Raw genomic sequence first — 56,845 nt, forward strand, 5'->3', positions numbered from 1 at the left:
GCGGCACGGGAATCGCGCGCGAGCTCGTGCTGCGCGCGATCGCGAACGGCAAGCACGTCGTGACGGCGAACAAGGCGCTGCTCGCGGTGCACGGCACCGAGATCTTCGAGGCCGCGCGCGAAAAGGGCGTGATGGTCGCGTTCGAGGCGGCCGTCGCTGGCGGCATCCCGATCATCAAGGCGCTGCGCGAAGGCCTGACCGCGAACCGCATCCAGTACATCGCGGGCATCATCAACGGCACGACGAACTACATCCTGTCGGAAATGCGCGACCGCGGCCTCGACTTCGCGACCGCGCTGAAGGCCGCACAGGAACTCGGCTACGCGGAAGCCGATCCGACCTTCGACATCGAAGGCGTCGACGCCGCGCACAAGGCGACGATCATGAGCGCGATCGCGTTCGGCGTGCCGGTCCAGTTCGACCGCGCGTACGTCGAAGGGATCAGCAAGCTCGACGCGACCGACATCCGCTACGCGGAAGAGCTCGGCTACCGGATCAAGCTGCTCGGCATCACGCGCCGTGCCGAAAACGGCATCGAGCTGCGCGTGCATCCGACGCTGATTCCCGAGAAGCGCCTGCTCGCGAACGTCGAGGGCGCGATGAACGCGGTCGTCGTGCACGGCGACGCGGTCGGCACGACGCTGTACTACGGCAAGGGCGCGGGCGCTGAGCCGACCGCATCGGCGGTCGTCGCGGATCTCGTCGACGTCACGCGCCTGCACACGGCCGACCCCGAGCATCGCGTGCCGCACCTCGCGTTCCAGCCGGACAGCCTGTCGAACACGCCGATCCTGCCGATCGAGGAAGTCACGAGCGGCTACTACCTGCGCCTGCGGGTGGCCGACCAGACGGGCGTGCTCGCCAACATCACGCGCATCCTCGCCGAATCGGGCATCTCGATCGACGCGCTGCTGCAGAAGGAATCGGAGCAGGTCGACGACGCGAAGGGCGAAACCGACATCATCCTGATCACGCACGAGACGCAGGAGAAGCACGTGAACGCGGCGATCGCGCAGATCGAAGGCCTCGCGACGGTGGTCTCGAAGGTGACGAAGCTGCGCATGGAAGCGCTGAACTGAGGACCAGGAACGACATGAACTACATCTCCACGCGCGGCGCCGGCATCGGCGAGCGCCACACGTTCTCCGACATCCTGCTCGGCGGTCTCGCGAAGGACGGCGGGCTGTACCTGCCGGCCGAATACCCGAAGGTGTCGGCCGACGAACTGGCGCGCTGGCGCACGCTGCCGTACGCGGATCTCGCGTTCGAGATCCTGTCGAAGTTCTGCGACGACGTGCCGGCCGACGACCTGCGCGCGATCACGCGCCGCACGTATACGGCCGCCGTGTACAGCAACACGCGCCACGGCGAGAACGCGTCCGACATCACGCCGCTGAAGACGCTCGGCACCGAGAACGGCGCGCCGATCTCGCTGCTCGAACTGTCGAACGGCCCGACGCTCGCGTTCAAGGACATGGCGATGCAGCTGCTCGGCAACCTGTTCGAGTACACGCTCGCGAAGCACGGCGAAGCGCTGAACATCCTCGGCGCGACGTCCGGCGACACGGGCAGCGCGGCCGAATACGCGATGCGCGGCAAGGCCGGCGTGCGCGTGTTCATGCTGTCGCCGCACAAGAAGATGAGTGCGTTCCAGACCGCCCAGATGTTCAGCCTGCAGGATCCGAACATCTTCAACCTCGCGGTCGAAGGCGTGTTCGACGACTGCCAGGACATCGTGAAGGCCGTGTCGAACGATCACACGTTCAAGGCGCGGCACAAGATCGGCACGGTCAACTCGATCAACTGGGCGCGCGTCGTCGCGCAGGTCGTGTACTACTTCAAGGGCTATTTCGCGGCGACGACGTCCAACGACGAGCGCGTGTCGTTCACGGTGCCGTCGGGCAACTTCGGCAACGTCTGCGCGGGTCACATCGCGCGGATGATGGGCCTGCCGATCGCCAAGCTCGTGGTCGCGACCAACGAGAACGACGTGCTCGACGAGTTCTTCCGCACCGGCGCATATCGCGTGCGCAGCGCGGAACACACGTATCACACGAGCAGCCCGAGCATGGATATCTCGAAGGCGTCGAACTTCGAACGCTTCGTGTTCGACCTGCTCGGCCGCGATCCGGCACGCGTGATGCAGTTGTTCCGCGACGTCGAGGAGAAGGGCGGTTTCGATCTCGCGGCGAGCGGCGATTTCGCGCGCGTGGCCGAGTTCGGCTTCGTGTCGGGTCGCAGCAGCCACGCGGACCGCATCGCGACGATCCGCGACGTGTTCTCGCGCTACGACACGATGATCGATACGCACACGGCCGACGGCGTGAAGGTCGCGCGCGAGCACCTCGACGCGGGCGTGCCGATGGTCGTGCTCGAGACGGCCCAGCCGATCAAGTTCGGGGAGACGATCCGCGAAGCGCTCGATCGCGAGGCCGAGCGGCCGGCGGCATTCGACGGGCTCGAGGCGCTGCCGCAGCGTTTCGAGGTCGTGAAGGCCGATGCGCAGCAGGTGAAGGACTTCATTGCCGCGCATACGGGCGCGTAAGGTAGCACCGGGGTAGCCTCGGGCCGCGGGGTCGCAAGCCCGGCGGCGCAGGACGGCCGGAATGCCGATTCGTCACACGGATCGGGGTTCCGGCCGTTTCGCTTGGTGGTGGCCGCGTGCAGGGGCGTTGTCAGATGGCGCGCGAATCAAGTGCCAGTGCCGCGCGTTCGCGCCGATCACGGTTGTCGCATGTCCGGCATATCGCACGTGGGCGCGATGGCGTCGCTACAATGACGTATTGATCCCAACGATCCCCGATTCCATCGATGTCGAACCCGAATCCCGCGGCGCCGCGCGCGCCGATGCTGTCGACCGCCGAAGCGCTCGCCGCGCTGCTCGAAGCCGCGAAGCCGCTGCCCGGCACTGAAACCGTCGCCACGCTCGACGGGCTCGGCCGCGTGCTGGCGGCCGACGTGAGCTCGCCGCTCGACGTGCCGCCGATGCATACGAGCGCGATGGACGGCTATGCGGTGCGCGTCGCCGACCTGCTGCACGGCGAGCGGCGCTTGCCGGTGTCGCAGCGGATTCCGGCGGGCCACCCGGCCGCGCCGCTCGCGGCGGGCACGGCCGCACGAATCTTCACCGGCGCGACGGTGCCGCCCGGCGCCGATGCCGTCGTGATGCAGGAGCAGGCGTCGGCCGACGGCGATGCGGTCGAAATCCTCCACACGCCGAAGGCCGGTGAATGGATCACCGCGCAGGGCGCGGACATCCGCCAGGGTTCGGTGATCCTGCCGGCCGGTACGCGGCTTACGCCACAGGCGCTCGGGCTGGCCGCGTCGGTCGGCTGCGCGCAGCTGTCGGTCGCGCGGCGGATTCGCGTCGCGGTGTTCTTCACCGGCGACGAACTGACGATGCCGGGCGAGCCGCTGAAGCCCGGCGCGATCTACAATTCAAACCGCTTTACGCTACGCGGACTGCTTGAGCGGCTCGGCTGCCACGTGACCGACTACGGGATCGTGCCCGACTCGCTCGCCGCGACGCGCGACACGCTGCGTGAGGCCGCGCGCGATCACGACGTGATCCTGACGAGCGGCGGCGTATCGGTCGGCGACGAGGATCACGTGAAGCCGGCCGTCGAAGCCGAAGGTCGGCTCGCGCTGTGGCAGATCGCGATGAAGCCGGGCAAGCCGCTCGCGTTCGGCGCGGTGCGCCGCGGCGACGCGCATCCCGACGCGCACTTCATCGGGCTGCCGGGCAATCCCGTGTCGAGCTTCGTCACGTTCCTGCTGTTCGTGCGGCCGTTCCTGCTGCGCTTGTCCGGCGTGCGCGACGTCGCACCGCGCGCGCTGTCGCTGCGCGCGGACTTCTCGCAAAGCAAGGGCGACCGGCGCAACGAATTCCTGCGCGCGCGCGTCAACGCGGCCGGCGGCCTCGACCTGTTCCCGAACCAGAGCTCGGCGGTGCTGACGTCGACGGTCTGGGGCGACGGCCTGATCGACAATCCGCCGCAGCACGCGATCAGCGCAGGCGAGACCGTGCGTTTCATTCCGTTTTCCGAACTGCTGTCGTAACGCGACGGCTTCCTGACCCATGAAGATTCAACTGAAATTCTTTGCAAGCGTGCGCGAGGCACTGGGCGTATCCGACGAGCAGGCCGACGTGCCGGACGGCGTGACGACCGTCGGCGACGTGCGCGCATGGCTGCGCCTGCGCGGCGGCGCGTGGGCCGAGACGCTCGCCGAAGGGCGCGCGTTGCGCATGGCATGCAATCACGAGATGACCGACCCCGATACGCGGCTCACCGACGGTTGCGAGGTCGCGTTTTTTCCGCCCGTGACGGGCGGTTGAGAGGCGGGCGATGGCTACGGTACGAGTGCAGGCCAACGATTTCGACCTGAACGCCGAAGTGGCGGCGCTACGCGCGCGCAACCCGAAGATCGGCGCGGTCGCCTGCTTCGTTGGCACCGTGCGCGACCTGAACGAAGGCGATTCGGTCGCCGCGATGGAGCTCGAGCATTATCCGGGGATGACCGAGAAGGCGCTCGAGAAGATCGCCGCTGAAGCTGGCCGGCGCTGGCCCGGGATCGACGTCGCGATCGTGCATCGCGTCGGCCGGCTGCTGCCGCTCGACCAGATCGTGATGGTCGCGACGGTCGCATCGCATCGCGGCGATGCGTTCGCGTCGTGTGAGTTCGTGATGGACTACCTGAAGACCGAGGCGCCGTTCTGGAAGAAGGAAACGACGCCCGACGGCGAGCGCTGGGTCGATGCTCGCAGCACCGACGATGCGGCGCTCGCGCGCTGGGGCGTCGAATCGGGCAACACGCCGCGTTGAGCGCGGCGTACGTGTCGTGCGGCGATGTGCCGCAGGCACTCGAGCGCTCCGGCGCTGCGAATCGAGGTGTCAGGCGTCCGGATCCGTGCCGCGCCCGATGATCTTCGTCGGAAACGGCTCGCCGCGGGCGCGTGACGGCAGCGCATGCGGATCGTCGCCCGTGTCGCGGCGGCGTGGCGCGATCGCGTCGAGCAGCGCCTGCTGCTCGGGTGGAATCTGATAATCCCAGCCGAAGCGGCTCAACTGCAGGCTCTGCGCGATGCGCAGCGCGGGCTCCATGAAGCGGATGGCCGCGGGCGGCGTGTAGCGCCCCTCGACGGTCTTCAGGAACAGCGACAGCCAGCGGCTGAAATGCGCGGGCTCGATCCCGTCGAGTGGCTGGTGCGCCTGCTGCACGTTGCCGCGATAGCCCTTGGTGCCGAGCACGAGGCTCGACCAGAAGCTCACCATCTTCGGCAGATGGTCGTCCCAGCGACCGTCCAGCTTCGCGTCAAACACGGGGCCGAGCAGCGGATCGGCGCGCACGCGGTCGTAGAACGCATACACGAGGTCGCGAATATTGTCTTCTGTTGGCTCGGCGTCGCGAGGGCGGGCCGGGGCGGTATCGGGCGAGGCGGGCAGGGCGGTCATGGAAAAAAGGGCCGGGAAAATCAGGGCGTCGGTGTCGTGCCCGCGGAACGGCAGCGTGGGCAACGCGCAGGACGCCGACAGAATTTTGACGCAAAATAGCGTCCATCAATGCCCGAAAAATGCGTAGATTTCATGAATATTATTGCGCGCAGGCCGTTCCGGCAACCCGGCGCCGTCAAGCGGCCTCGAGAACCGTCCCGGCGCGCGTTCCGATTGATCCGTCCCGCTTGATCGGGGCGCGATCGATCATTTTCCGTATTCGCTCATGAGACTCACTGACTACACCGACTATTCGCTGCGCGTCATGCTGTACCTCGCCGTGCGCGGCGAGGGGCTCGCGACGATCCAGGAGATCTCGGACGCCTACGGCATCTCGAAGAACCATCTGATGAAGGTCGTGCAGCAGCTCGGCGAGCTCGGCTGGGTCGATACCGTGCGCGGCCGCAACGGCGGGCTGCGGCTGTTCCCCGAATCGCTGAAGCTGACGGTCGGCCAGGTGGTGCGGGCGACCGAGAACGATTTCGCGCTGGTCGGCTGCTTTGCGGCCGACGGCGACGCGTCGCGCGACTGCGTGATCGAGCCGCATTGCCGCCTGAAGGGCGTGCTGGCGGCCGCGCGCGACGCATTCTTCGCCGAACTCGACCGTCACACGCTCGGCGAGCTGACCGTGCCCGCGTCGCCGCTCGTCGCGCTGCTGGGCATTCGTCCGATCGCGCTGGTGCGTGCCGAGCCGTCCGGGGATGACGCATCGGCGTCCGCCGAATCGCCGTCGAAGGTCGGCTGACACGCCGGTACCACCGCCACCATCCGGGCGGCGGCCCGCCCGCATGCCGCCGCATCGCCACCCGGCTATTTTTGCGCTGAATCAACCCGAATTTCGCTTGAAACCCGTATAACCATCCTCATCTTGGTGTTAATCGAAAATTGGAGGTCTCGCCAAATGAGAATCGACAAGCTCACCACCAAGTTCCAGGAAGCACTCGCGGACGCGCAAAGCCTCGCGGCAGGCCGCGACAATCAATACATCGAACCCGTTCACGTGCTGGCGGCGCTGGTCGCTCAGCAGGACGGCTCCGCCCGCTCGCTGATGTCGCGCGCGGGCGTGCACGTGCAGGCGCTGCAAGGCGCGCTGAACGAAGCCATCTCGCGCCTGCCGCAAGTAACGGGCACGGGCGGCGACATCCAGATCGGCCGTGAGTTGGCCGGGCTGCTGAACCAGGCCGACAGGGAGGCGCAGAAACTCAACGACACGTTCATCGCGAGCGAGATGTTCCTGCTCGCCGTGTCCGACGACAAGGGCGAAGCCGGCAAGCTCGCGCGCCAGCATGGCCTCACGCGCAAGGCGCTCGAAGCCGCGATCGCCGCGGTGCGCGGCGGCTCGCAGGTGCACAGCCAGGACGCCGAAAGCCAGCGCGAGGCGCTGAAGAAATACACGGTCGACCTGACCGAGCGCGCCCGCGCGGGCAAGCTCGATCCGGTGATCGGCCGCGACGATGAAATCCGCCGTTCGATCCAGATCCTGCAGCGCCGGACCAAGAACAACCCGGTGCTGATCGGCGAGCCGGGTGTCGGCAAGACCGCGATTGTCGAAGGGCTCGCGCAGCGGATCGTCAACGGCGAAGTGCCCGAGACGCTGAAGGGCAAGCGCGTGCTGTCGCTCGACATGGCCGCGCTGCTCGCCGGTGCGAAGTATCGCGGCGAGTTCGAGGAGCGCCTGAAGGCCGTGCTCAACGACATCGCCAAGGACGAAGGCCGGACGATCGTGTTCATCGACGAGATCCATACGATGGTCGGTGCCGGCAAGGCCGAAGGCGCGATGGACGCAGGCAACATGCTGAAGCCGGCGCTGTCGCGCGGCGAGCTGCACTGCATCGGCGCGACCACGCTCGACGAATACCGCAAGTACATCGAGAAGGACGCCGCGCTCGAACGCCGCTTCCAGAAGGTGCTCGTCGACGAGCCGAGCGTCGAGGCGACGATTGCGATCCTGCGCGGGCTGCAGGAGAAGTACGAACTGCACCACGGTGTCGACATCACCGACCCGGCGATCGTCGCCGCGGCCGAGCTGTCGCATCGCTACATCACCGACCGCTTCCTGCCGGACAAGGCGATCGACCTGATCGACGAGGCCGCGTCGAAGATCAAGATGGAAATCGATTCGAAGCCCGAAGAGATGGACAAGCTCGATCGTCGTCTGATCCAGCTGAAGATCGAGCGCGAGGCCGTGAAGAAGGAGCAGGACGAGGCGTCGCAGAAGCGCTTGCAGCTGATCGAGGAAGAGATCGAACGCCTCGGCCGCGAATATGCGGACCTGGAAGAGATCTGGACTGCCGAGAAGGCTGCGGTGCAGGGCAGCGCGCAGCTCAAGGAAGAGATCGAGAAGGTGCGGGCGGACATCGCGCGCTTGCAGCGTGAAGGCAAGCTCGAGAAGGTCGCCGAGCTGCAGTACGGCAAGCTGCCGCAACTCGAGTCGCAACTGAAGCAGGTCACGCAGGCCGAAGAGCAGGAGCAGCACAACCCGACGCGTCCGCGTCTGCTGCGCACGCAGGTCGGCGCGGAAGAAATCGCGGAAGTCGTGTCGCGTGCAACCGGGATTCCCGTGTCGCGGATGATGCAGGGCGAACGCGAGAAGCTGCTGCACATCGAGGAAAAACTGCACGAACGCGTGGTCGGCCAGGACGAGGCGATCAGCGCGGTGGCGGACGCGATCCGTCGTTCGCGCGCGGGTCTCGCCGATCCGAACCGCCCGTACGGCTCGTTCCTGTTCCTCGGCCCGACGGGGGTCGGCAAGACCGAGCTGTGCAAGGCGCTGGCGTCGTTCCTGTTCGATTCGGAAGAGCACCTGATCCGCATCGACATGAGCGAGTTCATGGAGAAGCACAGCGTCGCGCGGCTGATCGGTGCGCCGCCGGGCTATGTCGGCTACGAGGAAGGCGGCTACCTGACGGAAGCCGTGCGCCGCAAGCCGTACAGCGTGATCCTGCTCGACGAGATCGAGAAGGCGCACCCGGACGTGTTCAACGTGCTGCTGCAGGTGCTCGACGACGGCCGCATGACCGACGGGCAGGGGCGCACGGTCGACTTCAAGAACACGGTGATCGTGATGACGTCGAACCTCGGCTCGCAGGTGATCCAGGCCATGACGGGTTCGCCGCAGGAAGAGATCAAGGACGCCGTGTGGCTCGAAGTGAAGCAGCACTTCCGCCCCGAGTTCCTGAACCGGATCGACGACGTCGTCGTGTTCCACGCGCTCGATCGCAGCAACATCGAATCGATCGCGAAGATCCAGCTCGCACGCCTGCACGACCGGCTCGCGAAGCTCGACATGGCGCTCGACGTGTCGCCCACCGCGCTCGAACAGATCGCGAAGGTCGGCTACGATCCGCTGTTCGGCGCGCGGCCGCTGAAGCGCGCGATCCAGCAGGAGATCGAGAACCCGGTCGCGAAGCTGATCCTCGCGGGCCGCTTTGGTCCGAAGGACGTGATCCCGGTCGACGTCAGCGACGGCACGTTCGTGTTCGACCGCGTCGTGCACTGATCGTCGGTGATCGGCCGCACGCCCGGTTCGCGCCGGGCGCGCAAAAACAAACACCCCGCTCAGGCGGGGTGTTTGCATATGGGGCGGCCGAAACCGCCGTCGGGGCGGTCAGCCGGCGCGCTGCGGGCTCAGGCCTGCTTGTTGCCGCCGAACATGCCGGCGAGCTGCGTGAGCGTGCCGAGCACGTTCGACGTATCGACCTGGCCGCCGGCCGGCACTTCGCCGTTCGGCGTCGCGCCGTTGACGACGTGCGGCAGCACTTGCGCGAGGATCGACGATGCCTGAGACGGATCGATGCCGACCTTGCTCGCCAGCGAGCCGACGACGTCGGAACCGAGCACGTTCTGCAGCGTGTCGGCCGAGATCGGCTGGTTTTCGCCGTTACCGACCCACGAGCCGATGATGTCGCCGGCGCCGCCGGCCTTGAACTTCTCGATCAGCCCGTTCAGGCCGCCCGGTTGGTTGTTGATGAATTCGAGCGCCGTCGTGATGAGTGCGCTTTGCGAGTTGCCGCCGGCCTGGCCGCCGATCAGACCGCCAACGATGTCTAGGAGACCCATGGTTCTTCACCTTTACTGAAAAGGGCGCCGCAACGACGGCGCCCGTTGATCGAATGCCGCGCGCACGCGATCGCGCGCGTGGCGCATATCAGGCGCCCGACGCCGCGGCGGCGGAGGCTGCCTTGTCCTTCTTGCTCTTCTTCTTCGAGCCCTTCGTCGCCTTCGTGGACGACGCTGCGGCCGGCGCGCTCGCTCCCGCATCGGCGGATGCCGCTGCGGCCGCGGCTGCCTTTTCCTTCTTCGACATGCGCTTGCTCTTGGCCGGCTTGGTCGCTGCTTCGGGGGCGCTCGCGGCCGGGGCCGTCGCCGTCGTGCCGGCCGTTGCGGTCGTCGACGTCGATGCCGACGTCGTGGCCGACGTGGTCGCCGACGTCGTCGCGGCCGGCTTCGACAGCTTCACGCCCTTCGGTGGCGTCGACGAGCCGCCGATCGTCAGGCCGTTTTCCTCGAGATGCCCGACCGACTTCGTGCCGAGACCCTTCACGCGGTTCGCGAGATCGTCCGCGTCCTTGAACGGGCCGTTCTTGGTGCGTTCGTCGATGATCGCCTTCGACTTCACGGGCCCGAGGCCCTTCACCGATTCGAGCGCGGCCTGGTCGGCCGTGTTGACTTCGACGGCCGCGGCGATGCCGGCGGCGAGCGACAGCGACAGCGCGACGAACAGCATCAGCAGCTTTTTCAGCATGGCAAAGGCTCCCTGGTTCTGACGGATGAATGGCTGTTGCAACGGACGGCGGGGCGAACCCTGGCCGGGTGTCGCCGTTAAGCATAGGACAAATGCGTGCCCTTTTTGAGACAGGCTGTCCGAATCTTGCTGAAGGCTTGCGTCGCTGTAAAGACAGAAAGCCGCGTCGAGCTGCGGTTTTGACCATTCTTTACGGTGTTCGCGGCGGGGATTTCGGATTGTCGTGCCTGGCCATTCGACAATGCTTGACTTAGAGTGAACTCTAACTCCTAACCTTGATCCTGCCATGTCGAAAACCGTATCCAGACCTTCCGCCGCCGGTCCGCTGACGATCGGGCAAGTCGCCGAACTGACCGGCGTGTCGACGCATACGCTGCGGTATTACGAGCAGGCCGGCCTGCTGCGCGCGATTTCACGCACGGCGGCGGGGCACCGGCTCTATGCGCCGGCCGACCTTGACTGGCTTGCCTTCGTGATGCGTCTGAAGGCGACCGGCATGCCGATTGCGCAGATGCAGCAGTTCGCGGCGCTGCGTGCGCAAGGCGAGTCGACGTTCGGTGCGCGGCGCAGCTTGCTGGCCGCGCATCGCGACGCGGTGCGCGCGCATATCGCGGAACTGCAGGCGAGCCTCGACGCGATCGGCGACAAGATCGCGTACTACGAGGCCAAGGAGCGCGAGACGGAACGACGGGCGAATGCTACTCATTCACTCTTGGAACAGGACGGACACCATGGATCGACTCGTTGAAGATCGCTACACGCGCGGCTGGAACAAGCTGAAGGAAATCGACGGCGAAGTGGGCGAACGCGTGATCGCGGCGCTTGCGCCGATCGCGCCGGACTTCGGGCGGCTGCTCGTCGAGTTCGGCTTCGGCGACATCTACAGCCGGCCGCAGCTCGACCTGAGGGCGCGCGAGATCGCGACGATCGCCGCGCTGGCCGCGCTCGGCAACGCGCAGCCGCAACTGAAGGTGCATGTCGAGGCGGCACTGAACGTGGGCTGCACGCGCGACGAGATCGTCGAGGTGTTCATGCAGATGGCCGTCTACGCAGGTTTCCCGGCCGCGCTGAACGCGCTGTTCGCCGCGCACGAGGTGTTCGCGCGGCGCGACGAAGCGGCGGGTGAGGCCGGGAAAGCAGGCGAAGTGGCCGCGCAGGCCGCGTGATGGCGGTCGCGCCGGCTCGTCACGCGCGGTGCGGCGCGACGATCCGGTGTTTCGCGATCCGCCGGTACAGCGTCGCGCGCGAGATGCCGAGCGCCTGCGCGGCCGCGTCAGGCCGCCAGCGATGCGCGGTGAGCGCCGCGACGATGCGGCCGCGTTCGTCGTGCGGCAGCGCGCCGCCGGCCGGGCCGGCGCCGAGCTGTGCGGCGAGATCGGCCGGCAGGTCGCGCCGCGTCACGCGTGCGGCATCGCACACCGCGCACGCATAGCGCAGCACGTTGCGCAGTTGCCGCACGTTGCCCGGCCACGGATACGCGGCGAGTTGCTCGGCGAGCGACGTGTCGAGCGTGAGCACGTGGCCGGTCGCCTGCGCTTCCTCGGCGAATACCGCGGCGATCACGTCGCGCACGTCCGCGCGCTCGCGCAGCGGCGGCAATTCGAACGTCGCGCCCCTCAGCCGGTAATACAGATCCTCGCGGAACGTGCCGTCGGCCACCATGCGCGCGAGATCGCGGTGCGTCGCGCAGATCACGTCGAGATCGACGCGCACGGGCGTATCGCTGCCGAGCGGCACGACCTCGCCGTCGGCGAGCACGCGCAGCAGGCGCGTCTGCAGCGTGAGCGGCATGTCGCCGATTTCGTCGAGGAACAGCGTGCCGCCGTCGGCGAGCGCGATCTTGCCGCGCGCGCCGTGCTTGCGCGCACCGGTGAACGCACCCGCCGCATAGCCGAACAGCTCGCTTTCGATCAGCGCCTCGGGCAGCGCGCCGCAGTTGACCGCGACGAACGGCCGTGCGCGTCGCGCACCGGCGTCGTGGATCGCGCGGGCGAATACTTCCTTGCCTGCGCCGGTTTCGCCGAGTACGAGAATCGGCAGCCGCTTGCTCGCGACACGCAGCGCGAGTTCGGCCTGCTGCGCGACGCGCGCGTCGCTGCTGTGCAGGAACGGCGTCAGGGTGCCGACGTGGCGCTGCGCGGTGCCGGGGCGGCGCGATGCCGTGCCGGTTTCCCGGCCGGCGCGCCGTAGCGGCGCGCGCAGCCGCGCATAGAGCGGGGCACCCGTCGCGCGCAGCCGCAGCGCGACGATCGCGTCGAGCCGCGCGGCGTCGCGCAGCGGCATCTCGGTTGCGTCGAAGATCTCGTCGATATGGCGCGGTTCGCGCAGCGCCGGCAGCGCGTCTCGCGCCTGCCGGTTCGCGGCGACGATGTTGCCGCACTCGTCGAACGCGATCAGCCATTCGGGCTGCGCCTCGACGTAGTGACGATTCGGATGCCCGAACAATATCCAGTATTGCGCGGTGCTGTGCACGAAATAGCCGTCCTCGATCAGCGCCGCGCTCTGCCGCACGAGCTGGTACACGAGACGCTGGCTGTCGCGGCCGTCCGGCGACTGGACGGCCGACGCGTCGAGCACGCCGATCAGTTCGCCGCCCGGCGCGAAGATCGGGGCCGCGCTGCAGGTGAGCGTGGTGAACGCCGCGCGGAAGTGGTCGGTCTTGTGCACGGTGATCGGCGCGAGATCGGTCAGCACGCTCGCGACCCCGCAGGTGCCTTCCTCGCTTTCGGACCAGCACGAGCCGATGTGCAGCCCCGCATGACGGAAGTCGTTGCGGCGTTCGCGGTCGATCCGGTAATCGATCGTCACGCCGTGCGCGTCGGTCAGCATCACGCAGTAATCGGCGACGCGAATCATGTCGTGCAGGCGCGTCAGGCACTGGCCCGACGCGCGCAGGAAGGCTTCCTCCTTGTCGCGCACCTCGCGCAGCTCGGCCGCGGTCAGCACGCGCGGGCCGATCGACGACGCGGGGTCGAGCGCGTAGCGCTCGAGCGAGCGCTGCCACGACGACACGAGACGCGCGGAATCGGCAGGCGCGGGCAGGCGTCCGGCGAGCGCGCCGAGCACACGGTCGGCGTGCTGGGCCTGGGGGACGGCGTAGGGCATGGTCGGCTCCGGTTCCGTACGACGGGGAATTCGATGTTCTTGTAGCACATCCGCCGGCGCGGATCACATTGCATCGCAGCACGCGCGCGGCGTGAGACGTTCGTCTCAGCGGCATCTCAGCCGGTCTCGCGCGATTGAGACGCGCGGGCATGCCGCGCGCGATGGTGGCCCACGTCATGGTGTCGCGCGCCGCGCCGCGATACGCGTGGCTTGCCGGCCGACGCGCAATCCGGATGAAGGTGCCGAAACCGGTGCGCCGGGAGATCGATGGCGTGAGACGCACGGGCTGTTTCGCGGAGCGTCGGGCTGTCAAGGCGGCAGATGTCGCTGATCGGCATGCCCGCAGAGCCAGTCCGCACGCGGGTTCCGTGGTCGTCGCACACACGGTGGCACGCCGCTTGCAGATGTCATGGGCAAGCCCGGCGCGGTCGCGTCGGGTGCGATGATCCGCTGCCCTCGATGACGGCGGACGACACATGCAGGGCCGGCGCGAGCGCCGGTCCACTGGATGGAGACAAGCCCGTGACGACGCCCGTGACCGTCGGCGTGATCGCGAACCCCGCATCGGGGCGCGACATTCGCCGCCTGACGACGCATGCATCCGTGTTCCCGACGGCAGAAAAGGCCAACATGGTCGTGCGCCTGCTCGCCGGCCTCGGCGCGATGGGCGTCGAGCGCGTGCTGACCTTGCGCGACAAGACGGGCATCGCGACGCTGCTGATGCGTGCGCTCGATACGCATCGCGCGGTCGCGCCGCACGAACGCTGGCCCGACGTCGAATTCGTTGACCTGCCGATCTCCGATACCGTCGCCGACACGCACGCCGGCGCCGCTTACATGCACCGGATGGAAGTCGCGCTGATCGTCGTGCTCGGCGGCGACGGCACCCATCGCGCGGTCGCCGCGCATTGCGGCGCGACGCCGCTCGTCGCGCTGTCCACCGGCACCAACAACGCGTTTCCCGAACATCGCGAGGCGACCGTCGCGGGCGTCGCGGCCGGACTCGTCGCGACCGGCGCCGTGCCGGCCGAGGTCGCGTTCGCGCGCAACAAGCGGCTCGTCGTGCGCTGCGGGGCGGGCCCGAACGCGGGGCGCGAGGAGATCGCGCTCGTCGACGTGTGCGCGGCCCGCCAGCGCTTCATCGGCGCGCGTGCGATCTCGGGGCCTGACGACATCGACACGCTCTATCTGACTTTCGCGGAGCCGGACGGCATCGGCCTGTCCGCGCTCGGCGGCGCGTGGGCACCGCTCGAGCGCAGCGCGCCGCACGGGCTCGCGATGCGTTTCACCGCCGACGGCAAGACCGCCGGCACGCCGCTCGTCGCGCCGATCGCACCCGGCCGCGTCGATCGCGTCGTGATGCGCAGTTGCGAGCGGCTCGAGCCGGGTGCGTGGCAGACGATCCCGTTCGAGCACGGCACGCTCGCGTTCGATGGCGAGCGCGAGATCGAGGTCACGCGCGGCGACCGCTACGAGATCGCGCTCGACTGGCGCGGGCCGCTGACGGTCGATGTCGGCCGCACGCTGCGTTACGCGTCGTCGCGGCAGTTGTTGCGCGATGCCGGCGCGTGGCGCGGCTGACGCCGGCTTCACGTTTCACCGACGGCCGGGCCGTCGTGCAATCCGTCGCCGGGGCGTTGCCGCGGCGGCATTCGCAGTCAGACCTATCAAGGAGACACACATGACCGTTTCGACACAGCTCAGCAGGGACACGCTGCTGGATGCGTATCGGCTGATGCGCACGATCCGCGAATTCGAGGAGCGCCTGCACGTCGAGTTCGCGACCGGCGAAATCCCCGGCTTCGTTCACCTGTACGCGGGCGAGGAGGCCTCCGCAGTCGGCACCATGCTGCACCTCGGCCTCGAGGACTATGTCGCCACCACGCACCGCGGGCACGGCCACTGCATCGCGAAAGGCGTCGACGTGCACGGGATGATGGCCGAGATCTACGGAAAGAAGACGGGCGTTTGCCACGGCAAGGGCGGTTCGATGCACATCGCCGACCTGTCGATGGGGATGCTCGGCGCGAACGGGATCGTCGGCGCGGGCGGCCCGCTCGTGTGCGGCGCGGCGCTCGCGGCCAAGCACAAGAAGACGGGCGGCGTCGGGGTGTGCTTCTTCGGCGACGGTGCGTCGAATCAGGGCGTGATCTTCGAATCGATGAACCTTGCGTCGGTGTGGCGGCTGCCGGCGATCTTCGTGGCCGAGAACAACGGTTATGCGGAAGCGACGTCGTCGAGCTGGTCGGTCGCGACCGACAACATCGCCGACCGCGCGAACGGCTTCGGGATGCCGGGCGTGATCGTCGACGGCTTCGACTTCTTCGCGGTGCACGAAGCGCTCGGCGAAGCTGTCGCACGCGCACGCAATGGTGGCGGCCCGACGCTCGTCGAAGTGAAGTTCACGCGCTATTTCGGTCACTTCGAAGGCGACGCGCAGACCTATCGCGCGCCGGGCGAAGTGCAGAAGCTGCGCGACGAGAAGGACTGCCTGAAACATTTCGAGACGCGCGTCGTGCGTGCCGAGGTGCTGACGACCGACGAACTGCGCGCGGTCGATGCGCAGGTGAAGGCGCTGATCGACGACGCGGTCGCGCAGGCGAAGGCCGCGCCGCTGCCCGACGCGGCCGACTTGCTGACCGACGTGTACGTGTCGTACCCGTGAGCGCGATGTGACACAGCGGCCACCGGCCTGCAGCCGGCACGGCGAACCCAATATTCCAGGAGACGGACATGGCAAGGAAGATCACTTATTCGCAGGCGATCAACGAGGCGCTCGCGCAGGAAATGGCGCGCGACGACAGCGTGATCGTGATGGGCGAGGACAACGCGGGCGGCGCGGGCGCGCCGGGCGAGGATGACGCATGGGGCGGCGTGCTCGGCGTGACGAAGGGGCTGTTCCACAAGTTTCCGGGCCGCGTGCTCGATACGCCGCTTTCGGAAGGCGGCTACATCGGCGCGGCGGTCGGCGCGGCCGCGTGCGGGATGCGGCCCGTCGCGGAGCTGATGTTCATCGATTTCATGGGCGTGTGCTTCGACCAGATATTCAATCAGGCCGCGAAATTCCGTTACATGTTCGGCGGCAAGGCCGTGACGCCGGTCGTGATCCGCGCGATGTACGGCGCCGGCCTGCGCGCGGCCGCGCAGCATTCGCAGATGCTCACGTCGCTGTTTACGCACATCCCGGGGCTGAAGGTCGTGTGCCCGTCGACGCCTTACGACGCGAAGGGGCTGCTGATCCAGTCGATCCGCGACAACGATCCCGTGATCTTCCTCGAGCACAAGCTTCTCTACACGCGCGAAGGCGATGTGCCTGAGGAATCCTATGCGATTCCGTTCGGCGAGGCGAACATCGTGCGCGACGGCGATGACGCGACGATCGTCACCTACGGCCGCATGGTGCACCTCGCGACCGACGCGGCCGCGAAGCTCGCGAAGGACGGCATCCAGGTCGACGTGATCGACCTGCGCACGACGTCGCCGCTCGACGAGGAAACGATCCTCGAAAGCGCGGAGCGCACCGGGCGCGTGGTGGTGGTCGATGAAGCGACCCCGCGCTGCTCGATCGCGACCGACATCGCCGCGCTCGTCGCGCGGCGCGCGTTCCGATCGCTCAAGGCACCGATCGAGCTCGTGACCGCACCGCACACGCCCACGCCGTTCGCCGGCGTGCTGGAAGACCTTTACATCCCATCCGCCGACGCGATCGCGCAGGCGGTACTGAAGACGAGGAGCTGACACGATGTCGATTCACATGATCACGATGCCCAAGTGGGGGCTGTCGATGGAGCAGGGGCAGGTCAACGGCTGGCTGAAGGCGATCGGCGAACGCGTGACGAAGGGCGACGAAGTGCTCGACGTCGAGACCGACAAGATCTCGTCGGGCGTCGAGTGCGCGTTCGACGGCACGCTGCGCCGACAGGTCGCGCAGGAGGGCGAGACGCTGCCGGTCGGTGCGCTGCTCGGCGTGGTGGCCGCGGCCGAGGCAAGCGATGCCGACATCGACGCGGCGATCGCGGAATTCCAGCGCGATTTCGTGCCGGCCGCGGCCGCCGACGACGCGGCGGGCCCGCAACCCGAGAAGGCGCAGATCGGCGGACGCACGGTCCGGTTCCTGAAACTCGGCGACGGGTCGGGTACGCCTGCGGTGCTGATCCACGGCTTCGGCGGCGACCTGAACAACTGGCTGTTCAACCACGCGGAGCTGGCCGCGCATCGGCCCGTGTGGGCGCTCGACCTGCCCGGGCACGGCGAGTCGGGCAAGGCGGTCGACACGGGCAGTCTCGACGAACTGGCCGACGCGGTGCTCGCGCTGCTCGACGCGCAGCACATCGATCGTGCGCATCTGATCGGGCATTCGATGGGCGGCGCGGTCGCGATGGCCGCGGCCGAACGCGCGCCGCAACGCGTCGCGTCGCTGACGCTGATCGCGAGCGCGGGGCTCGGCACCGATATCAACCGCGCCTATATCGACGGCTTCGTCGCCGGCAACAGCCGCAACACACTGAAGCCGCACCTCGGCGCATTGTTCGCCGACGACGCGCTCGTGACGCGACAACTGGTCGAGGATCTCGTCAAGTACAAGCGGCTCGAAGGTGTGCAGGCCGCGCTGGAGAAGATCGCGAACGCCGCGTTCGACGGTGCGTCCCAGCGGCGCGTGTTCCGCGACGGCGTCGGGGTGCTCGCGCCGCGCACGCTCGTGATCTGGGGCGAGCGCGACGAGGTGATTCCGGCGCAGCATGCGCAGGGCTTGCCGGACGGCGTGCGGGTCGAGGTGATCGCCGGCAGCGGCCACATGGTGCAGATGGAGGCGGCTGCCGACGTGAACCGCTTGATCGTCGCGTTTCTCGGAGACTGACGATGGCCGCCGCGCTCGAACGACCCAGCCTCACCGCGCTCGGCCAGCCGGGCGCGAGGAGCCGAGACAAGCTCGCGCGCATTCCGGTGCGCGTCGAGCCCGCGGCCGGCGCGGCGCTGCCGAAGCCGCCGTGGCTGCGGGCGCGGCCGATGATGAGCGGGGCGGTCGCCGACATGGCGGCCGTGCTGCGCGATCATCGGCTGCATTCCGTCTGCGAGGAGGCGATGTGCCCGAACATCGGCGAATGCTTCGCGCAGCGCACCGCGACCTTCATGATCATGGGCGGACTGTGCACGCGGCGCTGCCCGTTCTGCGACGTCGCGCACGGCCGCCCCGATCCGCTCGATCCCGACGAGCCCGCGCGGCTCGCCGACGCGGTCGCGGCACTCGAACTACGCTACGTCGTGATCACGTCGGTCGATCGCGACGACCTGCGCGATGGCGGCGCTGCGCATTTTGCGGCCTGCATCGCGGCGGTGCGCGCGAGCGTGCCGGGCATCGGCGTCGAGGTGCTGACGCCCGATTTCCGTGGCCGCGTCGCGCGGGCGCTCGATGCGTTGTCGTCAGCGTGGCCGGACGTGTTCAATCACAATATCGAGACGGTGCCGTCGCTGTATCGGGCGGCGCGGCCGGGCGCCGACTATCGCGGTTCGCTCGAACTGCTCGCGCAGGCGAAGGCCGCGCGGCCGACGCTCGTGACGAAATCGGGCTTGATGCTCGGGCTCGGCGAGCGCGACGACGAGGTGCGGGGCACGCTGCGCGACCTGCGTGCGCACGAGGTCGACGTGCTGACGCTCGGCCAGTATCTCGCGCCGTCCGCGCACCATCTGCCGGTGCGCCGCTACGTGAGCCCCGATGCGTTCGCCGCATGGCGAGACGAGGGGCTGGCGCTCGGGTTCAGGGAAGTCGTTGCCGGTCCGCTCGTGCGGTCCTCGTACCACGCGGCCGACGTGCTGGAGGGCGCGTAGGCCGCGCGCCATGCGTCATGAGCCGTATGCGCTGACGGCCGGTTGCGTGCGGCTGACGTGGCGCAGGTAGAGCGCGAGGCCTGCGCCCGCGAGCATCAGGCTGATCGTGTTCGCGAACCAGAAGCCGCGCGCGCCGGTCAGCCAGGCGGGCGCGATGCCGCCGACGTCGAAGCCGAGCACGTAGCCGCCGCCGAGCCCGACGCCCCATAGCGCGACCGCATAGATCACGGTCGGCACGACCGCGACCTTGTACGCGCGCAGCACGAATGCGGACGTGATCTGCAGCGCGTCGAAGAAGTGGTAGCAGGTGACGATCGCGACGAGCGGCAGCGCGGCGGCGGCCACGGCCGGGTTCGGTGTGTAGCCGCCGACGATCAGCGGACGCAGCGTGAACACGAGCACGCCGTACGCCGCCGCGATCCCGCACGCGAGCATCACGCTGTGCCGGCCGAGCAGGCGTGCCTCGTCCGGGCGGCCGGCGCCGAGTGCGCGTGCCACCAGCGTCGACGCCGCGACGCCGATCGACAGCGGCGTCATGTACAGCACCGCGCCGATGTTGCCGGCGATCTGGTGGCCGGCGAGCGTCGTCGTGCCGAATTGCGCGATGAAGAGTGCCATGCACGTGTACGACGTGACCTCGATCAGGTATGACAGGCCCATCGGCACGCCGAGCTTCAGGATCGCCTTCTGGCGTGCCCAGACGGGCCAGCAAAAGCGCGAGAAGATCGAAAGCGGCGAGAACACGTCGAGCTTCGCGAGCAGCGTGAAGCCGATCAGGGCGAGCGCCCAGTTGATCAGCGTGCTGGCGAGCCCGCAGCCGGGCCCGCCGAGGGCCGGCACGCCGAAGCCGCCGAAGATGAACCACACGTTGAGGGGAAACTTGAGCAGCAGCGCGCCAACCTGCAGGATCATCGCCAGGCGCGGCTTGCCGGCCGCGTTGGCCAGCGCGTTGTAGATCCGGAACACGAGGCTCGCCGGCAGGCCGTACGACAGGATTCGAAGGTATTCGACCGTGCGATCGTGCAGCGCGGGCGGTGCGTGCGCGATGTGCAGCAGCGGTTCGGGAAAGTGCAGCAGCAGGAAGCCGGGAACCGCGAGCATCAGCGCGAGCCACAGCGCCTGACGGACTTCCTCGCCGATTTCCGCGTAGCGCCGCGCACCGTAAAGTTGCCCGGTGATGGGCTGCAGCGCGGACAGTATGCCCGTCATCCCGATGTAGACCGACACGTAGATCGACGAACCGAGCCCGAGTGCGGCCAGGTCGATGGCCGAATACCGGCCGACCATCGCCGTGTCGATCACGCCGAACGCGATGATCGCGAGCTGGCCGACGAGCACCGGCCACGCGAGACCGACGATCCGGCGGATGTCGGCGAACATCGTCAATCGACGGTCCGGTGGCGCGGGCCGCGGCGCTTGACGGGCGCCGTTGGCCGCTCGATGCGCTCGTACAGGCGGAAGCGTTCGTCGCGGTCGGCGACGCGACGGCCTTCCCACACGAGACGCCACACGTATTGCGACATCGCGCTCGGCTCGCCGAAGTCCGCGCGGTCCTGGCGCAGGATCACGTCGCAGTCGCCCGAGAATTCGAAGTGCATGTCGCCGAAGTACGCGAAAGTCGCGATCTGCGCATCGCCGAGCCGCACGGGCGCGATGCACTCATAGTCTTTCGGCAGATGCGACGCGATCTGTTGCGCGACATCGCTGTAGGTCCGGCCGTAGTTGACGATCGGCAGCCACAGCGTCATCAGCAGCACCCACATCAGCGTGGTGCCCGCGCCCGACAGCACGACGCTGCGCCACAGCACCTTCGGCTGGCGCGAGATGCGCCAGCGCGCGAGCAGGCACCAGCACACGGTGACGATCACCGCGCAGATGAACGAGAGGATCTTGAAGTGCGGTTCGTAGCCCGGCACCAGGCGCGCGAGGTTGCGCGCGAGCGGGTGCGGGAAGCCGGTGAGCGACGCGAGCCATACGAGCCACACGAAGGTGCCGAGGATCGTGAAGCTCAGCACCGCGAACCAGTCGAACGCGTTGATCGCGCCGCGCTTGAGCGTCGGCAGCGCGAAGGTAGCGAGCACCGCGAGCGGCGGCAGCAGCAGCATGTACATGCGGTTCGACTGCTGGCTCTGCAGGATCACGAGCGCGACGAGCGGTACCACGACCGACAGCGGAATCGCGATGTGCGCGCGGCGGCGCATGCCGGCCCAGCTCCACCACGCCCAGATCGCGAGCGGCCACGCGGGCCACGTGAAGAGCGGCAGGTTCTTCGCCGCGTAGGCGAGCACCGCGGTCGGCGGGCCCGAGAAGCGCATCAGGCTGCCGTGGATCCACTGATTGAAGAACCACGCGGCGTCGTCGGGTGCCGCGTGGAACGCGGCGAGCGGCCACAGCGCGAAGATCGCGGCCGCAAGCGGCAGGCCGATCAGCGGCAGGCGCAGGTTGCGCATCTCCGGCGTGACGAGCCACAGTGCGGCCGTGCCGGCGAGCAGCGCGACGACGAGCACCGGGTTGCCGGACAGCGCGACGAGGCCGATCGCGACGCCCCACCACAGCGCACCCTGCATCGGCTTGTCGATGCCGCGCACGATGCCGTACACGAACATCGCGATCCACGCGAACTGCGCGAGCTGCGGCGTCGTTTCGTGGCCGCGCTCCGCGAGCCCGAAGCACGCGACGAGGACCAGCAGCGCGCCGTCGGCGAGCGTGCGACCGTAGTCCCGCGGCTCCGGCTCGCCGCCGAATGCGTACTTGAACGGCTGGACCTCGGCGCGCCGGCCGAGCAGGTAGGCGGCGTACCAGACGAACGCGCACGCGACGCAGAACAGCACGCCCGTGTCGACGCGCGACGCGTTGCTCGCGTCGACCCACGGTGCCAGCGCGCGGATCGACAGCGCGCCGAGCCAGTAGCCGAGCGGCCCGTCGGTCGTGATGAACTTGCCGACGAGATTCGGCAGCAGCCAGTCGTGCCAGCCGCCGGTGGCCATCGTCCACATCACGCCGAAGCCTGCCGCGTCCTCGTTCTTCCACGGGTCGCGGCCGAACAGGCCGAACGCCGCGTAGACGAGGCAGAGCGTAAGCAGCAGCCAGCGCGGCAGCGCGCGCGTGGCGGAGGCGGTGAGACGAACGACTGGCTTCATGCAGATGAGTGATTTGTTATGAGCAGGCGGCCGGCGCGGTCATGCGCCGACGGCGCCGGATTCGGGCATCCGGCATTGTAGACGCGCCGGCCGTTGCGCGTCGGACGATTGCCCCTGCACCGGCCGCCGTGCGGCGTTTTCCCGGCGAGCGGAGACAAAAAAGGGCAGCCTGGGCTGCCCTTTCGTGCGGTACCGGTGCGTTGCAACCACCGGATCGGTGCGAAGCTTACTTCGCGACCTTGCCGCTGGCGCGTGCGCCGAACTTGTTCTTGAACTTCTCGACACGGCCTGCCGTGTCCATGATCTTTTGCTGACCCGTGTAGAACGAGTGCGATTCCGACGACACTTCGATCTTGGCGAGCGGGTAGGTCTTGCCTTCGTGTTCGATGGTTTCACGCGTCTGGATCGTCGAGCGCGTGATGAACTTGAAGCCGTTCGACATGTCTTGGAAGACGACTTCGCGGTAGTCCGGGTGAATGCCAGGTTTCATGATGTTCCTTGGTGAGAGCGGTAGCCAACCCGCCGCTTGCCGTGCCGGACCGCGCGCATTCGCACGATTCAGCCGACGTCAAGCCCGGCGCGAGCCACTTGCCTAAGGTCGAAAAACGGCGATTATGCCAGAAAATCAGACGGTTGACGAATAATTTTCATCACGCGTCAAGGGCGCCCGTCCGGGCCGGATCCTGTCGATAGTAGCGGGCGAGCAGCCGGTAGAGCTCCGGAAATTCGGACTCGAACGCACGCGGTCGCACGAACAGCGCCTCGCTGCACACCGCGAAGAACTCCGACGGGTGATCGGCCGCATAGGGGTCGATCAGCGAGTCGCGCTCGAAGCGCGCCCACGCGCGATCCGGCACTGCATCGACGCGCGCGCAGAACTGGTCGTATGCATGCTCGAACACGTCGGCCCACGCCTGCGCGTCGAGGTGCGGCGCGTGCCAGCGGCGAAAAAGGGGCGGATACCCGTCGGCCTCGCCATTGACCATGTCGATCTTGTGCGCGAACTCGTGGATCACGACGTTGTATGCGTCGCGGCCGTCCGTCATCTGCGCGTCTTCCCACGACAGGATCACCGGGCCGCCTTCCCACGCTTCGCCGCTCGCATCCTGCTCGACTTCGTGGACGACACCGTCCTCGTCCTGCACGGTCTTGCGGATGACGAATTCACCCGGATACACGACGACGCCGACCCAGCCGTCGTACAGCGACAAATCGAGGTTCAGCACGGGCAGGCACGCCTGCGCGGCGATCGCGACAATCATCTCGTCGGTCAGCGCGAGTCCGTGCGCGGTCGAGAACGATTTCTTCGCGATGAACAGGCTCGTCAGCTCGCGCAGCCGACCTAGATCGCCGGGCGACAGCGCGTCGAGGAATGGCAGGCGCGCGACGGTGTCCCGCCACAGCTCGTCGGGAATCGGATGGCTGCGCAGCGCGCGGTCGCGGCGGCGGTCGTCGAGCCAGCGGGTCAGTTTCGAGAGCATGGAAGCAGCGCGGGAGAATCCAAAGCCTGTCTTTTAACTCAATCGATCTCTTTTTGCCATGCCGCGAAGAGGCCGCCGACGAGCGCGACGCCCGCGAGGAAATAGAAACCGTCGAGCGACGCGAGGAACGACGCCTGTTGCGCGACCATCCGCGCGATCGATGCGATCGCGAGGGCGTGCGCCTCGTTCAGCGCATGGCCGGCAGCCGCGTAGCTGCGCGTGAGCGCGTCGACGGTTTGCTGGAACAGCGGATCGAACACGTTCGCGCGCTCCACGAGCCGCGTCTGATGTACGGCCAGCCGGTGCTGCTCGACGATGATCACCGACGACGTCGCGAACGAGATCGTCAGTTGCCGCACGATGTTCTTCAGCCGGTAGCCGTGCGTGTATTCGTCGATCGCGAAAATGCGGAACGTCAGGTTCGCGACCGGCAGCACGATGAACAGCAGCAACAGCCCGCGCAGCAGCAGCGGGACGATCAGCGCGGCCTCGCCGACCTGGGGCGTCATCCGCGTCATCCACAGCGCTGCGACGATCGCGATCGCGAACCCCGGCACGACGAACCATTTCTTGTGCGTGACGCGCTTCGCGTGGCGCAGGTAGACGAACAGCGCGGTGGCCGAGATCAGCGACATCGTGCCGACCAGGCGCCCGGCGTTCTCGACCGGATAGCCGAGCCCGCCTTCGAGCAGGCGGGAGGTCAGGTAGCTGAAGCCCGTCGACTCGTAGTAATAGAACATATACAGCAGCAACCCGACCTGGAACGTGCGCTCGCGAAACGCATGCAGTCGCACGAGCGGCGTCGGATGGTTCCACTGGTGATAGGCGAACCACGCGAGCGCGCCAAGTCCCCCGATCGTCAGCAGGATCAGCATCGGCGAGCCGCTGTAGAGCTGGTAGTGCACCTGCTGCAGCACGATCTGCAGCGCGCCTTGCGCGAGCGCGAATACGATGTACGGCCAGAAATGCCCGGAGCCGCGCTCGTCGTCGGGCGTTCTGCCCGAATCGGGCAGCGTGAGGAGCGCGAGAATCGCGAACGCGATGCTGGCGGGCGCCGTGCACGCGAACAGCGCGCGCCACGTCAAATGCGCGACGAGCAGCCCTCCGACGATCGGTGCAAGCGCGCTGCCGAGCAGGATCATGATCAGGAACGCGCGCGTGGCGGGCGGCCGCTCCTGCGGCTTGAAGCTGATCTGGATCAGGATCCGGCATGCACCCATCATTGGGCCGATGAAGTAACCCTGGAAGCCGCGCGCGAACGCGAGCTCGAGCGACGTGTCGGCGAGTGCGGCCGCGATCGCGCCGAACGAGAACATCAGCATGCAGCCGGCGACGTAGCGGCGATGGCCGAGCCGATCGACCCACCATTGCTGCTGCAGGATGCCGAGCACGGCCGTGACCGCATACGCGCTCGACGACCACACGAGCTCGTCGGGCGACGCGTTGATGCCGCCCGCGATGTAGCTCGCGAAGAACGAGAAGGCCGCGTTGTCGAAGTAGTCGATGCCGGTCACGAGCGCTAGCGCCCACGGGAACAGGTCCGCGCGCAGGTTCGCACGGCTCCACAGCGGCGGGCGACCCGGCGCGACGTTCATTTCTGATCCTTGCGCGCGCGCCGCGTGCCGGCTTCGGCTTGCCGCTGCGCGATCAGCGTGTCGGGGTTTTCGCCGGCGAGGCGCCGTTCGATGTAGTCGATGTCGTGCTGCAGTTCCTTGCGCAGCGCGACGGCTTCCTTCAGCTCGCGCTGGACGGCCGCAATCCGCTGGTCGAGCGTGTCGATTTGCTCAGCGAGCCCCGAGCGGATGTCGCGCAGCGACGCGTCCGAATAGCGGCGCCTGCCGTCGCCCGTTTCTTCCAGCGGGCGCTTGAGCATCTCGGTGATGCCGTGTAGCGAAAAGCCGAGCGCGCGCAGCCGCAGGATGCGGGCGAAGCGTTCGAGATCGGCTTCGTCGTAGAGGCGATAGCGGCCGCCGCTGCGTGACGGCGTGACGAGCCCGCGCTCTTCGTAATACTTCAGTGTGCGCGGCGTGACGCCGAGCCGCGACGCGGCGTCGCTTACGGTCAGCGGTGAGGGGGGGGCGTCGTTCGGCATTGGATTGGCGCGGCGTCGGTTGGGGCGATGGCGCGATTATAGATCAACCTGTACGTTCACGTTCAGGTTGACGTGAAAAAACGGCTGCCGGGCGAAATGCGCGGGCAGCCGTTCGTTGCGGTGCGGGGGCGATCAGCCGCCGCGGCGCATCAGGTCGAAGAACTCGGAGTTGCTCTTCGTCTGGCGGATCTTGTCGAGCAGGAATTCCATCGCCTCGACTTCGTCCATGTCGTGGATGAACTTGCGCAGCACCCAGATCTTTTGAAGGATCTCGGGCTTGATCAGCATTTCTTCGCGGCGCGTGCCCGACTTGTTCAGGTTGATCGACGGATAGACGCGCTTTTCCGCGAGACGGCGCTCGAGGTGCACTTCCATGTTGCCGGTGCCCTTGAACTCTTCGTAGATCACGTCGTCCATGCGGCTGCCGGTTTCGATCAGCGCGGTGCCGATGATGGTCAGCGAGCCGCCTTCCTCGATGTTGCGCGCCGCGCCGAAGAAGCGCTTCGGGCGCTGCAGCGCGTTCGCGTCGACACCGCCCGTCAGCACCTTGCCCGACGCCGGGATCACGGTGTTGTACGCACGTGCGAGACGCGTGATCGAGTCGAGCAGGATCACGACGTCGTGCTTCATTTCGACGAGGCGCTTGGCCTTCTCGATCACCATTTCGGCGACCTGCACGTGACGCGTGGCCGGTTCGTCGAACGTCGAAGCGATCACTTCGCCGGCGACCGAGCGCTGCATTTCGGTCACTTCTTCAGGGCGCTCGTCGATCAGCAGCACGAACAGGATGACGTCCGGATGGTTCTGCTTGATCGCGTGTGCGATGTGCTGGAGCATCACGGTCTTGCCCGACTTCGGCGACGCGACGAGCAGGCCGCGCTGGCCCTTGCCGATCGGCGCGATCATGTCGATGATGCGGCCCGTGACGTTCTCTTCGCCGCGCATTTCGCGTTCGAGCGACAGCGGCTTGTTCGGGTGCAGCGGCGTGAGGTTCTCGAACATGATCTTGTGTTTCGAGGCCTCGGGCGGCTGCCCGTTGACTTTGTCGACCTTCACCAGCGCGAAGTAGCGCTCGCCGTCCTTCGGCGTGCGGACTTCACCTTCGATGGTGTCGCCGGTGTGCAGGTTGAAGCGGCGGATCTGCGACGGGCTGATATAGATGTCGTCGGTGCTCGCGAGGTACGACATTTCCGGCGAGCGCAGGAAGCCGAAACCGTCCGGCAGCACTTCGAGCGTGCCGTCGCCGAAGATCGTCTCTCCCGTCTTGGCGCGCTTTTTGAGAATGGCGAACATCAATTCCTGCTTGCGCAGGCGGTTCGCGTTTTCGATCTCCAGGCCATTGGCCATTTCGATCAGTTCGGACACGTGCAGAGACTTGAGCTCGGATAAATGCATACGGAGAACCCGCCAGGGAGGAGATGCGACGAAAAGAAATAAGGGAGGAGGGCGAGCGGAAGCGCTCTGAGACTTAATGCGTCTTGTAGACGTTTTTTGATTCTAGCATACGCCGATTCGCGCCTGAGCGGCCGATCGGCGGCTTGACGGCGGACGTGTTGTCGGTTGACAACACGTCCGCGGAACAGCCGGTATTACAGGTGGCTGTCCAGGAATGCGGTGAGCTGCGACTTCGACAGCGCGCCGACCTTCTGCGCGGCGGCCGCGCCGTTCTTGAACAGGATCAGCGTCGGGATGCCGCGCACGCCGAACTTCGCAGGCGTTGCCTGGTTGTCGTCGACGTTGATCTTCGCGATCTGCAGCTTGTCGCCGTAATCCTTCGCGACTTCGTCGAGGATCGGGGCGATCATCTTGCACGGGCCGCACCATTCGGCCCAGAAGTCGACGAGCACGGGCTTGTCGGATTTGACGACGTCCTGTTCGAACGATGCGTCGCTGATGTGTTTGATCTGTTCGCTCATTGGGTCAATACCTCTTACGGTTCGGGGACTGCCTGCTCGGCGCGTTGCGGCGCTCCGGCGGCCTTGTCGGCTGCCGGCCGCTGCCGCAGGTCACTCCCCTCTCCGGAAGGAAGGGCGTAAGCGCTGCTTGGCGCGGCTCGCGGGTCGTTCGGGCGTCATATTAGCCTAAATTGCTATCTGCTGCGGGCGGCGATAGTAGCCGCTACGCGAGTAGGGGTACGACGCGCCGTTTGACCGTTGTGTCCCGAACGTGGAGGCCGGCGCGCAAAATACAAGAGTCACGAAGCGTCACGATATATGACCGCGGGTTCGCGCCGGATTGGAGAGCCCGCACGCGCGTCGGTTTGCTCGATCTTTGGCCTTGTTGCGAACAAACGGTCGCATTCGGCCGGAAGCGGTGATAGAATATGCCGTGACGGGCCTCCTCGCATGGTGGGGCGGTGAACCTGGTCAGGTCGGGAACGAAGCAGCCACAATCGTTTTCCGCCAGTGCCGAGGGTCGGGCTCGTCACCTTTCCTCTCGCCCCGTTCGCCGGGCGTTTTTTATTTCTGCGTCATTCTCCGTTCTACCTGCGCATTGCCCGTCTTCCGCACCGTTTCACGTGTCGGCGCGACGCAGCGTTACTGATACAATTTCCCGATGACCTATCAAGTTCTCGCACGCAAGTGGCGTCCGAAGGATTTCGCTTCGCTCGTCGGCCAGGAGCACGTCGTCAGGGCGCTCACGCACGCGCTCGACGGCGGGCGTCTCCATCACGCCTATCTGTTTACCGGAACCCGCGGCGTCGGCAAGACGACGCTGTCGCGGATCTTCGCGAAGGCACTCAACTGCGAAACCGGCGTCACGTCGCAGCCGTGCGGTGTGTGCCGCGCGTGCCGCGAGATCGACGAAGGCCGCTTCGTCGATTACGTCGAAATGGACGCGGCGAGCAACCGCGGCGTCGACGAAATGGCCGCGCTGCTCGAGCGCGCGGTGTACGCGCCCGTCGATGCGCGCTTCAAGGTCTACATGATCGACGAAGTGCACATGCTGACGAATCACGCGTTCAACGCGATGCTGAAGACGCTCGAGGAGCCGCCGCCGCACGTCAAGTTCATCCTCGCGACGACCGATCCGCAGAAGATTCCCGTCACGGTGCTGTCGCGCTGCCTGCAGTTCAACCTGAAGCAGATGCCGGCCGGGCACATCGTGTCGCATCTCGAACGGATCCTCGGCGAAGAGCGGATCTCGTTCGAGCAGCAGGCGCTGCGCCTGCTCGCGCGCGCCGCGCAGGGCAGCATGCGCGATGCGCTGTCGCTGACCGACCAGGCGATCGCCTATTCGGCGAACGAAGTGACCGAATCGGCTGTGTCGGGCATGCTCGGCGCGCTCGACCAGACCTACATGGTGCGCCTGCTCGATGCGCTCGCGGCCGGCAACGGCCCGGAGATTCTCGCGATCGCCGACGAGATGTCGCTGCGCAGCCTGTCTTTTTCCACCGCGCTGCAGGACCTTGCGAGCCTGCTGCACCGGATCGCGTGGGCGCAGTTCGCGCCGGGCTCGGTTCTCGACGAATGGCCGGAAGCGGCCGACCTGCGCCGCTTCGCGGAGACGCTGAGCCCCGAGCAGGTTCAACTGTTCTATCAGATCGCGACGGTCGGACGCGCGGAACTCGGCCTTGCGCCGGACGAATACGCCGGCTTCACGATGACGTTGCTGCGGATGCTCGCGTTCGAGCCGGCCGTCGGCGCCGGCAGTGCGCCGGGCGGTCAGCCGGCCGTGCCGCGTGCCGTGCCCGCGGCTGCGCCGCGTGTGGCAGCCGCCGCGTCGGCGGCGCCCAAGCCGTCTTCGGAACAGGCAACCGCCGCGGGCGCAGCACGCCCGCAAGCGGCCGCTCCGGTCGCGCCCGCTGCGCGTCCGTCGCCGGCCCGGTCTGACGAAGCGGTGACCTCGCCTGCCGTGAAGCCTGTTTCGACGCCGGCAGCGGCAGCAGCCGCAGCGCCGCAGCCGGAAGCAAACCCGGCACCGCAGGCAGCACCGGCGAGCGATGCGCTGCCCGCTGTCCGCAACGAACCCGAATTGCCTGCTGCCGCCACGCGCAACGACGAACCAGCGTCGGCTGCCGAACAGGCGCCGCGTGCCGCGCCGGCCGAGCCCGTCGCGCGCCCGGCGGCCCGCGGCGGTGCGGCTGCCGCACTCGACGTGCTACGCAATGCCGGCATGCGCGTGTCGTCCGACCGTTCGCGGGCGGGCGGCGCGTCGAAACCGGCGGCGGCCCAGCCGGCCCCGGAGAAACCGGCGGCATCGCGACCTGCCGTGCAGGTGCCGACGCCGCGCGCGGCGGCACGCGCGCCGCAGCCAGCCGACACGCGCCAGGCCCCGCCGCCGTGGGAAGACATTCCGCCGGACGAATACGTGCCGCTCAGCGCCGACGAGATGTTCGGCGGTGCGGCTGACGACGGCTTCGTACCTGTGTTCGACAGCGGCCCCGATGACGTGCGCATTGCGCCGAAGGCAGCGGAGGCCCGTCCGTCCGCACCGGTCGACACGCGCCCGCTGCCGCCCGCGATCGCGCTCGACCCGGTCGGCTTCGACGGCGAATGGCCGGCGCTGGCCGCACGGTTGCCGCTGAAGGGCGTCGCGTATCAGCTCGCGTTCAACAGCGAGCTGACGGCCGTCGACGCGACGACGTTGAAACTGTCCGTGCCGGTGCCGCAGTACGCGGACGCCGCCCAGGTCGCGAAACTGAAGGCCGCCCTGGCCGACGCGCTCGGCAAGCCCGTCGAGGTCGAGGTCGAGGTCGGGCCCGCGCGGCGCACCGCGGCGGCGCTGGATGCGGCCGCGCGTGCGGCACGCCAGCGCGAGGCCGAGCAGGACATCCATGGCGATCCGTTCGTCCAGCAACTCGTGCGTGACTTCGGGGCGCGTATCGTCGAAGGCTCGGTGCGGCCGCTCGCCGATTTGGCGCCGGACGGCACATCCCCGACGCTGCATTGAACGAATCGCACCGCGACAGGCACAATCACGCCCGCACATATTGACCGGCGCGCGCCGCGTGCCGGTTTTCACACGATCAAGAAGGAGTATTCCCATGTTGAAAGGCAACCTCGCCGGACTGATGAAGCAAGCGCAGCAAATGCAGGAAAACATGAAGAAGATGCAGGAGCAGCTTGCGCAGATCGAAGTCGAAGGGCAGTCGGGTGCCGGGCTCGTCAAGGTGACGATGACCTGCCGCAACGAAGTGCGCCGCGTGGCGATCGACCCGAGCCTCCTCGCGGACGACAAGGACATGCTCGAGGATCTGGTCGCGGCAGCGTTCAACGATGCCGTGCGCAAGGCCGAGGCGACGTCGCAGGAAAAGATGAGCGGCATGACGTCCGGCCTGCCGCTGCCCCCGGGCTTCAAGCTGCCGTTCTGAGCGCAGCGTCCGTTCAGTCCGATCAGTTCGTTCTGCTTTCAGCCGCCGTATGAAACAGCCGTCCGCCCTGTCCGCCCTCGTCGAAGCGTTGCGCGTATTGCCCGGCGTCGGGCCGAAATCCGCGCAGCGCATGGCGTACCACCTGATGCAGCACGATCGGGAGGGCGCGGAGCGGCTCGGCCGGTCGCTGCTGTTCGCGACCGAGCACCTGCAGCACTGCGAGAAGTGCAATACGTTCACGGAAGCGCAGATCTGCGAGGTGTGCAGCGACGAGGAGCGTGATCCGACGTTGCTGTGCGTCGTCGAGACACCGGCCGACCAGATCATGCTCGAGCAGACGATGACGTATCGCGGGCTGTATTTCGTGCTGATGGGGCGGCTGAGCCCGCTCGACGGAATCGGCCCGAAGGAAATCCATTTCGACCGCCTCGTGCGGCGCGCGTCCGACGGGATCGTCAAGGAGGTCGTGCTTGCGACCAACTTCACGAACGAGGGCGAGGCCACCGCGCACTACCTCGGCCAGACGCTGAAGGCGCGCGGGCTCGCGGTCACGCGCCTCGCGCGTGGCGTGCCGGTGGGCGGCGAGCTCGAATACGTCGACGCGGGCACGATCGCCCGCGCGATGCTCGACCGCCGCACGATGTAAGCCGGGCGCCGCCGGCCGGCGGCGCCGTTCCTCATGTCAGGGAGACACATGAGCGCCAGTCAGGGCCCCCTCGCGGGCGTCAAAGTGCTCGAATTCGGGACGCTGATCGCGGGGCCGTTCGCGTCGCGCCTCTTCGGCGAATTCGGCGCGGAAGTGATCAAGATCGAGGATCCGAACGGCGGCGACCCGCTGCGCAAGTGGCGCAAGCTGCATCCGGAGCAGGGCGGTACGTCGCTGTGGTGGTCGGTCCAGGCCCGCAACAAGAAATCGGTCACCCTCAACCTGAAATCCGATGCCGGCAAGACGATCGCGCGGCAGCTCGCGCGCGAGGCCGACATCGTGATCGAAAACTTCCGCCCGGGCCTGCTCGAGAAGCTCGGGCTCGGCTACGACGTGCTGTCGGCCGACAACCCCGGTCTCGTGATGGTGCGCCTGTCCGGCTACGGGCAGACGGGCCCGTACCGCGACCGGCCGGGCTTCGGCGCGATCGCCGAATCGATGGGCGGGTTGCGCCACATCACCGGCTATCCGGACCTGCCGCCGCCGCGCATCGGCATCTCGATCGGCGACTCGATCGCCGCGCTGCATGGCGTGATCGGCGGGCTGATGGCACTTCACCACCGCAAGGTGAACGGCGGCGCGGGGCAGGTGGTCGACGTCGCGCTGTATGAAGCGGTGTTCAACATGATGGAAAGCGTGGTGCCCGAGTACGGCGTGTACGGGATGGTGCGCGAGCGCACCGGCGCGTCGCTGCCGGGCATCGTGCCGTCGAACACCTACGCGTGCCGCGACGGCAGCATTGTGATCGGCGGCAACAGCGACCCGATCTTCAAGCGGCTGATGAAGGCGATCGAACGCGACGATCTCGCCGACGATCCGGCGCTTGCACGGAACGACGGCCGCGTGCCGCGCACGCAGGAGATCGACGATGCGATCGCCGCGTGGCTCGCGCCGCGCACGATCGACGAGGCGCTTGCCGTGCTCAACGCGGCGGACGTGCCCGCCGGGCGCATCTACAGCGCCGCCGACATGTTCACCGATCCGCAGTTCGTCGCGCGGCAGATGATCCAGCGCTTCAAACTGGCCGACGGCACGGACATTCCGCTGCCGAACATCACGCCGAAGTTGTCCGGCACGCCGGGCGAAACGCGCTGGCTCGGGCCCGAACTCGGCGAGCATACGGACGAGGTGCTGCGCGGCCTCGGCTACGACGCACAGGCGATCGCCGCGCTGCGCGAGGCCGGCGCGATCTGAGTGCCCCAAGGCCGGGCGCTTCGCGTCGGGCTTCCGCGAGGGCGGCCTCTTCCGAGGGGCACGCTTTGGGGCGGAAAACGCCGGGCGGCACAACGTTGTCTCGCGCCCGCGGAACGCCGCCGTGCAATGCGGCGGCGCACCGCGCACGCGTCGTGCATGCAGGCCCGTCCGCAGCGGCCTGACTGTCGCTCTCGCGCCATCTTTCCTCGGTTACAATCGCCGGATGCGAATCCTACTCAGCAACGACGACGGCTATCTCGCCCCCGGTCTCGCCGCGCTCAGCGACGCGCTGCAGCCGCTGGCCGACCTCACGGTGATCGCGCCCGAGCAGAACTGCAGCGGCGCATCGAATTCCCTCACGCTGTCGCGGCCGCTGTCGGTGCAGCGCGCGACGAATACGGGTTTCTTCTACGTGAATGGCACGCCGACCGATTCGGTGCACGTCGCGTTGACGGGGATGGCCGACGCGAGGCCCGACCTCGTCGTGTCCGGGATCAACAACGGCCAGAACATGGGCGAAGACACGCTCTATTCAGGGACCGTTGCGGCCGCCACCGAAGGCATCATGTTCGGCGTGCCGGCCATCGCGTTTTCGCTGGCCGAGAAGGGCTGGGCGCATCTGACGGACGCGGCGCGCGTCGCCGCGGAAATCGTCGAACACTATCTCGCGCATCCGCTGCCCGGTCAGCCGCTGCTGAACGTCAATATCCCGAATCTGCCGTATGGGGAACTGAAAGGCTGGCAGGTCACGCGCCTCGGCAAGCGTCACCCGTCCCAGCCGGTGATTCGCCAGACCGACCCGCGCGGCGAACCGGTCTACTGGATCGGTGCCGCGGGTGCTGCGCTGGACGCGAGCGAAGGCACCGATTTCCACGCTGTCGCAAACGGTTTCGTATCGATCACCCCGCTGCAGCTCGATCTCACGCATACGCAAATGCTGCCCGCAACGCGCGAATGGGTGCGCGCAGGAGGGCGGGCTTCATGAGCGGCGAGCGCGCGAAGCGGTTTCCGCTCGCGCTCGAAGATCTCAAGCGAGCGCCACGCAAATCGGAAGGCCGGGCCGGCGAACGCCATGCGGCGGGCGCGGTGCCGAAGGCCGTCGACAAGTCCGCCGCCGTGCTGAAGCCGGTGGCGGTGAAGACGGGCGTCGCCCGCCCGGTGCCCGGCACGACCGCCGCGAAGCCGGCGACCGCGCCGAAACCGACCGCGCTGAAGCCGGCGATGCCCAAGCCGGCTGCGCCGAGCGTCGCGCCGGCCGGTGCGTTCGCGCTGACGTCGGAACGTGTGCGCGAGCGCATGGTCGAACGCCTGCGCGCGAACGGCGTGACCGACGCGCGCGTGCTGGATGCGATGGCCGCGGTGCCGCGTCACATGTTCGTGGATCCGGGGCTCGCGACGCAGGCCTATGAGGATGCCGCGCTGCCGATCGGTCACCAGCAAACGATTTCAAAGCCGTCGGTCGTCGCGCGCATGATCGAGCTCGCGATGGCCGGCCGCACGCTCGAGCGCGTCCTCGAGATCGGCACCGGTTGCGGCTACCAGGCCGCGGTGCTGAGTCACGTGGCACGCGACGTGTATTCGATTGAACGCATCAAGCCGCTCTACGAGCGCGCAAGGCTGAACCTGCGGCCGCTGCGCGTGCCGAACATCCGTCTGCATTACGGTGACGGGCGTGTCGGTCTGCCGTCCGCGGGCCCGTTCGACGCGATCGTGATCGCGGCGGCGGGGCTCGACGTGCCACAGGCGCTGCTCGAGCAACTCGCGATCGGCGGGCGGCTCGTCGCGCCGGTCGGCGCGCAGAGCGGGCAGCCTCAGGTGCTCACGCTTGTCGAGCGCGTCGCGCACGCGCAATGGAGGGAGTCACGGCTTGATCGCGTTTTCTTTGTCCCTTTAAAATCCGGAGTGATTTGAAACCGATGAGTATGTTGCGCGCGATGCAAAACAACCGAACCAGGGAACCGCTCACGTTCGCCCAGCGCGCGATCTGTGTGGCTGCGTTCTCCACGCTACTGGCCGCCTGTGCGACGCGGCTCGACAACGCGCCCGTCGTCGACCGCTCCGGAACGCTCGGCACGACCGCCGCCGCCCAGCCGGCGGTGCCGCTCGGCCCGCCGCCGCCCGGCTTCTACCGTGTGAAATCGGGCGATACGCTGTACCGGATCGCGCTCGAAAACGGACAGAACTATCGCGACATCGCCGCGTGGAACAACCTGGCGAACCCGAATCAGATCGAAGTCGACCAACTGCTGCGCGTCGCGCCGCCGGGCGGTGCCGCGGTTGCAGGCTCGCCGGCTGCCGCGCCGATCGCAGGCGCCGCCGTCGCGACCGCACCGCTCAGCAGCGGTCCCGCGACGCCGGCCGCAGGCTCGTCGTCCGCGGTCACGCCGCCGGCTGCCGGCGCATCGAGCGATACGGCCGCGGCGCCGAGCGGCCCCGTGACGTTCGCATGGCCCGTGCGCGGCCCGGTGCTGAACGGTTTCGACGACGCGAAGAACAAGGGCGTCAATATCGGCGGCACGTCCGGCGAGGCCGTGAAGGCGGCGGCCGACGGCCGCGTCGTCTACTCGGGCAACGGCCTGCGTGGCTACGGCAATCTCATTATCATCAAACACGATGCAACTTACCTCACGGCGTATGCACACAATCGCGCTTTGATGGTAAAAGAGGGGGACGCGGTAACGAAGGGGCAAAAGATCGCCGAGATGGGTAACAGCGATGCCGACCGCGTGATGCTGCATTTCGAGGTTCGCCGGCAGGGTAAACCTGTCGATCCGCTGAAGTATTTGCCGCCTCAATAACCGAGACGACCATGCCGAAATCGAAGCGCCACGAGCCGCAAGCCGAATCTGAGAAGATCAGTCGTGCCACGCAAGCATCGGTGGAGCGAGCTGGCGCTTCGACGGACGACGAGGACGACGTCGCGGAAAACGAACGTGATCTCGAGGCGCGCGACGCCGAGGCGGACGGCGACGACGAGCGCGAAGGCCGTGCGGAAGCCGCGCCCGACGTCGACGATTTCCGCGCATTGCTGCAGGCCGAACTCACGGCCGACACGATCCAGCATTACCTGAATCGCATCAGCGTGAAGCCACTCCTGACCGTCGAGGAGGAGCAGCGCTATTCGCGTCTCGCGAAGGCCGGCGAATTCGAGGCGCGGCAGGTGATGATCGAGCGCAACCTGCGTCTCGTCGTCAGCATCGCGAAGGGTTACCTGAACCGCGGCGTGCCGTTGCTCGACCTGATCGAGGAAGGCAACCTCGGTCTGATGCACGCGATCGAGAAATTCGACCCGACGCGCGGCTTTCGTTTCTCGACCTACGCGACGTGGTGGATCCGCCAGAGCATCGAACGGGCGATCATGAACCAGGCGCGCACCGTGCGCCTGCCCGTGCACGTGATCCGCGAACTGAACCAGGTGCTGCGCGCGAAGCGCCACCTCGAAAAGAATTCGATGTCGACGGGCGAGGCGGCCGAGCGCCGCGAAGCCAGCATCGACGACATCGCCTATCTCACCGGCAAGACCGCCGAGGAAGTCACCGACATCCTCGCGCTCAACGAGCACACCGCGTCGCTCGACGCGCCGCTCGATCTCGATCCCGCGAGCAGCCTGCTCGACCTGCTGCCCGACGACCAGAGCCAGTCGCCCGACGCCGAGGTGCAGCACCGCGAACTCGAGACGCTCACGCGCGCGTGGCTGTCGCGGCTGTCCGACAAGCATCGGCACGTGATCGAGCGCCGCTTCGGCCTGAACCACATCGAACCGGCCACGCTCGAGGAGCTGGCCGACGAGATGGGGCTCACGCGCGAGCGGGTGCGGCAGATCCAGCAGGAAGCGCTGGTGCGCCTCAAGCGGTTCTTTGCCTCCAACGGCGTGCGCAAGGACGCCGTTCTGTAACTGATGACTCCGATTCTCGTTTTTGACATCGAGACCATTCCCGATGTCGACGGCATTCGCCGTCTGGAAGACCTGCCCGCGACGCTCGACGATGCCGCGGTGGCCGAACATGCGTTCGCCGCGCGCCGCGAAAAGACCGGCAGCGATTTCCTGCCGCATCACCTGCAGCGCATCGCGGCGATTTCCTGCGTGTTCCGCGACAACAATGGTTTTCGCGTGCGCTCGCTGGGCACGCCCCAGGACAAAGAGGCGACGCTGGTCCAGTCGTTCTATCGCGTGATCGAGAAATACACGCCGCAGCTCGTGTCGTGGAACGGCGGCGGCTTCGATCTGCCGGTGCTCCATTACCGTGCGCTCGTGCACGGGATCCCCGCGACGCGCTACTGGGATCTGGGCGAGGACGACCGCGAATTCAAGTGGAACAACTACATCTCGCGCTATCACTCGCGACACACCGATCTGATGGACGTGCTCGCGATGTATCAGGCGCGCGCGAATGCGCCGCTCGACGCGCTCGCGAAGCTGTGCGGCTTTCCGGGCAAGCTCGGGATGGACGGCAGCCAGGTGTGGCCTGCGTTCCAGGACGGACGGATCGAGGAAATCCGCAACTATTGCGAAACCGACGTCGTCAATACTTACCTGCTGTATTGCCGGTTCCAGCTGATGCGCGGCGGCCTGACGCCGAGCGAGTATGCTGACGAGATCCTGCTCGTGAAGAACGCGCTGGCACAGGAGCCCGCGTCACATTGGGCCGAATACCTGGCCGGTTTCGACGTGTAACGCGGGAGGCTCGCGCCGCGGCAGCGATCAATCGAGTTCGAGCACGATCGGCTGGTGATCCGACGCGCGCACGTCGCCGTCGATCTCGCAGCGCGTGACGCGTGGCAGCAGCGTATCGGTCACGAACACGAAATCGCATGCGAGCGGCCCTTCCGACCATTGCGCCGTGTCGTAGACGCCGGCAGTCGGCGGCGGCGTGCAGCCCGGGTGGCGGGCAATCCACGCATCGACGAACGGCGGCGCGTCGGCGATCGGCGCCAACATGCGCCGGTACGCATCGCTGCCGAACGCGCTGTTGAAATCGCCGCAGACGATCGCGTCGCGCGGCTGGTCGGTCGCGCTGAACGGCCCCGTCGCATTTTCCGCCGGCGCGGGCCGGTCCGCGTGGGCGCAGGCCTCTCGGTGCCGATCGCGCAACGCATCGACCTGCGCGAGTCGCTGGCGCGCCGAATAGTATTCGAGGTGCGTCGTGACGACCCGCAGCGGGCCCGGTGGCGTCACCAGCTCGACGTCGAGCGCGACACGCGGCATCGACGGCGCGCCCGCATCGGCCGGCCACGGCAGCAGGTGGCGCAGCACGCGCCGGACGGGCAGCCGGGTCGCGATCGCATTGCCAAACTGGCGACGCGGCGCGCCGGGTTCCAGCGCCGGCAGGTCGGCGCCGATCGCGTCGACGATCGCATAGCCGGGCAGCAACGCCGCCAGTTCGGCGAACTGGTCCGGGCTCGGCCGGCCGGGCAGTGCGCCGAAGCCGCGCGTCACTTCCTGTAGGCACAACACGTCGAAGTCGCCAAGCCGGCGGGCGGCCGCGATGGTGCGGGGAAGGTCGACGCCGCCGTCCGCGTCCCGACCCCATTGAACGTTCCAGTCGATCAGTCGCATGGTCGAGTCTCCTGCGAGCAGAACTTATGCCGTCCGTGGCCTGACGAGACGCCGCGCATGCGGGCCGGCGGCAGACTGTGCCTGTATGACGCGGTGCGGTAGGCGCATCCATATCGACGCTTGCGCCACGAAAGCGGGCGATGCGGGCTTTCGTCGTCTACAATCTCGCCTTCTTCAACGTTTTGTCAGGAAAAGCTGGTGTCCGAAGCCGTCCCCACTTCTGCGCGCAAATCGAAAAATGCGCCCGTCGCGCCCGGGCCTGCCCCGGTTCTCGAGATCGAATCGCTCGACATGGAAGCGCGCGGTGTCGGCCGCACGACGACCGAGGACGGCTCGCCGGGCAAGGTCATCTTCGTCGAGGGCGCGCTGCCCGGGGAGCGCGTGACCTATTCGAGCTATCGTCGCAAGCCGAGCTACGAGCAGGCGACCGTCGTCGATATTCTGCGCCCAAGCGTGCTGCGCACGCAGCCGAAGTGCAAATTCTTCGGCACCTGCGGCGGCTGCTCGATGCAGCACCTCGACATGCGTGCGCAGGTGGCGATCAAGCAGCGCGTGCTCGAGGACAACCTGTGGCACCTGTCGAAGCTGCGCGCCGAGACGATGTTCGCGCCGATCCACGGCCCGTCGTGGGGTTACCGCTACCGTGCGCGCCTGACCGTGCGCAACGTCGCGAAGAAGGGCGGCGTGCTCGTCGGATTCCATGAAAAGAAGAGCAGCTATGTCGCCGACATGACGAGCTGCGAAGTGCTGCCGCCGCACGTGTCGGCGATGCTCGTACCGCTGCGTCGGCTGGTGGAGGGGCTGTCGATTCGTGACCGGATGCCGCAGATCGAGCTCGCGGTCGGTTCGCAAGTCACGGCGCTGGTGCTGCGCGTGCTGGAGCCGATCAATGCGGATGACGAAGCGCTGCTGCGCGCGTTCGCGGACGAGCACAAGGTGCAATTCTGGCTTCAGCCGAAGGGCCCGGACACGGTCACGCCGTTCTATCCGCTGGACGTGCCGCTCGACTACACGCTGCCGGAGTTCGGCATCCGCATGCCGTTCAAGCCGACCGACTTCACGCAGGTCAACCATCAGATCAACCGCGTGCTGGTGGGCCGCGCGCTGCGCCTGCTCGCGCCGTCGCGCGACGATCGCGTGCTCGACCTGTTCTGCGGGATCGGCAACTTCACGCTGCCGCTCGCGCGGCTGTCCCGCGAGGTGATGGGCATCGAAGGCAGCGAGACGCTGACGACGCGCGCGCTGGCGAATGCGCGCGAGAACGGTGTCGACGGCCACACGACGTTCGCGTGCCGGAACCTGTTCGAGGTGACGGGCGACGACCTTCGTGCGCTCGGCGCGTTCGACAAGTTCCTGATCGACCCGCCGCGCGAAGGCGCGCTCGCGGTGTCGAAGGCGCTGGCCGAAATCGCGCAAAGCGGCGACGGCCCGCTGCCGAAGCGCATCGTCTACGTGTCGTGCAACCCGTCGACGCTCGCGCGCGACGCGGGCCTGCTCGTGCACGAGGCCGGCTATCGGCTGAAGGGTGCCGGGGTCGTTAACATGTTCCCGAATACGTCGCACGTCGAATCGATCGCGCTGTTCGAGCGCGACTGAGCGGGCGGGCGGTGGACGTAAAAAAACCGGCCCACGAGGCCGGTTTTTTTTTCGGTGTCTAGCGACCGTCAGTTGCGGTTGCCGCCGAAGATGCCGAGCAGCGCGAGCAGGTTCGTGAACACGTTGTACAGATCGAGGTAGATCGCAAGCGTCGCCGAGATGTAGTTCGTCTCGCCGCCGTTCACGACGCGCTGGACGTCGAACAGCATGTAGGCCGAGAAGATCGCGATCGCGAGCACCGACACGGTGAGCATCAGCGCCGGCAGTTGCAAGAAGATGTTCGCGACCGAGGCAAGCAGGATCACGATCACGCCCATGAACAGCCACTTGCCGAGCCCCGAGAAGTCGCGCTTGCTGACCGTGGCGATCGTCGCCATCGCGGCGAAGATGATGCCGGTGCCCCCGAACGCGAGCATGATCAGCGACGGGCCGTTCGAGAAGCCGAGGATGAAGCTCAGCAGGCGCGACAGCATCAGGCCCATGAAGAACGTGAAGCCGAGCAGCACGAACACGCCGGCCGCGCTGTTTTTCGTCCGCTCGATCGCGAACATGAAGCCGAACGCGATCGCGAAGAACGCCAGCAGGCTCATCATCGGGCTGGTGGCCGCGAACAGCGAGAAGCCCGTCGCGACGCCGACCCATGCCCCCAGCACCGTCGGCACCATCGACAGCGCGAGCAGCCAGTACGTGTTCCGCAGCACGCGATTGCGAACCTCCGCGGTGCTGACGGAGCCGCCGCGGCCGAAATTGTACGGATAGTCGTTCATGGTTTCTCCTAACATTGAACGCGTGGGCGTCCCGGGCCGGTTCGGCGCACGCGGTGTGCGGCGCAGCAAACCGGAGCAGCTATGGCTAAGATACGTTCCGCACCGCTTGGTTTCAATGGCAGGGCGGCGCAAAAACATATGGATTCTGAACCTTTCACTCGTGTAAGGGTTCAATCGCAATGATACACGGGATCGTGCTACAATAGCGGATTCATTTGAACCTGTAACTTCTTAATTTCTTGGAGTTTTTATGGCAATCGAGCGCACCCTGTCGATCATCAAGCCGGATGCGGTGGCAAAGAACGTGATCGGCCAGATCTACAGCCGTTTCGAAGGCGCCGGCCTGAAGATCGTCGCATCGCGCATGGCACACCTGTCGCGTGCTGACGCAGAGAAGTTCTACGCAGTTCACGCAGCACGTCCGTTCTTCAAGGACCTCGTCGATTTCATGATCTCGGGCCCGGTGATGATCCAGGTTCTGGAAGGTGAAGGCGCGATCCTGAAGAACCGCGACCTGATGGGCGCGACGGATCCGAAGAAGGCGGAAAAGGGCACGATCCGCGCCGACTTCGCCGACAGCATCGACGCGAACGCCGTGCACGGCTCGGACGCAGCGGAAACGGCTGCGGTCGAAATCGCGTTCTTCTTCCCGGAAATGAACGTTTACTCGCGCTAAGCCCTGGCTGACAGCAAGTAGGCAGGATTCAGCGCACGCGGCAAGGCAGCACATCATGACGAGCGAAACTTCCGTCAATCTTCTCGACTTCGATGCCGAGGGTCTTGTCGCGTACTGCGGCAGCCTCGGCGAGAAGCCGTTCCGCGCCAAGCAGTTGCAGCGCTGGATCCATCAGTACAACGCTGGCGATTTCGACGGCATGACCGACCTCGCGAAGTCCCTGAGAGAAAAGCTCAAGGGCCGCGCGTCGATCGTGATGCCCGATATCGTCAGCGATCACGTTTCCACCGACGGCACGCGCAAGTGGCTGATCGACGTCGGAAACGGCAATGCGGTCGAAACCGTTTTTATCCCGGAAGAGACGCGCGGCACGTTGTGCGTGTCGTCGCAAGCCGGGTGTGCGGTCAACTGCCGCTTCTGCTCGACGGGCAAGCAGGGCTTCTCCCGCAACCTGTCGACAGCCGAAATCATCGGCCAGCTCCGGATGGCCGAATTTGCACTGCGTGCGTCGCTCGGTCGCGCGCCCGGTCCGAACGGCAAGGCCGAACGGGTCGTCACCAACGTGGTGATGATGGGCATGGGCGAGCCGCTGCTGAATTACAGCGCGGTCGTGCCCGCGATGCGGCTCATGCTCGACGACAACGCCTACGGCCTGTCGCGCCGCCGCGTCACATTGTCGACGTCCGGCGTGGTGCCGATGATGGACCGCCTCGGCGCCGAACTGCCGGTCGCGCTCGCCGTTTCGCTCCACGCACCGAACGACGCGCTGCGCGACGAGCTGGTACCGCTCAACAAGAAGCATCCGCTTCGCGAGCTGATGGCCGCGTGCCAGCGTTATCTGAAAGTTGCGCCGCGCGACTTCATTACTTTCGAATACTGCATGCTCGACGGCGTCAACGACACCGAAGCGCATGCGCGCGAACTGCTGGCCGTCACGCGCGACGTGCCCTGCAAGTTCAATCTGATTCCGTTCAATCCGTTTCCGGAATCGGGCCTCATCCGCTCGAAGCCGGAGCAGATCAAACGTTTCGCACAGGTCCTCATCGACGCGGGTGTCGTCACGACCGTGCGCAAGACGCGCGGCGACGACATCGACGCCGCGTGCGGCCAGCTGGCCGGCGCCGTGAAGGACCGCACGCGCCTGGCGGAGCGAACGGGCGCAGCAGCAAAAATCATCGAAGTTCGGGCGGTTTGACGGGGATGCCCGAACCTTTTGGCGGTACAACACGCGAATAGCGATCGGACGCGGCGCCTCGGCGCCGCGCATGATGTGGACGGTTGCGGGAGCCGGCGGCGCCCGCCAGTGAAGAAGAATCGACGCGAGGACAAGGATGAGTGAGCCGCAGCCGACAAACGGCGCAGAGATGAATGCCGCGAAGCCGGCGCAGGCAGGGCTTGAAACGCTGGCGGCCGTCGGCAGCCGGCTGGCGGAGCTCCGGGAAGCGAAGGGCTGGACGGTCGACGACGTGTCGGCGCGGCTCAAGGTCGCCCCGCAGAAACTGCGTGCGCTTGAGGCCGGCGACATCAGCCATTTGCCCGGCGTGACATTCGCGCTCGGCGTCGTGCGCAGCTACGCGAAAATGCTCGGTGTCGATCCCGAGCCGTTTGCACAGGCATTGCGCCGCGAGCGCGGCGTGCCCGAAGTCGATCTGTCGATGCCCGCGTCGTCGGGGACGGATCTGCCGCGCGGCCGCGTATCGATTCCGCTCGGCGGCTCGTCGCGCCATCATCCGTGGCTGTGGGGGACGGCGATCGTTGTCGTCGCGGTGATCGCGGTACTCATGTGGCACACTGGCGGCGATACGTCGAGCTGGCTCGCGCGCTTCAAGAGTGGCGGCGACGCCGAACATGCGTCGGCGGCGAGCGCGTCGGCGGCGTCTTCCGCCGAAGAGGCGGTCGCCGGCGGTGCGTCGACGGCAGTCGGCAACGACGTCCCGGCGCAGGTTGCAGCATCCGCCGCGGCACCGCAGGCTGTTGCGTCGGCTGCTCCGGTTGCTTCGGCTCCGGCCCCGACGGCCGTCGTGCCTGCGTCGCAACCGATCGTCGCGTCGGCAGCGGCGAGCAGCGCGGCCGTGTCGGCGCAGCCCGCGAGCGTCGTGGTGGCGGCAGGCCAGTCGATGGTCGAACTGAAGGTCAAGCAGGATTGCTGGTTCAGCGTGCGCGACAAGAACGGCAAGGAGCTGTTCTCGGCGCTTGTGCGGGCCGGCGAGACGAAGCAGGTCGCCGGCGACGGGCCGTTCAAGGTCACGATCGGCAACAAGGCAGGTCTTGATACGGTCGCGTTCGACGGAAAACCCGTCGATCCGGCGAAATATTCGGCAGCGCGGGGTAACGTGGCGCGGTTCACGCTGCCCTGACGTCAAGCGCCGTGACGCAGGCCTGTCCTGGACAGGCCGCGAGGGCACGGCGCTTTTTCAATTCATGCGCCGCCTCGCGGCGCATTCCGCGTAAATGGATCTATCGATGCAATCCGAAGCTCAATCCCCACGCAGCAGTCAGATTTGTTCAACCGAGCCGGTGTTCGGCGGGCATCAGCCGCGTCGCGTGTCGCATGCGGTGGATGTTCGTTGGGGCGGGCAGCTCGTGACGATCGGCGGCGATGCGCCGGTGCGCGTGCAGTCGATGACGAATACCGACACGGCCGACGCGATCGGCACGGCGATCCAGATCAAGGAACTCGCGAATGCGGGCTCGGAACTGGTGCGCATCACGGTCAATACGCCGGAGGCCGCGGCCGCCGTGCCGGCGATCCGCGAGCAGCTCGACCGGATGGGTGTGACCGTCCCGCTCGTCGGAGATTTCCACTACAACGGCCACCTGCTGCTGCGCGACTATCCGGGCTGCGCGGAGTCGCTGTCGAAGTACCGGATCAACCCGGGTAACGTCGGCCAGGGTGCGAAGCGCGACACGCAGTTCGCGCAGATGATCGAAGCCGCGGCGAAGTACGACAAGCCGGTGCGGATCGGCGTGAACTGGGGCAGTCTCGACCAGGACCTGCTCGCGCGCATGATGGACGAGAACGGTGCGCGTGCGCAGCCGTGGGATGCGCAGAGCGTGATGTACGAAGCGCTGATCCAGTCGGCGATCGGCTCGGCCGAGCGCGCGGTCGAACTGGGTCTCGGCCGTGACCGCATCGTGCTGTCGTGCAAGGTCAGCGGCGTGCAGGACCTGATCGCCGTGTACCGCGAGCTCGGCCGCCGCTGCGGGTTCGCGCTGCACCTCGGTCTGACCGAGGCGGGCATGGGCTCGAAGGGCATCGTCGCTTCGACGGCCGCGCTCGGCGTGCTGCTGCAGGAAGGGATCGGCGACACGATCCGCATTTCGCTGACGCCGGAGCCGGGCGCGTCGCGCACGGGCGAAGTGATCGTCGGCCAGGAAATCCTGCAGACGATGGGCCTGCGCTCGTTCGCGCCGATGGTGATCGCGTGCCCGGGCTGCGGCCGCACGACGAGCACGCTGTTCCAGGAACTCGCGATGCAGATCCAGACCTATCTGCGTGAGCAGATGCCGGTCTGGCGCAAGGAATATCCGGGCGTCGAGAAGATGAACGTCGCGGTGATGGGCTGCATCGTCAACGGCCCGGGCGAGTCGAAGCACGCGAACATCGGCATCAGCCTGCCGGGTTCGGGCGAAAACCCGGCCGCGCCCGTCTTCATCGACGGCGAGAAGGTCAGGACGCTGCGCGGTGAGCGGATCGCCGAGGAATTCCAGCAGATCGTTAGCGACTACGTCGCACGCAATTACGGCCGCACCGAGGCCCTGAACTAAATTCGTCCACACACACGAACGATGACTGAACAGAAACGCAAGATCGAGAAGCTCACCGGCGTCAAGGGCATGAACGACATCCTCCCGCAGGATGCCGGCCTCTGGGAGTTCTTCGAAGCTACCGTGAAATCGCTGCTGCGCGCGTACGGCTACCAGAACATCCGCACGCCGATCGTCGAACATACGCAGCTCTTCACGCGCGGCATCGGCGAAGTCACGGACATCGTCGAGAAGGAGATGTACAGCTTCACCGACGCGCTGAACGGTGAGAACCTGACGATGCGCCCGGAGAACACCGCGGCCGTCGTGCGCGCGTCGATCGAGCACAACATGCTGTACGACGGCCCGAAGCGCCTGTGGTACATCGGCCCGATGTTTCGACACGAGCGTCCGCAGCGCGGCCGCTATCGTCAGTTCCACCAGGTCGGCGTCGAGGCACTCGGCTTCGCTGGCCCGGACGCGGATGCCGAAATCATCATGATGTGTCAGCGCCTGTGGGACGACCTCGGCCTGACCGGTATCAAGCTCGAGATCAACTCGCTCGGCCTCGCCGAAGAGCGTGCCGCACACCGCGTCGAACTGATCAAATATCTCGAGCAGTTCGCCGATGTCCTGGACGAGGACGCAAAGCGTCGCCTGTATACGAACCCGCTGCGCGTGCTCGACACGAAGAACCCCGCGCTGCAGGAAATCGCGCAGAACGCGCCGAAGCTGATCGACTTCCTCGGTGACGAGTCGCGTGCCCATTTCGAAGGGCTGCAGCGCCTGCTGCTCGCGAACAACATCCCGTTCAAGATCAACCCGCGTCTCGTGCGCGGCCTCGACTACTACAACCTGACCGTGTTCGAGTGGGTGACCGACAAACTCGGCGCGCAGGGCACGGTCGCGGCCGGCGGCCGCTACGATCCGCTGATCGAGCAGCTCGGCGGCAAGCCGACCGCCGCATGCGGCTGGGCGATGGGCATCGAGCGCATTCTCGAGCTGCTGAAGGAAGAGGATCTCGCGCCCGAGCAGGAAGGTGTCGACGTGTACGTGGTGCACCAGGGCGAGACGGCGCGCGAACAGGCGTTCATCGCGGCCGAGCGTCTGCGCGATACGGGCCTCGACGTGATTTTCCACTGCAGCGCTGACGGCGGCCCGGCAAGCTTCAAGTCGCAGATGAAGCGGGCCGATGCGAGCGGTGCCGCGTTCGCGGTGATCTTCGGCGAAGAAGAGGTCGCGAACGGCACGGTCGGCGTGAAAGCGTTGCGCGGTGCCGGCGAGGATGGGGAAAAGAACGTTCAGCAGACCGTACCGGTCGAAAGCTTGACCGAATTCCTAATCAATGCGATGGTTGCATCCGCCGAAGACGGCGACGACTGATCGCGCTGGCATTCGCTCGACAAGAAAAGCCTGAAAAGGAAGGAATCGCTCGCCGATGAGTTATCACGACGAACAAGAATCGATTGAAAGTCTCAAGGCGTGGTGGGCCCGCTGGGGCAACCTCACCACGTGGATCGTGCTCGCGGCGCTGGTCGTCGCGGCCGGTTTCAACGGCTGGAATTACTGGCAGCGCCGTCAGGCCGCCGAGGCTTCCGGGTTGTACGAGCAGGTGCAGAAGGCTGCCGCCGGGAATGACAAGGCGACGATGGCCCGCGCGGCGGCCGACATGGAAGACAAGTTCGGCAGCACGCCGTATGCGCAGATGAGCGCACTGTTGGCAGCGAAGACGCTGTACGCAGCCGGCGATGCCGCCGGCGCGAAGGCGCAGCTGCAATGGGCCGTCGATCACGCCAAGGACGACGAGTACAAACAGATCGCGAAGCTGCGTCTCGCATCGCTGCTGCTCGACGAGAAGGCGTACGATGCGGGCCTCGCGCTGCTTTCCGGCACGCCGGTCGATGCATTCAAGGGTCTCGTGGCCGATCGCCGCGGCGATCTGCTTGCGGCGCAAGGCAAGACCGCCGATGCGCGCGCCGCATACAAGCTTGCGCTCGACGGCCTGTCGCAGGACGACCAGTCCGCGCGTCAGCTCGTGCAGTTCAAGCTCGACGCGCTCGGCGGCTGATCCCGGCCCTCTCAACCTCTTAACTCTGCTTCGCTAACCGATGAATTTGCTGAAACGTTACGCTGTGCCCGTAGCCTGCGCGGCGGCTGTCCTGGCATTGGCGGCCTGCTCGTCGTCGAAGGACGCGCGCCGCGTGCCGACGCCGCTCACCGAGTTCAAGCCCGTCATGGACGTGCAACAGGTCTGGAAGGCGAGCGTCGGCAAGGGCGGGCGCTACCTGTTCTCGCCGGTGGCCGTTGGCGACGCCGTCTACGCGGCGGGCGAGAACGGTTCGGTCGAGAAGATCGACGCGAAGACGGGCCAGACGCTGTGGCGCGCGAAGGTCGGCTCGGATCTGTCGGCCGGGGTCGGCAGCGACGGCAACCTGACCGCGGTCGGCGCGTTGAAGGGCGGCGTGTTCGTGCTGGGCCCCGACGGCAAGCAACTGTGGAAGACGAGCGTACAGGGCGAGATCTTCTCGCCGCCGCTGGTCGGCAACGGTCTCGTGATCGTGCGCACGATCGACGGCCAGGTGATCGCGTTCAACGCGCAGACGGGCGAGCAGAAGTGGAACTACCGCAACCGCGCGGTGCCGCTGAACCTGCGCGTGTCGGCCGGCATGACGTTCGCGGGCGATGCGGCCGTGCTGGCGGGCTTCCCCGGCGGCGGTCTTGTCGCGATCAACCTGCAGACGGGCGAGCCGTTCTGGCAGACGCCCGTGTCGTTCCCGAAGGGCGTGACCGAAGTGGAGCGTATCAACGACGTCAGCGGTCCGCCGACGCTCGTGGGTGCTCAAGCGTGCGCGGTCACGTTCCAGGGCCAGCTCGGCTGCTTCGACGCGAACTCGGGCCGTCCGCTGTGGGAAAAGGCGTTCTCGAGCCGCAGCGGTCTCGCGCAGGACGATTCGGTCGTCGCCGGCGGGGACGACTGGTCGGTCGTGACGGCCTACGACGCGGCGAGCGGCAATCAGCTCTGGCGTAACGACAAGCTGAAGAGCCGCGACGTCGGCGTGCCATACCTGCTCGGCCATGCGGTCGTGATGGGCGACTACAAGGGCTTCGTGCACTTCCTGTCGCGCGAGGACGGCAGCTTCATCGCCCGGATGAAAACCGACGGCAGCGCGATTACCGCGGCGCCGGTCCTGGCCGGCAATACGCTCGTCGTGCAGACGAAGGACGGCGGCCTGTACGGGTTCCGTCCGCGCTGACGCGCACGCAACGAGCGCAATCGCGGCGCGGCGGGCTCGTCCCGCGCGCGCGATTGCGCGACATGAAGGCGGCCGGTGTCCCCGGCCGCTCGGTATTTGAAAGGCAGTTCGAAACGAAAGACGACGGCGCGCAACGCGCGCCCGGCGCGCGCATCCGGCGCGGCGCGAATTCGTGATATTTTCATTCAGCGCAGCCGCCCGCAGCAGCGGGCCTCCCGCTGCTGCGCATCACCGTAGAAAACACAGATGAAACCGGTCATTGCCCTCGTTGGGCGCCCCAATGTGGGGAAATCCACGCTGTTCAACCGGCTCACGCGCTCGCGCGATGCGCTGGTTGCCGACTTGCCCGGCCTGACGCGCGATCGCCATTACGGCGAAGGGCGCGTCGGCGAGCGGCCGTATCTGGTCGTCGATACCGGCGGCTTCGAGCCCGTCGCGAAGGACGGCATCCTGCACGAGATGGCACGCCAGACGCGGCAGGCCGTCGAGGAAGCCGACGTCGTCGTGTTCATCGTCGACGGCCGTAACGGCCTCGCGCCGCAGGACAAGTCGATCGCCGACTACCTGCGCAAGACCGGCCGGCCGATCTTCCTGGTCGTCAACAAGGCCGAGGGGATGAAGTACACGGCGGTTGCGACGGACTTCTACGAGCTCGGGCTCGGCGATCCGCGCGCGATCTCGGCCGCGCACGGCGACGGCGTGACCGACATGATCAACGAAGCGCTGGAAGTCGCATACGCGGGCCAGCCCGAGGAAGCGGACGAGGACGATCCGTCGCGCGGCATCAAGATCGCGATCGTCGGCCGGCCGAACGTCGGCAAGTCGACGCTCGTGAACGCGCTGATCGGTGAGGACCGCGTGATCGCGTTCGACATGCCGGGCACGACGCGCGATTCGATCTACGTCGACTTCGAGCGCAACGGCAAGAAATATACGCTGATCGACACCGCGGGCCTGCGACGTCGCGGCAAGGTGTTCGAGGCGATCGAAAAATTCTCGGTCGTGAAGACGCTGCAGTCGATCTCCGATGCGAACGTCGTCATTCTTCTGCTGGATGCGCAGCAGGACATTTCCGACCAGGACGCGCACATCGCCGGCTTCGTCGTCGAACAGGGCCGCGCGCTCGTGATCGGCGTCAACAAGTGGGACGGCCTCGACGACCATGCACGCGATCGTGCGAAAGCGGATTTGACCCGCAAGCTGAAATTCCTCGACTTCGCGAAATCGCACTACATTTCGGCCGCGAAGAAGACGGGCATCGGCGCACTGATGCGCTCGGTCGACGACGCGTACGCGGCGGCGATGGCGAAACTGCCGACGCCGAAGCTCACGCGCGCGCTGATCGAGGCGGTCGAGTTCCAGCAGCCGCGTCGTCGCGGTCCGGTGCGTCCGAAGCTGCGCTACGCGCACCAGGGCGGCCAGAATCCGCCGCTGATCGTCATCCACGGCAACGCGCTCGATGCGGTCACGGAAACCTACAAGCGTTACCTCGAAAACCGATTCCGCGAAACTTTCTCACTGACCGGGACTCCATTGCGCATAGAGTTCCGTTCGTCGAACAACCCGTACGCGGACAAGGGCTGAAGCAGGTCCTGCAAGGGGTAGGCCGCACGGCCTACGCCCGGGCGGGGCATGCAAAATCGGCTATAGTGTAGCGATTGGCGCCGGATCTCTTTTTCTTCGTCGCCAATCCAGATCAACCTGCAAAAAAAGATGGAGTACGCCATGAGCAACAAAGGGCAATTGTTACAAGACCCGTTTTTGAACGCACTGCGCAAAGAGCACGTTCCCGTTTCGATCTATCTCGTCAACGGCATCAAGCTGCAAGGGAACATTGAATCGTTCGACCAGTACGTCGTGTTGCTCCGTAATACGGTGACCCAGATGGTCTACAAGCACGCCATCTCGACGGTCGTGCCGGCGCGCCCGGTGAATTTCCACCCGGACGCGGAAGCCTCGTCCTAACCCATCGCAGCGGCCGGCGTCCGGTCGCCGCGAGCGACCGATGCCAGCCGCCTTATCTTGACACCCGATAATTTGATCAACGCAGCGCTCGTCGGCATCGACTTCGGCAAGACCGATTTCGAAGCCAGTCTCGAAGAACTCAGTCTTCTCGCCTCCAGTGCGGGGGCCCGTCCCGCCGTCACCCTCACGGGTCGTCGCGCCAGTCCCGATGCCAAGATGTTCATCGGCAGCGGCAAAGCCGAAGAATTGCGGCTTGCCTGCGAAGCGCACAACGTCGAAATCGTCATCTTCAACCACGCACTGGCACCGGCCCAGCAACGCAATCTGGAGCAGGCGCTTAACAGGCGGGTGGTCGATCGCACGAGCCTCATTCTCGATATCTTCGCGCAGCGTGCCCGCAGCCACGAAGGCAAGCTGCAGGTCGAGCTCGCGCAGTTGCAATACCTGTCGACCCGCCTGATTCGCGCGTGGACCCACCTGGAGCGGCAAAAGGGCGGTATCGGCCTGCGCGGCCCCGGTGAAACCCAGCTCGAAACCGACCGCCGGCTGATCGGCGAGCGCATCAAGATGCTGAAGTCGCGGCTCGACCGGCTGCGCCGGCAGCACAGCACGCAGCGTCGCCAGCGCGCGCGCAGCGGCACGATGTCGGTGTCGCTCGTCGGCTATACGAACGCGGGCAAGTCGACGCTGTTCAATGCGCTGACGAAAGCGCAGGCCTATGCGGCCGACCAGCTGTTCGCCACGCTCGATACGACGTCGCGGCGCGTGTACCTCGGCGACGAGGCAGGCCAGATCGTCGTGTCCGATACGGTGGGGTTCATTCGCGAACTGCCTCACCAGCTGGTTGCCGCATTTCGCGCGACCCTTGAGGAAACGATCCACGCGGATCTGCTGCTGCACGTCGTCGACGCGTCGAGCGCGGTGCGGCTCGAACAGATCGAGCAGGTGAACGGCGTGCTGCACGAGATCGGTGCGGACACGATCCGGCAGGTGCTGGTGTTCAACAAGATCGACGCCGTGCCCGAGCTGGCGGCCCGCGGCGACGCGGTCGAGCGGGACGAGTATGGTAATATTTCGCGCGTCTTTTTGAGCGCACGCACCGGTCAGGGTCTTGATGCGTTGCGTGCCGCCATCGCCGAGATCGCCTCCGCGGAACACCTTTCCGGCGCGACGTTACCCAACGGCGCGCTCGACGGCGCACCCGCTGAACCGCACGAAGACCACACGATTTCCGAACACGGGCGCTAACCGGTCCCGGCCGGTTCGCTGGCGTCTAATCTGGTGAACAAACTCTGGTGAACGAATACAACGAGCGGAGTACCTGGCGGCGGATGCGCGCCTTGCTGTCAATCAACGATCCCCGCTGGGGACGCGGCGAAGGCAAGGGCAACGACGGATCCCGTCCGCGTGCGAACGAATCGAAGCGTCCGCCCGGTGGCGACGGTGACGGCCCGCCCGATCTCGACGAGATGTGGCGCAACTTCAACCGACGTCTGAGCGGCCTGTTCGGCGGCAAGGGCGGCAACGGCTTCCGGCCCGACAATGGCCGGGCCGCGCGCGTCGGCGTCGGCATCGTGATCGGCGTGCTGGTCGCGGTCTACGCAGGCAGCGGGCTGTTCGTCGTGCAGGACGGCCAGACGGGCGTCGTGCTGCAGTTCGGCAAGCTGTCCGGCACGGTTGGCCAGGGCGTGCACTGGCGCGCACCGTATCCGTTCGCGTCGCACGAGATCGTCGACACATCGCAGGTCCGTTCGATCGAGATCGGCCGCAACAACGTCGTGCGTCTCGCGAACGTGAAGGAAGCGGCGATGCTGACGCGCGACGCCGACATCGTCGACGTGCGTTTCATCGTCCAGTACCGCATTCGTTCGGCAACCGACTACCTGTTCCGCAGCGTCGACCCGGAGCGCAGTGTGTCGCAGGCCGCCCAGGCCGCGGTGCGTGCGATCGTCGGCACGCGCAGCGCGGCCGACATGCTGAACCAGGATCGCGACGCGCTGCGCGAGCAATTGTCCGCCGCGATCCAGCGCGATCTCGATCGCTACCAGTCGGGCCTCGAGATCACGGCCGTCACGATGCAGAACGTCGCGGCACCCGAGCAGACACAGGCCGCATACGCCGAAGTCGCGAAGGCGCGCGAAGACCGCGAGGCCGCGAAGCGTGCGGCGCAGGCCTATGCGAACGACCTGCTGCCGAAGGCGCAGGGCGATGCCGCGAAACTCGCCGATGAAGCGAAGGCGTATGCCGATCGCGTGGTCACGCAAGCAGAAGGCGACGCCGACCGGTTCAAGCAGGTCTATGCACAGTATTCGAAAGCGCCCGCGGTGATCCGTGAGCGGATGTACCTCGAGACGATGCAGGAAATCTATTCGAACGCGACGAAAGTGTTCGTCGGCAACAAGGGTGGCAACAGCGTCGTGTATCTGCCGCTCGACAAGCTCGTCGAGCAGGGGCGACAAAACGTCGCGAATGCCACGAATGCCGCGACGCCGGCCGGTGCATCCGAGCCCGCCGCGGCGTCGGCCCCGGCTGCCGCTGCATCGAGCGCACCCGCGAGCGCGGCTTCGTCCGCGGCGGCGCCCGCACCGGGCAGCGACGTGCTGCGGTCGCGCGAAGCGTTCCGCAGCCGCTCGCGTGAAGACGATACGAAGTAACGGAGAGCGCAGAACATGAACCGAATCATTGCGCTCGTCGTCGCAATCGTGATCGCCGCCTTCGCGGCGTCGTCGACCGTCCTGACCGTCGACCCGCGCCACACTGCCGTGTTGTCGGGCCGCGACGGCGCGCAACCCGAACTCGCGGGCCCCGGCATCCATTTCAAGTTGCCGCCGCCGCTGCAGACGGCGACGCTGATCGACACGCGCCTGCAATCGCTCGAGTCGTCGGATCCGCTGCAACTGGCGACCGAAGACAAGCACGATCTGCTTGTCGCGTATGCGGTCAAGTACCGGATCAGCGATCCGATGAAGTATTTCACGGCGACGGGCGGCGACCCGGCGGCTGCCACCGAGCGTCTGGCCGGCGCGCTGAAGAGCGCACTCGGCGACGCGTTCGGCAAGCGCGCGCTCGACGACGCGCTCGGCGGCCAGCGCGACATTGCCAATGCGGTGCGCGAGGCGGTGCGCGCGAAGGCATCGGGCTTGGGCGTCGACGTGGTCGACGTGCAGTTGACGCGTGTCGACTTGCCGGCTGCGCAGACGGATGCCGTCTATCAGCGGATGATTGCCGCGCTGCGCGACCAGGCCGCACAGGTGCGTGCGGATAGCGCCGCCGATGTCGAGCAGATCAAGGCCGACGCGGAACGCGAACAGCAGGCGGTGCTCGCGAATGCGTACAAGTCTGCGCAGATGGTCAAGGGCGAGGGCGACGCGAAGGCCGCGTCGATCGCCGCCGAAGCGTTTGGCCGTGATCCGCAGTTCTATCAGTTTTATGCGAGCCTGCAGGCTTACCGGAATACCTTCAAGCGCAACGACATCATCGTCGTCGACCCCGACAGCGAGTTTTTCCGCTTCATGCGCAGCTCGACGGGCGGTGCCGCACCGGCGGCACCCGCTCCCCGCAAACACTGACCTTGGGGCGCCGCATCGAGCGGCGCCGTCGCTCGCATGGATCTGGCTGGCTCGTTGTTGCTCGCGGTAGCACTGATGCTGATTATCGAGGGGGCGTTCCCCTTCGTGTTTCCCGTCGCCTGGCGCGACACGTTTCGTAGAATAGCGGAGCGGCCGCCGCATCATATCCGGATCGGCGGGCTCATCGTGATGGCGCTCGGGCTCGTCCTGTTGCTGCTTGCCACCTGATCCGGACGGCGCACCCGCCGTTCGTTCCGCCCGATTTCCGATTTCCGATTCATCTCGCGGCGCGCGTGTCGCGCCCTGTTTCCTGTCGTAGGACCGTACCGATGTCGACCTGGTTACTTCCCGAGAATATCGCCGACGTACTGCCGTCGGAAGCGCGCAAGATCGAGGAGCTGCGCCGCAGGCTGCTCGATCGCTTCCGTTCGTACGGCTACGAAATGGTGATGCCGCCGCTGCTCGAATATCTCGAGTCGCTGCTGACGAGCGGCGGCGCCGACCTGCGCCTGCGCACCTTCAAGCTGGTCGATCAGCTGTCGGGCCGCACGCTCGGCCTGCGCGCGGACATCACGCCGCAGGTCGCGCGCATCGATGCGCACCTGCTGAACCGCCGGGGCGTGACGCGCCTCTGCTATGCGGGCCACGTGATGCATACGCGTCCGCGCGGCCTGCATGCGACGCGTGAACAGATCCAGATCGGCGCCGAAATCTACGGTCATGCCGGGCTGGAAGCCGATCTGGAGATCCAGCAGCTGATGCTCGACGCACTGCACCTCGCTGGGCTGTCGCGGATCCGTCTGGATCTGTGTCACGCGGGCGTGCTCGCGGCGCTGCTCGCACGCGACGCGCAGGCCGCCGAGCGCGGCGAGGCGCTGCACGACGCGCTGTCGGGCAAGGACGTGCCGCTGCTGAACGAACTCACCGACGATCTCGGCGCAGATACGCGCGCGGCGCTGCGGGCGCTGCCGCATCTGTACGGCGACGCGAGCGTGCTCGACGAGGCACGTGCACGCCTGCCGGTGCTGCCCGAAATCACGCGCGCACTCGACGATCTCGCGCAGCTCGCGGCGCAGGCGAAGGGCGTCGAGGTGGCGATCGATCTCGCCGACCTGCGTGGCTACGCGTACCACAGCGGCGCGATGTTTACGGCGTACATCGACGGCGTGCCGAACGCGATCGCGCGCGGCGGCCGTTACGACCACGTGGGCCAGGCCTACGGCCGCGCCCGCCCGGCGACGGGCTTCTCGCTCGACTTGCGCGAACTCGCACGGATTTCGCCGATCGAGGCGCGCGGCACTGCAATTCTCGCGCCGTGGGCACAGGACGACGCGCTGAGCGCGGCCGTTGCGGCGCTGCGCGATGCGGGCGAGGTCGTGATCCAGGCGTTGCCGGGGCACGACCACGTGCTCGACGAGTTCGCGTGCGACCGTTCGCTCGTCGAGCGTAACGGCGCATGGGTGGTCGAACCCCGTTAAACAGGCGTTCGCGGGCCGTCGTTCGGCGTGCATATCGTTGAAGCGAAACGGAAAAATTCGGAATCGCCCGCGAACATAGGTAGAATACGTTTTTAACCAGCTAACGAATCAACATGTCTGCCAGCGCAGTGAACGTGACTCCCGGGCGCAATGTCGTCGTCGTGGGAACGCAATGGGGTGATGAAGGCAAGGGCAAGATCGTCGACTGGCTGACGGACCACGCTCAGGGCGTCGTGCGTTTCCAGGGCGGTCACAACGCCGGCCACACCCTCATCATCGGCGGCAAGAAAACCATCTTGCGCCTCATTCCGTCGGGCATCATGCGTGAAGGCGTCGCCTGCTACATCGGCAATGGCGTTGTCCTGTCCCCCGAGGCACTGTTCAAGGAAATCGGCGAGCTGGAAGAGGCCGGCGTGAACGTGCGCGATCGCCTGTTCATCTCCGAAGCCACGACGCTGATCCTGCCGTACCACATTGCGATCGACCAGGCGCGCGAGGCGCGTAAGGGTGCGGGCAAGATCGGTACGACCGGCCGCGGCATCGGCCCCGCGTACGAAGACAAGATCGGCCGCCGCGCGCTGCGCGTGCAGGACCTGTTCGACGCGAAGACCTTCGCCGACCGCCTGCGCGAAAACCTCGATTTCCACAACTTCGTGCTGACCCAGTACCTGGGTGGCGCGGCCGTCGATTTCCAGGCCACGCTCGACACGATGCTCGGCTACGCCGATCGCCTGAAGCCGATGGTGGCGGACGTGTCGCGCCGCCTGTACGACGCGAACAACGCCGGTCAGAACCTGCTGTTCGAAGGTGCGCAAGGCACGCTGCTCGACATCGACCACGGCACCTATCCGTTCGTCACGTCGAGCAACTGCGTCGCGGGTGCGGCATCGGCCGGCGCTGGCGTCGGTCCGCAGAAGCTGAACTACATCCTCGGCATCACGAAGGCGTACTGCACGCGCGTCGGCTCGGGCCCGTTCCCGAGCGAGCTGTACGACGCGGACAACCCGCAGCGCCAGGACCAGGTCGGCGTTACGCTGGCGAACGTCGGCAAGGAATTCGGCTCGGTCACCGGCCGTCCGCGCCGCACCGGCTGGCTCGACGCGGCGGCGCTGCGCCGCTCGATCCAGATCAACGGCGTGTCG

General features: G+C 66.9%; 53 protein-coding genes and 1 other RNA gene (2 of these 54 cut by a window edge). 40 read left to right on the plus strand and 14 right to left on the minus strand.

Annotation, left to right across the window (positions count from 1 at the left end; all coding sequences use genetic code 11):
- The 5 genes from DIE11_RS07745 to DIE11_RS07765 all read left to right on the plus strand — a co-directional run.
- A protein-coding gene (locus DIE11_RS07745; protein ID WP_124622609.1) for a homoserine dehydrogenase crosses the window boundary here: on the plus strand, positions 1–1,079 show its 3' portion. It extends 250 nt beyond the left edge of the window; 1,079 of the gene's 1,329 nt are visible here — the last part of the coding sequence; its start codon lies off the left edge, out of view; its stop codon occupies positions 1,077–1,079.
- 14 nt (positions 1,080–1,093) lie between these two features.
- Positions 1,094–2,545, plus strand: coding sequence for a threonine synthase (gene thrC / locus DIE11_RS07750; RefSeq protein WP_124622612.1), 1,452 nt, complete (start codon positions 1,094–1,096; stop codon positions 2,543–2,545).
- Between the two features lie 266 nt (positions 2,546–2,811).
- Complete coding sequence (glp, locus tag DIE11_RS07755) at positions 2,812–4,059, plus strand: gephyrin-like molybdotransferase Glp (RefSeq protein ID WP_124622614.1); 1,248 nt, start codon at positions 2,812–2,814, stop codon at positions 4,057–4,059.
- 19 nt (positions 4,060–4,078) lie between these two features.
- Positions 4,079–4,336: a molybdopterin converting factor subunit 1 gene (gene moaD / locus DIE11_RS07760; protein WP_006758354.1), complete on the plus strand. Its 258-nt coding sequence runs from the start codon at positions 4,079–4,081 to the stop codon at positions 4,334–4,336.
- Positions 4,337–4,346: 10 nt separating this feature from the next.
- The gene (locus tag DIE11_RS07765; RefSeq protein WP_059604296.1) at positions 4,347–4,823 is read left to right on the plus strand and encodes a molybdenum cofactor biosynthesis protein MoaE; all 477 of its coding nucleotides are present in this window, start codon (positions 4,347–4,349) and stop codon (positions 4,821–4,823) included.
- A gap of 69 nt (positions 4,824–4,892) precedes the next feature.
- On the opposite strand, the gene DIE11_RS07770 is transcribed toward DIE11_RS07765, so the two are convergent.
- Entirely contained in the window at positions 4,893–5,453 is a 561-nt protein-coding gene (locus DIE11_RS07770) for a group III truncated hemoglobin (RefSeq protein WP_059604299.1), read from the minus strand.
- Positions 5,454–5,718: 265 nt separating this feature from the next.
- Here DIE11_RS07770 and DIE11_RS07775 point away from each other — a divergent pair, with 265 nt between their 5' ends.
- Both DIE11_RS07775 and clpB read left to right on the plus strand, forming a co-directional pair.
- Entirely contained in the window at positions 5,719–6,237 is a 519-nt protein-coding gene (locus tag DIE11_RS07775; protein ID WP_059604300.1) for an Rrf2 family transcriptional regulator, read from the plus strand.
- 156 nt (positions 6,238–6,393) lie between these two features.
- Positions 6,394–8,991, plus strand: a complete 2,598-nt coding sequence (gene clpB / locus DIE11_RS07780) for an ATP-dependent chaperone ClpB (RefSeq protein WP_124622616.1) — start codon at positions 6,394–6,396, stop codon at positions 8,989–8,991.
- A 128-nt stretch (positions 8,992–9,119) separates the two neighbouring features.
- Here clpB and DIE11_RS07785 read toward each other — a convergent pair whose 3' ends face one another.
- Complete coding sequence (locus tag DIE11_RS07785; RefSeq protein ID WP_059680097.1) at positions 9,120–9,551, minus strand: YidB family protein; 432 nt, start codon at positions 9,549–9,551, stop codon at positions 9,120–9,122.
- An 88-nt stretch (positions 9,552–9,639) separates the two neighbouring features.
- Positions 9,640–10,236: a helix-hairpin-helix domain-containing protein gene (locus DIE11_RS07790; protein WP_124622618.1), complete on the minus strand. Its 597-nt coding sequence runs from the start codon at positions 10,234–10,236 to the stop codon at positions 9,640–9,642.
- Between the two features lie 286 nt (positions 10,237–10,522).
- Between DIE11_RS07790 and DIE11_RS07795 the strand changes: the two genes are divergently transcribed.
- Both DIE11_RS07795 and DIE11_RS07800 read left to right on the plus strand, forming a co-directional pair.
- On the plus strand, positions 10,523–10,984 hold the full coding sequence (locus tag DIE11_RS07795) for a MerR family transcriptional regulator (RefSeq protein WP_059604310.1): 462 nt from the start codon (positions 10,523–10,525) through the stop codon (positions 10,982–10,984).
- The gene (locus tag DIE11_RS07800) at positions 10,968–11,402 is read left to right on the plus strand and encodes a carboxymuconolactone decarboxylase family protein (protein ID WP_124622620.1); all 435 of its coding nucleotides are present in this window, start codon (positions 10,968–10,970) and stop codon (positions 11,400–11,402) included. Before DIE11_RS07795 ends, DIE11_RS07800 begins: the two co-directional genes overlap by 17 nt.
- Before the next feature lie 19 nt (positions 11,403–11,421).
- On the opposite strand, the gene DIE11_RS07805 is transcribed toward DIE11_RS07800, so the two are convergent.
- Positions 11,422–13,341 (minus strand): sigma-54-dependent Fis family transcriptional regulator, encoded by a 1,920-nt coding sequence (locus DIE11_RS07805; protein WP_124622622.1) that lies wholly within the window; start codon positions 13,339–13,341, stop codon positions 11,422–11,424.
- Positions 13,342–13,863: 522 nt separating this feature from the next.
- Between DIE11_RS07805 and DIE11_RS07810 the strand changes: the two genes are divergently transcribed.
- The 5 genes from DIE11_RS07810 (at position 13,864) to lipA (ending at position 19,167) form a co-directional block, all read left to right on the plus strand.
- Complete coding sequence (locus tag DIE11_RS07810; protein WP_124622624.1) at positions 13,864–14,922, plus strand: ATP-NAD kinase family protein; 1,059 nt, start codon at positions 13,864–13,866, stop codon at positions 14,920–14,922.
- Positions 14,923–15,022: 100 nt separating this feature from the next.
- Positions 15,023–16,006: a thiamine pyrophosphate-dependent dehydrogenase E1 component subunit alpha gene (locus DIE11_RS07815; RefSeq protein ID WP_059604323.1), complete on the plus strand. Its 984-nt coding sequence runs from the start codon at positions 15,023–15,025 to the stop codon at positions 16,004–16,006.
- Between the two features lie 68 nt (positions 16,007–16,074).
- Positions 16,075–17,079: an alpha-ketoacid dehydrogenase subunit beta gene (locus DIE11_RS07820; RefSeq protein WP_059604326.1), complete on the plus strand. Its 1,005-nt coding sequence runs from the start codon at positions 16,075–16,077 to the stop codon at positions 17,077–17,079.
- A 4-nt stretch (positions 17,080–17,083) separates the two neighbouring features.
- Complete coding sequence (locus DIE11_RS07825) at positions 17,084–18,199, plus strand: acetoin dehydrogenase dihydrolipoyllysine-residue acetyltransferase subunit (RefSeq protein WP_124622626.1); 1,116 nt, start codon at positions 17,084–17,086, stop codon at positions 18,197–18,199.
- Between the two features lie 2 nt (positions 18,200–18,201).
- Positions 18,202–19,167, plus strand: coding sequence for a lipoyl synthase (lipA, locus tag DIE11_RS07830; protein ID WP_124622628.1), 966 nt, complete (start codon positions 18,202–18,204; stop codon positions 19,165–19,167).
- Positions 19,168–19,182: 15 nt separating this feature from the next.
- Here the strand turns inward: lipA and DIE11_RS07835 are convergent, their stop codons facing one another.
- The 8 genes from DIE11_RS07835 to trxA form a co-directional block, all read right to left on the minus strand.
- A complete protein-coding gene (locus DIE11_RS07835) occupies positions 19,183–20,547 on the minus strand; it encodes an MATE family efflux transporter (RefSeq protein WP_124622630.1) in 1,365 nt (454 codons plus the stop codon).
- Between the two features lie 2 nt (positions 20,548–20,549).
- Positions 20,550–22,307, minus strand: coding sequence for a glycosyltransferase family 39 protein (locus DIE11_RS07840; protein WP_124622632.1), 1,758 nt, complete (start codon positions 22,305–22,307; stop codon positions 20,550–20,552).
- A 226-nt stretch (positions 22,308–22,533) separates the two neighbouring features.
- On the minus strand, positions 22,534–22,797 hold the full coding sequence (locus tag DIE11_RS07850) for a type B 50S ribosomal protein L31 (protein ID WP_040144297.1): 264 nt from the start codon (positions 22,795–22,797) through the stop codon (positions 22,534–22,536).
- A 160-nt stretch (positions 22,798–22,957) separates the two neighbouring features.
- On the minus strand, positions 22,958–23,788 hold the full coding sequence (locus tag DIE11_RS07855) for a zinc-dependent peptidase (protein WP_124622634.1): 831 nt from the start codon (positions 23,786–23,788) through the stop codon (positions 22,958–22,960).
- Positions 23,789–23,826: 38 nt separating this feature from the next.
- Positions 23,827–25,383 (minus strand): MFS transporter, encoded by a 1,557-nt coding sequence (locus tag DIE11_RS07860; RefSeq protein WP_059604348.1) that lies wholly within the window; start codon positions 25,381–25,383, stop codon positions 23,827–23,829.
- The gene (locus tag DIE11_RS07865) at positions 25,380–25,880 is read right to left on the minus strand and encodes a MerR family transcriptional regulator (RefSeq protein WP_124622635.1); all 501 of its coding nucleotides are present in this window, start codon (positions 25,878–25,880) and stop codon (positions 25,380–25,382) included. The genes DIE11_RS07860 and DIE11_RS07865 overlap by 4 nt, the downstream gene beginning before the upstream one ends.
- Positions 25,881–26,012: 132 nt before the next feature.
- The gene (gene rho / locus DIE11_RS07870; RefSeq protein ID WP_006478662.1) at positions 26,013–27,275 is read right to left on the minus strand and encodes a transcription termination factor Rho; all 1,263 of its coding nucleotides are present in this window, start codon (positions 27,273–27,275) and stop codon (positions 26,013–26,015) included.
- 194 nt (positions 27,276–27,469) lie between these two features.
- Positions 27,470–27,796, minus strand: coding sequence for a thioredoxin TrxA (gene trxA, locus DIE11_RS07875; RefSeq protein WP_006402348.1), 327 nt, complete (start codon positions 27,794–27,796; stop codon positions 27,470–27,472).
- A gap of 414 nt (positions 27,797–28,210) precedes the next feature.
- On the opposite strand from trxA, the gene ffs reads away from it, so the two are divergent.
- From ffs to DIE11_RS07925, 10 genes are all read left to right on the plus strand, one after another.
- An RNA gene (gene ffs / locus DIE11_RS07880) (signal recognition particle sRNA small type) lies at positions 28,211–28,309 on the plus strand.
- Positions 28,310–28,436: 127 nt separating this feature from the next.
- Positions 28,437–30,773: a DNA polymerase III subunit gamma/tau gene (gene dnaX / locus DIE11_RS07885; RefSeq protein ID WP_124622637.1), complete on the plus strand. Its 2,337-nt coding sequence runs from the start codon at positions 28,437–28,439 to the stop codon at positions 30,771–30,773.
- A gap of 94 nt (positions 30,774–30,867) precedes the next feature.
- The gene (locus DIE11_RS07890; protein WP_006755698.1) at positions 30,868–31,194 is read left to right on the plus strand and encodes a YbaB/EbfC family nucleoid-associated protein; all 327 of its coding nucleotides are present in this window, start codon (positions 30,868–30,870) and stop codon (positions 31,192–31,194) included.
- 49 nt (positions 31,195–31,243) lie between these two features.
- The gene (gene recR / locus DIE11_RS07895) at positions 31,244–31,840 is read left to right on the plus strand and encodes a recombination mediator RecR (protein ID WP_014896897.1); all 597 of its coding nucleotides are present in this window, start codon (positions 31,244–31,246) and stop codon (positions 31,838–31,840) included.
- A 48-nt stretch (positions 31,841–31,888) separates the two neighbouring features.
- Positions 31,889–33,094, plus strand: a complete 1,206-nt coding sequence (locus DIE11_RS07900; RefSeq protein ID WP_124622639.1) for a CaiB/BaiF CoA-transferase family protein — start codon at positions 31,889–31,891, stop codon at positions 33,092–33,094.
- A gap of 223 nt (positions 33,095–33,317) precedes the next feature.
- Complete coding sequence (gene surE, locus DIE11_RS07905) at positions 33,318–34,079, plus strand: 5'/3'-nucleotidase SurE (protein ID WP_059604358.1); 762 nt, start codon at positions 33,318–33,320, stop codon at positions 34,077–34,079.
- Positions 34,076–35,005 (plus strand): protein-L-isoaspartate(D-aspartate) O-methyltransferase, encoded by a 930-nt coding sequence (locus DIE11_RS07910; protein WP_124622641.1) that lies wholly within the window; start codon positions 34,076–34,078, stop codon positions 35,003–35,005. The genes surE and DIE11_RS07910 overlap by 4 nt, the downstream gene beginning before the upstream one ends.
- A 5-nt stretch (positions 35,006–35,010) precedes the next feature.
- The gene (locus DIE11_RS07915) at positions 35,011–35,892 is read left to right on the plus strand and encodes a peptidoglycan DD-metalloendopeptidase family protein (RefSeq protein WP_124622643.1); all 882 of its coding nucleotides are present in this window, start codon (positions 35,011–35,013) and stop codon (positions 35,890–35,892) included.
- Positions 35,893–35,903: 11 nt separating this feature from the next.
- Positions 35,904–36,989: an RNA polymerase sigma factor RpoS gene (gene rpoS, locus DIE11_RS07920; RefSeq protein WP_059604367.1), complete on the plus strand. Its 1,086-nt coding sequence runs from the start codon at positions 35,904–35,906 to the stop codon at positions 36,987–36,989.
- 3 nt (positions 36,990–36,992) lie between these two features.
- Positions 36,993–37,769 (plus strand): 3'-5' exonuclease, encoded by a 777-nt coding sequence (locus tag DIE11_RS07925; RefSeq protein ID WP_124622645.1) that lies wholly within the window; start codon positions 36,993–36,995, stop codon positions 37,767–37,769.
- A 27-nt stretch (positions 37,770–37,796) separates the two neighbouring features.
- Here DIE11_RS07925 and DIE11_RS07930 read toward each other — a convergent pair whose 3' ends face one another.
- A complete protein-coding gene (locus tag DIE11_RS07930; protein ID WP_124622647.1) occupies positions 37,797–38,651 on the minus strand; it encodes an endonuclease/exonuclease/phosphatase family protein in 855 nt (284 codons plus the stop codon).
- Between the two features lie 198 nt (positions 38,652–38,849).
- Between DIE11_RS07930 and rlmD the strand changes: the two genes are divergently transcribed.
- Complete coding sequence (gene rlmD / locus DIE11_RS07935; protein ID WP_124622649.1) at positions 38,850–40,247, plus strand: 23S rRNA (uracil(1939)-C(5))-methyltransferase RlmD; 1,398 nt, start codon at positions 38,850–38,852, stop codon at positions 40,245–40,247.
- A 68-nt stretch (positions 40,248–40,315) separates the two neighbouring features.
- On the opposite strand, the gene DIE11_RS07940 is transcribed toward rlmD, so the two are convergent.
- Positions 40,316–41,014, minus strand: a complete 699-nt coding sequence (locus DIE11_RS07940; RefSeq protein WP_006761414.1) for a Bax inhibitor-1/YccA family protein — start codon at positions 41,012–41,014, stop codon at positions 40,316–40,318.
- A 250-nt stretch (positions 41,015–41,264) separates the two neighbouring features.
- Here DIE11_RS07940 and ndk point away from each other — a divergent pair, with 250 nt between their 5' ends.
- The 15 genes from ndk to DIE11_RS08020 form a co-directional block, all read left to right on the plus strand.
- Complete coding sequence (gene ndk, locus DIE11_RS07945) at positions 41,265–41,690, plus strand: nucleoside-diphosphate kinase (protein WP_006478674.1); 426 nt, start codon at positions 41,265–41,267, stop codon at positions 41,688–41,690.
- Positions 41,691–41,745: 55 nt separating this feature from the next.
- Positions 41,746–42,885 carry a 23S rRNA (adenine(2503)-C(2))-methyltransferase RlmN gene (rlmN, locus tag DIE11_RS07950; protein ID WP_014896906.1) on the plus strand — a complete coding sequence of 380 codons (1,140 nt, stop codon included), beginning with the start codon at positions 41,746–41,748 and terminating at the stop codon, positions 42,883–42,885.
- Between the two features lie 136 nt (positions 42,886–43,021).
- Positions 43,022–44,047 carry a helix-turn-helix domain-containing protein gene (locus DIE11_RS07955; RefSeq protein ID WP_059604382.1) on the plus strand — a complete coding sequence of 342 codons (1,026 nt, stop codon included), beginning with the start codon at positions 43,022–43,024 and terminating at the stop codon, positions 44,045–44,047.
- 106 nt (positions 44,048–44,153) lie between these two features.
- Entirely contained in the window at positions 44,154–45,458 is a 1,305-nt protein-coding gene (ispG, locus tag DIE11_RS07960; RefSeq protein WP_059604437.1) for a flavodoxin-dependent (E)-4-hydroxy-3-methylbut-2-enyl-diphosphate synthase, read from the plus strand.
- Positions 45,459–45,479: 21 nt separating this feature from the next.
- The gene (gene hisS / locus DIE11_RS07965; RefSeq protein ID WP_044848982.1) at positions 45,480–46,820 is read left to right on the plus strand and encodes a histidine--tRNA ligase; all 1,341 of its coding nucleotides are present in this window, start codon (positions 45,480–45,482) and stop codon (positions 46,818–46,820) included.
- Positions 46,821–46,875: 55 nt separating this feature from the next.
- Complete coding sequence (locus DIE11_RS07970) at positions 46,876–47,505, plus strand: tetratricopeptide repeat protein (RefSeq protein ID WP_124622651.1); 630 nt, start codon at positions 46,876–46,878, stop codon at positions 47,503–47,505.
- A gap of 40 nt (positions 47,506–47,545) precedes the next feature.
- The gene (gene bamB / locus DIE11_RS07975; RefSeq protein ID WP_059604387.1) at positions 47,546–48,691 is read left to right on the plus strand and encodes an outer membrane protein assembly factor BamB; all 1,146 of its coding nucleotides are present in this window, start codon (positions 47,546–47,548) and stop codon (positions 48,689–48,691) included.
- Positions 48,692–48,937: 246 nt separating this feature from the next.
- Positions 48,938–50,275, plus strand: coding sequence for a ribosome biogenesis GTPase Der (der, locus tag DIE11_RS07985; RefSeq protein ID WP_014896912.1), 1,338 nt, complete (start codon positions 48,938–48,940; stop codon positions 50,273–50,275).
- Between the two features lie 141 nt (positions 50,276–50,416).
- Positions 50,417–50,656, plus strand: a complete 240-nt coding sequence (gene hfq / locus DIE11_RS07990; RefSeq protein WP_006399927.1) for an RNA chaperone Hfq — start codon at positions 50,417–50,419, stop codon at positions 50,654–50,656.
- A gap of 72 nt (positions 50,657–50,728) precedes the next feature.
- Complete coding sequence (gene hflX, locus DIE11_RS07995; RefSeq protein ID WP_185633731.1) at positions 50,729–51,904, plus strand: GTPase HflX; 1,176 nt, start codon at positions 50,729–50,731, stop codon at positions 51,902–51,904.
- A gap of 47 nt (positions 51,905–51,951) precedes the next feature.
- Positions 51,952–53,310: an FtsH protease activity modulator HflK gene (gene hflK, locus DIE11_RS08000; protein ID WP_124622655.1), complete on the plus strand. Its 1,359-nt coding sequence runs from the start codon at positions 51,952–51,954 to the stop codon at positions 53,308–53,310.
- Between the two features lie 15 nt (positions 53,311–53,325).
- Positions 53,326–54,225: a protease modulator HflC gene (gene hflC / locus DIE11_RS08005; protein ID WP_124622657.1), complete on the plus strand. Its 900-nt coding sequence runs from the start codon at positions 53,326–53,328 to the stop codon at positions 54,223–54,225.
- A gap of 36 nt (positions 54,226–54,261) precedes the next feature.
- Positions 54,262–54,453 (plus strand): DUF2065 domain-containing protein, encoded by a 192-nt coding sequence (locus tag DIE11_RS08010; RefSeq protein WP_009687995.1) that lies wholly within the window; start codon positions 54,262–54,264, stop codon positions 54,451–54,453.
- Positions 54,454–54,554: 101 nt separating this feature from the next.
- On the plus strand, positions 54,555–55,703 hold the full coding sequence (locus tag DIE11_RS08015; RefSeq protein ID WP_124622659.1) for an ATP phosphoribosyltransferase regulatory subunit: 1,149 nt from the start codon (positions 54,555–54,557) through the stop codon (positions 55,701–55,703).
- Positions 55,704–55,816: 113 nt separating this feature from the next.
- A protein-coding gene (locus DIE11_RS08020) for an adenylosuccinate synthase (RefSeq protein WP_124622661.1) crosses the window boundary here: on the plus strand, positions 55,817–56,845 show its 5' portion. The gene runs 318 nt beyond the window's last position; the window shows 1,029 of its 1,347 coding nt (coding positions 1–1,029); its start codon is at positions 55,817–55,819; its stop codon lies beyond the right edge, outside the window.

The sequence above is a fragment of the Burkholderia sp. Bp9012 genome (assembly GCF_003853825.1).
Classification (GTDB): Bacteria; Pseudomonadota; Gammaproteobacteria; order Burkholderiales; family Burkholderiaceae; genus Burkholderia; species Burkholderia diffusa.

Coding starts and splice junctions, on each gene's coding strand:
- rpoS (WP_059604367.1), top strand. CDS start 35,904: ATGCCGAAATCGAAGCGCCACGAGCCGCAAGCCGAATCTGAGAAGATC.
- surE (WP_059604358.1), top strand. CDS start 33,318: ATGCGAATCCTACTCAGCAACGACGACGGCTATCTCGCCCCCGGTCTC.
- trxA (WP_006402348.1), bottom strand. CDS start 27,796: ATGAGCGAACAGATCAAACACATCAGCGACGCATCGTTCGAACAGGAC.
- DIE11_RS07890 (WP_006755698.1), top strand. CDS start 30,868: ATGTTGAAAGGCAACCTCGCCGGACTGATGAAGCAAGCGCAGCAAATG.
- ndk (WP_006478674.1), top strand. CDS start 41,265: ATGGCAATCGAGCGCACCCTGTCGATCATCAAGCCGGATGCGGTGGCA.
- DIE11_RS07925 (WP_124622645.1), top strand. CDS start 36,993: ATGACTCCGATTCTCGTTTTTGACATCGAGACCATTCCCGATGTCGAC.
- DIE11_RS07835 (WP_124622630.1), bottom strand. CDS start 20,547: ATGTTCGCCGACATCCGCCGGATCGTCGGTCTCGCGTGGCCGGTGCTC.
- DIE11_RS07805 (WP_124622622.1), bottom strand. CDS start 13,341: ATGCCCTACGCCGTCCCCCAGGCCCAGCACGCCGACCGTGTGCTCGGC.
- hisS (WP_044848982.1), top strand. CDS start 45,480: ATGACTGAACAGAAACGCAAGATCGAGAAGCTCACCGGCGTCAAGGGC.
- DIE11_RS07955 (WP_059604382.1), top strand. CDS start 43,022: ATGAGTGAGCCGCAGCCGACAAACGGCGCAGAGATGAATGCCGCGAAG.
- DIE11_RS07970 (WP_124622651.1), top strand. CDS start 46,876: ATGAGTTATCACGACGAACAAGAATCGATTGAAAGTCTCAAGGCGTGG.
- DIE11_RS07900 (WP_124622639.1), top strand. CDS start 31,889: ATGAGCGCCAGTCAGGGCCCCCTCGCGGGCGTCAAAGTGCTCGAATTC.
- ispG (WP_059604437.1), top strand. CDS start 44,154: ATGCAATCCGAAGCTCAATCCCCACGCAGCAGTCAGATTTGTTCAACC.
- DIE11_RS07930 (WP_124622647.1), bottom strand. CDS start 38,651: ATGCGACTGATCGACTGGAACGTTCAATGGGGTCGGGACGCGGACGGC.
- DIE11_RS07915 (WP_124622643.1), top strand. CDS start 35,011: ATGAGTATGTTGCGCGCGATGCAAAACAACCGAACCAGGGAACCGCTC.
- DIE11_RS07940 (WP_006761414.1), bottom strand. CDS start 41,014: ATGAACGACTATCCGTACAATTTCGGCCGCGGCGGCTCCGTCAGCACC.
- rho (WP_006478662.1), bottom strand. CDS start 27,275: ATGCATTTATCCGAGCTCAAGTCTCTGCACGTGTCCGAACTGATCGAA.
- DIE11_RS07910 (WP_124622641.1), top strand. CDS start 34,076: ATGAGCGGCGAGCGCGCGAAGCGGTTTCCGCTCGCGCTCGAAGATCTC.
- DIE11_RS07790 (WP_124622618.1), bottom strand. CDS start 10,236: ATGCTGAAAAAGCTGCTGATGCTGTTCGTCGCGCTGTCGCTGTCGCTC.
- der (WP_014896912.1), top strand. CDS start 48,938: ATGAAACCGGTCATTGCCCTCGTTGGGCGCCCCAATGTGGGGAAATCC.
- recR (WP_014896897.1), top strand. CDS start 31,244: ATGAAACAGCCGTCCGCCCTGTCCGCCCTCGTCGAAGCGTTGCGCGTA.
- DIE11_RS07775 (WP_059604300.1), top strand. CDS start 5,719: ATGAGACTCACTGACTACACCGACTATTCGCTGCGCGTCATGCTGTAC.
- DIE11_RS07825 (WP_124622626.1), top strand. CDS start 17,084: ATGTCGATTCACATGATCACGATGCCCAAGTGGGGGCTGTCGATGGAG.
- DIE11_RS08010 (WP_009687995.1), top strand. CDS start 54,262: ATGGATCTGGCTGGCTCGTTGTTGCTCGCGGTAGCACTGATGCTGATT.
- DIE11_RS07840 (WP_124622632.1), bottom strand. CDS start 22,307: ATGAAGCCAGTCGTTCGTCTCACCGCCTCCGCCACGCGCGCGCTGCCG.
- DIE11_RS07860 (WP_059604348.1), bottom strand. CDS start 25,383: ATGAACGTCGCGCCGGGTCGCCCGCCGCTGTGGAGCCGTGCGAACCTG.
- DIE11_RS07770 (WP_059604299.1), bottom strand. CDS start 5,453: ATGACCGCCCTGCCCGCCTCGCCCGATACCGCCCCGGCCCGCCCTCGC.
- DIE11_RS07765 (WP_059604296.1), top strand. CDS start 4,347: ATGGCTACGGTACGAGTGCAGGCCAACGATTTCGACCTGAACGCCGAA.
- moaD (WP_006758354.1), top strand. CDS start 4,079: ATGAAGATTCAACTGAAATTCTTTGCAAGCGTGCGCGAGGCACTGGGC.
- dnaX (WP_124622637.1), top strand. CDS start 28,437: ATGACCTATCAAGTTCTCGCACGCAAGTGGCGTCCGAAGGATTTCGCT.
- hflC (WP_124622657.1), top strand. CDS start 53,326: ATGAACCGAATCATTGCGCTCGTCGTCGCAATCGTGATCGCCGCCTTC.
- bamB (WP_059604387.1), top strand. CDS start 47,546: ATGAATTTGCTGAAACGTTACGCTGTGCCCGTAGCCTGCGCGGCGGCT.
- thrC (WP_124622612.1), top strand. CDS start 1,094: ATGAACTACATCTCCACGCGCGGCGCCGGCATCGGCGAGCGCCACACG.
- DIE11_RS07850 (WP_040144297.1), bottom strand. CDS start 22,797: ATGAAACCTGGCATTCACCCGGACTACCGCGAAGTCGTCTTCCAAGAC.
- DIE11_RS07800 (WP_124622620.1), top strand. CDS start 10,968: ATGGATCGACTCGTTGAAGATCGCTACACGCGCGGCTGGAACAAGCTG.
- DIE11_RS07785 (WP_059680097.1), bottom strand. CDS start 9,551: ATGGGTCTCCTAGACATCGTTGGCGGTCTGATCGGCGGCCAGGCCGGC.
- DIE11_RS07865 (WP_124622635.1), bottom strand. CDS start 25,880: ATGCCGAACGACGCCCCCCCCTCACCGCTGACCGTAAGCGACGCCGCG.
- rlmN (WP_014896906.1), top strand. CDS start 41,746: ATGACGAGCGAAACTTCCGTCAATCTTCTCGACTTCGATGCCGAGGGT.
- glp (WP_124622614.1), top strand. CDS start 2,812: ATGTCGAACCCGAATCCCGCGGCGCCGCGCGCGCCGATGCTGTCGACC.
- DIE11_RS07795 (WP_059604310.1), top strand. CDS start 10,523: ATGTCGAAAACCGTATCCAGACCTTCCGCCGCCGGTCCGCTGACGATC.
- DIE11_RS07855 (WP_124622634.1), bottom strand. CDS start 23,788: ATGCTCTCGAAACTGACCCGCTGGCTCGACGACCGCCGCCGCGACCGC.
- DIE11_RS08015 (WP_124622659.1), top strand. CDS start 54,555: ATGTCGACCTGGTTACTTCCCGAGAATATCGCCGACGTACTGCCGTCG.
- DIE11_RS07820 (WP_059604326.1), top strand. CDS start 16,075: ATGGCAAGGAAGATCACTTATTCGCAGGCGATCAACGAGGCGCTCGCG.
- clpB (WP_124622616.1), top strand. CDS start 6,394: ATGAGAATCGACAAGCTCACCACCAAGTTCCAGGAAGCACTCGCGGAC.
- DIE11_RS07815 (WP_059604323.1), top strand. CDS start 15,023: ATGACCGTTTCGACACAGCTCAGCAGGGACACGCTGCTGGATGCGTAT.
- hfq (WP_006399927.1), top strand. CDS start 50,417: ATGAGCAACAAAGGGCAATTGTTACAAGACCCGTTTTTGAACGCACTG.
- lipA (WP_124622628.1), top strand. CDS start 18,202: ATGGCCGCCGCGCTCGAACGACCCAGCCTCACCGCGCTCGGCCAGCCG.